The sequence below is a fragment of the Streptomyces sioyaensis genome, from assembly GCF_004122735.1.
GTDB lineage: Bacteria > Actinomycetota > Actinomycetes > Streptomycetales > Streptomycetaceae > Streptomyces > Streptomyces sioyaensis.
The window spans coordinates 1-57,671 of sequence record NZ_SDIF01000013.1 but is presented as its reverse complement, the minus strand read 5'-3'; the positions used below and the strand labels follow the sequence as shown (position 1 = coordinate 57,671).

The following is a 57,671-nucleotide window of genomic DNA, read 5'->3' as shown; positions in this document are numbered from 1 at the left end:
GTGCCGCACCCCGCAGGAATCCCCGTCGCCCGACACCGTTCATGCCCGTCACACCGTTCTCCGCGCATCGCACAGCGTCGCCACCGACGCCAGTCGTTCCACCAGATCTCCGAGCGCCGCGTCGACGCGTTCCCGCCGGGCCCGGTCCAGACGGGCCGGCGAGGTCCACCGGCCGCCGCGCCGGAAGCCGTCGAGCAGCCGCTGTGTGCGGTCCAGTTCGGCCTCCAGCTGCCGCAGACCGGGGTAGCGGGTGACCAGGAGGGGGCGCAGCCGGCTGAGGACGGCGCGGGTCCCGTCGAGGTTGGCGCGTGCGGTGGCGAGGTTGCTGCCGCTGCCGTAGTCGGTCCGCCCGGTCAGCTCGAACTCAAGGGTGTTCTCCAGGATCTCGTGCGCCCGCAGGCCGAGGTCCGCCGGATCCATCCGCGCCTGCGCCCAGTCGTCCCGGAGCCTGCGCACGGACGCGACGAGCGCGGCGGCCGGTGCGCGCAGGGTGGCGGCCGACTGCCCGTGCCACAGCCCGTATTCGATGCGGTGGAAGCCGGTGAACGCCGGGTCCCGGTCGCCCTTCGGCAGACCGGCGCCGGTGCCGTTGATCTGCTGGTCCGCGTCGCCGAAGGTGCCGTACGCCGCGCCCAGCCGTTCATAGGCGAGGTGGGCGGGCAGCCAGGCGTTCCGGGCGCCCGCGAGGTCCCCGCGGGCGACGGCGTCCCGTAGCGTCGCGGTCCGGCCGACGAGGTCGTCCAGCCCGCGCCCGACCCACTTCTGGTAGTCCAGTGCCGGGGGAATCAGGTCGTGTTGGGTGAGCGGAGCCGCCGCCGGCCCCGCAGGGCCGCCGCCGTCGATGCGGACCGTGGGCCCGGTGACCGCGTCGGCGTCGTCCGGCAGGCACATGAACGCGTAGGTCCCCTGGCCCAGCCGGACCCGCAGCCGGCGGGTCGTCCCGGGGCTTATCCCCTCCACCTCGCCGTACACCGCCCCGTTCCGCGGGGACTTGAGATAGACCTCGGCCGCGGTGTCGGAGGTGTTGTGCAGCTCGAAGACCTGCGTCCCGGGGCGGGGGTGTGCCCAGCCCCGGCCGCAACCGCTCGGCGAGACCTCGACGGTGGTGTGCGGCAGCCCGTCCGCCGCGGCCCGGCCGTCCCCCGCCGCGTCACCCGGGCCGTCGGCCGGAACCAACGTCACCAGCAGGCCGCCGACGAGGAGCGCACCGCCGATGCCCCGCACACGGGCGGACCGCAGCCATGGGGGGCCGGTTCGTGGCACTACCGGCCTCCCGGGGTCGTTCACAGCACGCGCTCGCGTACCTGGTGCAGGCAGAACAGGGCCACGGTCCCGGCGCGTCTCCTGCCGTGCCCGACGGCAACGCTGCACATGCTAAGCAGCGCACGCCGCCCGAACACTCATTCCCCCGAAGAGATACCAGAACTTCCCCCGTGGTTCACCGGACGGTCGCCGGTCGCCGTCCGGCCCGTCGGACGTCGCGCGCCCACCCGCACGAGTCGAGAGCCGGCCGGGTCACTGCGTCATGTGCGGTACGCAGAGCGGTCGTTGGCCGGCGGCGGGCGGGGGCGGGGCGCACGGCTTCCGCAACCTGGGCCGCCGGCCGTGCGGGCGCAGCCCGAAGCCCCGTCGGCCGTGCTGCGGCGGCTTCGCGCCCGACGGCGTCATGCGCTCCGCCGACGGGCGGTACGTCACGGTGCGTATCCGTCGGAGGCCGCATATCGGGACCGGGCGGCTCCGGAATATCGGGACCGGCGCCTGCGGACAGCTCCGGATGACTCCGGCCGGGCGCACCCCGCCGGACCACCCGATTGGCCCAATGTTCCGGGTGCCCGGCCGGGGCCTGGGGCCGCCGGGAATGGCGGGACACGGTGCCCTCATCGACCCGCTTTCCCGACCGGGCGGAAAGGCCATTCGAGGCTTCCCTGTGTTTACGATCCCTGGGAGGAAATGGGCGCTTTTTGTGCCCGCGGCCCCGTTGCTGCCGTGCATGTGCGCCTTGCTGTCGTCGCAGGCGGTGAATCCGCTCGCCCCCTTCCCACTTAGGGAGCTCGATATGGAATCCGGCGCCAACGTCTGGAACTGCCCGTTCGACTATGCCGAGGGCCTTGAATTCGACCCCACGCTCAAGCGCCTGCTGACCGAGGAACCGGTGGCCCGCATCCGGCTGCCGTACGGGGAGGGCGAGGCGTGGCTCGTCACCCGGTACGAGGACGTCCGCACGGTGACCACCGACCGGCGCTTCAGCCGCAGTGCCATCATCGGGCGCGACTTCCCCCGTATGACGCCCGAGCCGATCGTCCAGGACGAGGCGATCAACGTGATGGACCCGCCCGCCAGCAGCCGCCTGCGGAGCCTGGTCTCCAAGGCCTTCGCGCCGCGTCAGGTGGAGCGCATGCGGGTCCGCACCCGGCACGTCGTGGACGAGCTGCTGGACCGGATGGCCAAGCACGGCTCGCCCGCGGACCTGATGGAGAGCCTGGCCTCCCCACTGCCGCTGACCACGATCTGCGAGGTGCTCGACATCCCCGAGCGCGACCGCGGCCAGTTGCGCGCGCACGCCCGGACGATGATGAACGTGAGCCTCGACAACCGGGACAAGGCCGTGCGGGCCAAGGCCGAGATGCGCGGCTACTTCGAGACGCTGACCGCGAAGCGTCGTCAGCACCCGGGAGACGACCTGATCAGCGCGCTGGCCACCGCGCGCGACGGCGACGAGATCCTGGGCGACCAGGAACTCACCGTCATGGCCATGGTCCTGCTCATCACCGGCCAGGACACCACCACCTACGAGATCGGCAACCTCGCGTACACGCTGCTGACCCGGCCCGAGGAACTGGCCATGCTGCGCTCCCGCCCCGAGATGCTGCCGCAAGCGATGGAAGAAATGCTGCGGTTCATTCCGTTCCGCAAGGGTGTCGGCATCCCCCGGGTCGCCACCGAGGACGTGGAGCTGAGCGGGGTGACGATCCGCGCCGGGGACATCGTGCACGTCTCCTATCTGACGGCCAACCGGGACCCCCGGAAGTTCGACCGGCCCGACGAGCTGGATCTGGAGCGGGAGGGCAAGCCGTCCCACATGACCTTCGGCTGGGGCGGGCACCACTGCCTGGGCGCCCCGCTCGCCTTCACGGAGCTCGAAGTCGCCCTCGGATCCCTGCTGGAGCGCTTCCCGGAGCTGCGGCTCGCCAAGCCGCCCGAGGACGTGCGCTGGAACACGACCTCGATCTGGCGCTATCCGCTGGAGTTGCCGGTCGCCTGGTAAGGGCGGCCATCGCGGCGGAATGCGGATCTCACCCGGCTGGCGTACGGTTACTAGTCGGAAAGATGATCCATCTGCACGGGGAGAGGTCATTCTTCGACTGGCCCGCCAATTCTCTCAAGAGTCGTCAACCCCGGGCCTCCGGGCCCGCCAACGGTTCTTTGCCGTTTGACCAGGCACCGTCCCGCGGCGGGTTCACCGGCCGAAATCGACTCGAATTACGAGGGGAATTGCACAAAGGCGGTCCCTGGTCTGCAAGGAGTGCATCCCATGGCGGTTCTGTGCAAACCTGCAATCGCGGTCCCTGAATACGTCATCACCCAAGAGGACACCCTCGAACTCGCACGACGGCTGCACAAGGACCACTCGCAGCTGAAATTGGTACTGCGGCTGATCGAGCACACCGGCGTCCTCAAACGGCATTTGATCCAGCCGATCGACAAGGTGCTCAAGCACCCGGGCCTCGATGCCCGCAACGCGGTGTACGAGGAGGAATCCAAGGCCCGCGTCCCCGCGGTGGTGCGCACGGCACTCGACCAGGCCCAACTGGAGCCGCAGCAGATCGACCTGATCGTCTATGTGTCCTGCACCGGCTTCATGATGCCGGCGCTGAGCGCGTGGCTCATCAACACCCTGGGCTTCCGGCCGGAGACCCGGCAGATACCGATAGCCCAGCTCGGCTGCGCCGCGGGTGGCGCCGCCATCAACCGGGCGCATGACTTCTGCACGGCGTACCCCGACGCCAACGTGCTGATCGTGGCGTGCGAGTTCTGCTCGCTGTGCTACCAGCCCACGGACCTGGGGGTGGGCTCGCTGCTGTCGAACGGCTTGTTCGGGGACGCGGTCGCCGCCGCCGTGGTGCGGGGGAACGGTGGCACCGGCGTGAGCCTGGAGCGCAACAGCTCGTACCTGATCCCGAACACCGAGGACTGGATCTCCTACGCGGTGCGCTCCACGGGCTTCCACTTCCAGTTGGACAAGCGGGTGCCCGGCACCATGAAGCCGCTCGCCCCCGCCCTGCGCACCGTGGCGGAGCAGCACGAATGGAACGCGGGCGACCTGGACTTCTACATCGTCCATGCGGGCGGCCCGCGCATTCTGGACGACCTGTGCCACTTCCTGGAGGTGCCGCCGGAGGCCTTCCGTTTCAGCCGCGCGACGCTCACCGAGTACGGCAACATCGCCAGCGCGGTGATCCTCGACGCCCTGGGCCGGATGTTCGACGAGGAATCGGCGCTCGACGGGCAGCGCGGTCTGCTGGCGGGCTTCGGGCCCGGCATCACCGCCGAGATCGCCCTGGGCACGTGGACCTCGACCCCGGTGACCGCCAGGTGAGCGCGCGCGCCCGGTGCGCCCGGTGGTGGCCCGCCGGGCGCACCGGGCGGTCCGCTCCCGCCCGCCGCCGGGCGCCCGGGGAACGGATGCGGGGCCCGGGGCCGCAGGCGCGGGGCCCCGGCGGCGGACGGGAGGCACGGCTACGGCGGACGGGAGGACACAGCTGCGGCGGGCGGGAGCGCGACAGCAATTGGCACATACGTCTCTTTTGCGTTGAATGGGAATATCTTTACAGATATGTCGGCACGCTTTATGCAGAAGAAGAAGGCGGCTTGCCTCCATCACAGCAGGTGAGAGGGCCTGCGGGGCGATTCCGGGCCGGCCGGGCCGCGGTCTGTCCGAGCCACCCGGGCGCCGGGCCAGGCGGCGGGCGGAGCAGCTGCCCGCCACGACGGCGGAGCTCGCGCACCGCCCCCCTTCTGCTGCCCCCTGACCACGGGCCGCTCCGGGAGTGGGCCGCAACGCGAGGAGAAGAAGACCATGGCACGTGCAGTGGGTATTGACCTCGGTACGACGAACTCGGTGGTCAGTGTGCTGGAGGGCGGCGAGCCCACGGTGATCACCAACGCCGAGGGCGCCCGGACCACCCCGTCGGTGGTCGGCTTCGCCAAGGGCGGGGATGTGCTGGTGGGCGAGGTCGCCAAGCGACAGGCCGTGACCAACGTGGACCGCACCGCGCGCTCGGTCAAGCGCCACATGGGCGAGGCGGAGTGGCGCTTCCCGGACAGCGGCGACATCGACGGCAAGCGCTACACCGCGCAGGAGATCTCCGCGCGGGTCCTGCAGAAGCTCAAGCGCGACGCCGAGGAGTACCTGGGCGAGGACGTGACGGATGCCGTCGTGACCGTTCCGGCGTACTTCAATGACGCCCAGCGCACCGCCACCAAGGAGGCCGGGGAGATCGCGGGCCTGAAGGTGCTGCGGATCGTCAACGAGCCGACCGCCGCCGCCCTGGCCTACGGCCTCGACAAGGAGAACGACCAGACCATCCTGGTCTTCGACCTCGGTGGCGGCACCTTCGACGTCTCGCTGCTGGAGATCGGCGACGGCGTCGTCGAGGTGAAGGCCACCAACGGCGACACCCACCTGGGCGGCGACGACTGGGACCAGCGGATCGTCGATCACCTGACCAAGCAGTTCAAGAACGCGTACGGCATCGACCTGTCCAAGGACAAGATGGCCACCCAGCGGCTGCGGGAGGCCGCCGAGAAGGCGAAGATCGAGCTGTCGGCGGCGACCGAGACCACGATCAATCTGCCGTATTTGAGCGCGTCGGCCGACGGCCCGCTGCACCTCGACGAGAAGCTCACCCGCTCGCAGTTCGAGCAGCTGACCTCCGACCTGCTGGAGCGCTGCAAGACGCCGTTCCACAACGCGGTGCGGGACGCCGGGATCAAGGTCTCCGACGTCAATCACGTGATCCTGGTCGGCGGCTCGACCCGGATGCCCGCGGTGACCGAGCTGGTCAAGGAGCTGACCGGCAAGGACCCACACAAGGGCGTCAACCCGGACGAGGTCGTCGCCGTCGGTGCGGCGCTCCAGGCCGGTGTCCTCAAGGGTGAGGTCAAGGACGTCCTCCTGCTGGACGTCACCCCGCTGTCCCTCGGCATCGAGACCAAGGGCGGCATCATGACCAAGCTCCTGGAACGCAACACCACGATCCCGACCAAGCGCTCCGAGATCTTCACGACGGCCGAGGACAACCAGCCGTCCGTGCAGATCCAGGTCTACCAGGGCGAGCGCGAGATCGCGGCGTACAACAAGAAGCTCGGGATGTTCCAGCTGACCGGGCTGCCGCCGGCCCCGCGCGGGGTCCCGCAGATCGAGGTCTCCTTCGACATCGACGCCAACGGCATCATGCACGTGACCGCGAAGGACCTGGGCACCGGCAAGGAGCAGAAGATGACCGTCACCGGCGGCTCCTCGCTGCCGAAGGACGACATCGACCGGATGGTCCGCGACGCCGAGCACCACGCCGAGGAGGACCGCCGCAAGCGGGAGACCGCGGAGACCCGCAACCAGGGCGAGCAGCTCGTGTACCAGACCGAGAAGTTCCTCAAGGACAACGAGGACAAGGTCCCCGGTGAGATCAAGACCGAGGTCGAGACCGCGGTCGGCGAGCTGAAGGAGAAGCTCAAGAACGAGTCCACCGACGGCGACAACACCGCCGAGATCCGCACCGCCACCGAGAAGCTCGCGGCCGTCTCCCAGAGGCTGGGTCAGGCCATGTACGCCGATGCGCAGGCGCAGCAGTCCCAGGGCGCCGGGCCGACCGCCGAGGGCTCCGGCGAGGGCGGTTCGGGAGCGGCCGGCGGCGAGCAGGACGACGTCGTCGACGCGGAGATCGTGGACGACGACAAGCAGGAGGGAAGCGCACGATGAACCGCCCGCCCCACGTCCGTGGCCTCCCCCACCCTCCGCTGGCGCTCGTCGGACACGGACCGGAGGAAAGCCCCGGGCCGGTCCCGCCCCGTACCACCGACGGGGAGGGGCCGGCCGAGCGGGAAACCGGCAGCCCGCCCGGCGACGCCCGGGGTGCCGAGCGGCCGGTTCCGCCGGAGGCGACGCTCCGCGCCGACCTCCGGGAGCGGACGGCCGATCTGCAGCGGCTGAAGGCCGAGTTCGACAACTACCGCAAGCGGGTCCACCGCGATCGTCTGGCGGTCGGCGAGATCGCCGTCGCCAATGTGCTGAGCCGATTGCTTCCGGTGCTCGACTCGCTGGCCGAGGCCACCGAGCGCGGCGAGGTGACCGGCGGTTTCCAGCGCATCGCCGAGGCGCTGCACGCCGAACTGGCGGCGCTGGGCCTCCAGCCCGTCGGCACGGCGGGTGCCCCCTTCGACCCGCAGATCCACGAGGCCATCACCTACACCCCCGACGAGCGGCTCGCCAGTGCCCTGTGCACCGAGGTCCTCCGCCAGGGCTACCGGGTCGGCGGGCACCTGCTGCGCCCCGCACAGGTGGCCGTCGCCGGGCAGCCACCTGCGGGATAGCCATGTCCGCCGGGTGCAACCGGCCGTCACCGCACGGGCATTGCAACTGACGACCCGTCACCTTACCCTTCCGGCACACCCCCACCGCACCGGGGCGCTCGTTCGGTCTCACCCCTACGACGCGTACGCGGTGCAGCGGGGCGGCACGCCGCGAGCCGCGTGCCGGGAGGACAGCCATGTCCGACGACAGCGCTCGAAGGAACTCCCTCACCCGCCGTACGCTCCTGGGCGGGGCCGCCGCGGGGTTCGCCGCGGCGGCGGGGTTACGCCCCGTATACCGCATCCCCGCGGGCAGCGCCGCGGCCACCAGCACCCCTCCGCCGGACTTTCCGGCCGGCATTCCGCTCGCCCAGCAGGCCTTCCGGAACTGGTCGCTGGAGATCGTGGTCGAGAACGTCTGGACCGCGTCGGCCCGCACGCCCGACGACGTCGTCACCCTCGCGAACTGGGCCCATCAGCACGGCTACCGGCTCCGCGCCCGCGGCAAGGGCCACACCTGGTCACCGCTGGTGATCCCCGCCGGGGCCGACACCGACCGTACGGTGCTCGTCGACACCACCTCCCACCTCACGGCGGTCAGCGTGCGCCCCGGCAGCCCAGGCAGCCCCGGCAGCGTGACCGCGCAGGCGGGGGCCACCCTCGACGCCATCCTCGCCCGCCTGGAGGAGTCGGGGCTCGGCCTGGCCACGACCACCGCTCCGGGCGACCTCACCATCGGCGGGGTGCTCGCCATCGGCGGGCACGGCACCGGTGTGCCCACCGCCACCGAGAACCCGCCCGCGGGCTCCGGCTTCGGCACGCTGAGTTCCCAGGTCAGCTCGCTCACCGCCGTGGTGTGGAGCGCGCCCGAAGGCCGCTATGTCCTCAAGACCTTCACCCGCAGCGACCCGGATATCCGCGCCTTCCTCGTGCACCTGGGGCGCGCCTTCGTCACCGAGGTGACGATGACCGCCGCAGCCAACACCCGGATCCGCTGCCAGAATTGGTACGACGTGAACGTCGCCACCGTCTTCGGACCGCCCGGCACCGGCGGGCGCACCCTGGCCTCCTACGTGGACCGCACCGGGCGGATCGAGGCGATCTGGTTCCCGTTCACCGATGTGCCGTGGCTGAAGGTGTGGAGCGTGGCACCGTCCAAACCGCTGTTCGCCAAGCAGCTCGACGCTCCCTACGCCTACACCTTCGCCAACCGCGTCACCGAGGACATGTCGAAGCTGCTCGGGGAGATCGCCGCGGGCGGGGGCGACAAGACCCCCGCGTTCACCAAGCTCGCGATGTCCATCGTCGGGTCCGGGCTGATCGTCACCGGCACCTGGGACGTCTGGGGCTGGTCGAAGAACAGCCTGCTGTACGTCGAACCCACGACGCTGCGGATCGTCGAAGCGGGCTGGGCGGTGCTGACGTCCCGGGCGAACGTGCAGCGGGTGGTGCATGAGTTCTACGCCCGCTACCAGAGCGTGCTCACCGCGCACCAGAGCCGCGGCTCGTACCCCGTCAACGGCCCGATCGAGCTGCGGATCACCGCTACGGACCCGGCCGACGGTCCGCTCCTGTCCCCGGCGCGGGCCCATCCGGACCACCCCGAGTGGGACACCGTGGTGTGGCTCGACTTCGCCACCTATCCCGGCACGCCCGGCGCCGGTCCCTTCTTCCGTGAACTGGAGCAGTGGATCTGGCAGAACTACACCGGTTCCTATGCGACGGTGCGGCCCGAGTGGTCCAAGGGCTGGGCCTATACGGACGGCGGGCCGTGGACGGACCCCGCCGTACTGGGCGGCACCGTGCCGGCCGCCTTCGGCGACTGGCACACGGCCGGGGAGAAACTGAACTCCTACGACCCGGGGCGGGTGTTCTCCAACGCCTTCCTCGACACCCTGCTGCCCTGACCCGCGGACGCCCCCTAGGTGGGGCGGAGGGTGAGCCCGCCCGAGGGCCCGGCGGCGGTGCACGGGGCGAAGCCGGAGCCGATCGAGTCCAGGAGGGTGCGCAGCCAGCGGGAGTCGTCCGCGGAGGCGGGCCGCAGCCGCATCTGCCGGGACTGCAGCGGGACGATCCGCAGCTCGTGCAGCCGGCCGGTGTCCGGGTCCACCGAGACGAGGTAGAGCAGCCGCAGGTCGTCCCGGTAATGCTCGTAGCCGGTGATGCCCTCGTAGTCGTCGATGAGGTCGCCGCACCCGTGGATCACCAGCTTGCCGCGGTACGCCTCCAGGGCCCGGGGGTGGTGCGAGGAGTGCCCGTGGACGACATCCACCCCGCCGTCAAGGAGGACGTGTGCGAAGGCGGCCTGGTCGCGGGGCACGTGATAGCCCCAGTTGGAACCCCAGTGCACGGAGGCCACCGCGATGTCGCCCGGCTGCTTCAGCTGCCGTATCCGGTCGGCGATGCCGGATGCGGCGGCCCGTGAGGGCCCGGCCACGAAGGCGACCCCGGACCGGTCCCCGGTCGCGGCCCAGGTGCCGGGGATGCCGCTGGACGGCATCCCGAACGAGAAGACCAGGACCCGACGGCCGCCCCCGACGGGGACGATCGCCGGGCGGCTCGCGGCAGCGTCGTCCGCGCCGGCACCGGCCGTCCGCAGCCCCGCCTCCGCCAGCGTGGCGAGGGTCTCCGCCAGGCCGCGGCGGCCGAAGTCGAGGACGTGGTTGTTGGCGAGGACGCAGACGTCCGGGCGGGCGGCGGCCAGGCACGGCAGGTTCGCCGGGTTCATCCGGTAGTGGATCGCCTTGTCGGGTGCGAAGTCGGAGTGCCGGGTGACGCTGGTTTCCAGATTGAGCACCCGGGCGGCGGGCGCCGCCTCGTCGAGCACCGGCAGCGCCTCGCCCCACGGCCAGGAGAAGGCGGTCGGACGGGGCACGGGGCCGTTCGCCGCCTCCGCCAGCGCGACGTAGTCACGGGCGTCCCGGGAGTAGCCCTCGCGCAGTGCCGGGTCTCCGGGATGCGGCAGGATCTGGTCGACGCCACGGCCCAGCATGACGTCACCGCAGAGGAACAGCGTGAGCAAGTCACCGCCCATTCCCCCAGGTTAGGCCGGGACGGCCGGGGTTTCTCGGCGGGCGGGCTCCCGGCTCCCCCGGCTCCGGGCCTAGGTGCCGTGCGGCCGGGTGGTCAGACGGGGAGCCCGGCACCCTGGTGGGCCGGCTGTCCGGTGAAGTAGTGCACGTACTCGTGCCGCAGCCGGAAGCCGGCGGTCCAGGCGAGGAGCCGGCTGGGGCGGTGGTCGCGGGAGCAGGTCCAGCTGGGGGTGTGGCCGCGGGCGGCGATGTCCCGGCACAGGGCGGTCACACAGGCCAGGGCCAGGCCCCGGCGACGGTGGGCGGGGTCGGTGAAGCAGGCGACGTCCTCGTACGCGGTGCCGTGGACGTAGGTGCAGGCGACGGCGAGCATCCGGCCCCGGTAACGGGCCGCCCAGCCGAGTCCGGAGGCGGCGAGCCCGGCGGGGCCGCCCCAGCCGGCGTGGATCCACGCCGCGTCCGCGGTGAGGGCGGTCAGCGCCGGCGCGTCCTCGGGTGCCAGTCTGCGTACCGTCACGCCGTGCGGCGGGCGCGGCACCGCCGCCGGCACCCGGTGCACGAAGAGCATCCGCTCCCACGGCACGATCAGCCCGAAGGCGCTGCCCAGCGCCGGCAGGAAGCAGCCGGCCGCCCGTACGTAGTGCGCGTCGAAGACCGCGAGGGCATCGGGGGCCAGCGCGCTCGGATCGCCGCGGAGCAGCACATGGCCGGCGCAGGCCACGGCCACGGTGCGGGGCTCGACGGCGCGGTCGGCCCACCAGCGGCCGGTTCCGGTGGCCCGCACATGTTCGGGCAGCGCGGCCGTCCCCGGGGCGCCGGCGGCGAACCAGCGGGTGAGAGCGGGGAGTTGGTCCGGGGCAAGTTCGATCAACAGGGAGTTCCTCGGATGTCGCGAGCGGCCCGGACGGAGCCTCCGCACCGCGCGGTGAGCTGCCGGACGACCTCACCGGCGCCACGGGACGGTGGCACCGACCGCGAGGACGGTCCGGCCACCAGGACAGTACGGGAGCACCAGAACATTTCAGGCGCCATCCAGGCCGAGGCGGGAGGTGGATACACCGAACGGACCCCACCGCCCCGGAGCCCGCGCGGCTCCTGCCCTCTCCCGGCACCCCGTGCCCCGCCTTCGGCCCCCTGCGCCATGTGTCGCCGACCGGATTCGCACGGTGACCAGCGCAGATGCGGCCTGGACTCCGGGCGGCGGTGTGACACAGTGGGAGGTGACTCGACCGCGTGTCGGTGTGAGTAAGAGAGGGCATGTCATGTCCCTGGATTCGGACCGTCTCGACGCGGTCACCGCGCACCCCAGGTCCCCGCCTCTGCGGAGCGAGGAGTACGAGGACCTCTTCGATCAGGCGCCGGTGATCTTCGCTGCGCTGAGCGGCCCGCACCATCTGCTGGAGGCGGCCAATCCGGCGTTCTTCGAGGCGATCGGAGGCGACCGCAGCCGCATCGGTGTGCCGCTCGGTGAGCTGATCCCGGAGCTGGCCGCGCAGGGCGTCCTCGACCGCCTCGACACCGTGTACCGGACCGGCACCCCGTATCGGGCCCGCGCCGGACGGCTGGTGCTGGGTGCGCCAGGGGCGCAGCGGGAGGGGTTCTTCGACTTCACCTACGAGCCGCGCCGGGACCCGGTCGGCCGGGTCGACGGGGTGCTCGTGATCGCGGTGGAGACCACCACGTTCCACCACGCCCAGCTTCTCGCGGCCGAGCAGCGCGTCCTGCTGGAGCGGATCGCGCGGGACGCCCCGCTGAGCGAGATCCTGACCGGTATGGCGCTGGCGATCGAGGAGCTGTCGCCGAACATGATCGTCTCGGTGCTGCTCGCCGATGCCGACGGCCGGCATCTGCGGCACGGCACCGGCCCGAGCCTGCCCGCCTTCTACAACGCGGCGGTCGACGGCATCGCCATCGGTGAGCGCGTGGGGTCGTGCGGTACGGCCGCCTTTCTGCGGAGGCCGGTGATCGTCGCCGATATCGCCACCGACCCGCTGTGGGAGGACTACCGCGAGCTGGCCGAGCAGGCCGGGGTCGCGGCGTGCTGGTCCACCCCGATCATGGGCGCGTCCGGCCGGCTGCTGGGCACCTTTGCGATGTACCACCGCACCCCCAAGGCCCCCAACGACAAGGACGTGACCCTCAGCTCGGCGTTCGCCCGTATCGCGGCCCTGGCCATCGAGCGCCACCAGGCCAAGGAGGCGAGCCGCGCCGCCCAGGACCGGGAGAAGGAGGCCCGGGAGGACCTGGCCTTCGTGCTGGACGCCAGCACCGCCATCACCCGCGAGCCGCACTTCACCGACTGCCTGCAGGGCCTGGCCCGGCTGACCGTGCCGACCCTGGCGCCGCTGTGCACCGTCCATGTGCTGGAGGACGGCCGGACCCGGCGGATCGCCGTCGCCGCCACCACCCGCTCCGACGAGGATCTCCTCGCCTTCCCCGCCGTACGCGACCGGGTCGACGAGGCGGTGGCGCACGTCCTGGCCTCCGGCCACTCGGAGACGGACCACTCCGGCGCCGCCCGCGGCGCCCGCTCCGGGATCCCCGGCACCACCGGTTACGTCTGCGTACCGCTGGCCACCCGCGGCCGCACCTTCGGCGTGCTGACCCTGCTGGCCACCGGCCGGCCGCTGGACGGCCACATCGTCGCCCTCGCCGAGGAGCTGGCCAGCCGGGCCGCCGTCAGTGCCGACAACGCCCGCCAGTTCTCCGACCGCGTCCAGCTCGCCCGTGAACTGCAGGCCGGCCTGCTCCCTCCGGAGCTGCCCCGGATTCCCGGCGCCGAGCTGGCGGCGTCCTACCACCCGGCCGGCGAAGGGCTCGATGTCGGCGGCGACTTCTACGACGTCTTCCCGCTCCCCGGTGACCGCTGGGCGGTGATGATCGGCGACGTGTGCGGCCGCGGCGCGGCCGCCGCCACCACCACCGGCATGGTCCGCCACACCGCACGCGCCGCCGCGCGTCTGCTGCACGACCCGGCGGCCGTGGTCCGCGCCATCGACGACGCGCTGGCCGGCAGTTCGGTCAGCGCGGACCACTTCGTCTCGCTCGTCTACGGAGAGCTGCTGCCCGGCACCTCCCCGCTCACGCTGGAGCTGCTGCGCGCCGGCCATGTCCCCCCGCTCGTCCGCCGCACCGACGGCACCGTCGAACAACTCGCCCAGTCGGGCCTGCTCCTGGGGGTCGGCCCGGAATTCGACGGCTCCCCGTGCCGGGTCGAGCTGTCTCCGGGCGACAGCCTGGTCCTGGTCACCGACGGCATCACCGAGGCGCGCTCGACCACCGGCGAGTTCTTCGACGAGCACCGGCTGACCGACGCCCTGATGAGGGCCGACTCCTCCGGTGCCGCCGGCCTCATCGCAGCGGTCAATGCCGCGGTGACCGCCTTCGCGGGGCCCTCCACCCCCGATGACCAGGCCGCTCTGGTCCTCACCGCCGTCTGAACCCCGCTCCGGTGGCGACCGCGCCGACGGACCGCTCGTGCCGCTCCCCTGCCGAGTCGGACGGATCGTGCCTATTTTGGCCTCATGGACCAAGCGCCCCGCGACGCCGTTGACCACCCCGACCCGCTGCGCCGGCTCACCCTCGACGAGCTGCGGCTGCGTACCAGCATGAAGTGGCGCACCTACCCGGCCGACGTGCTGCCCCTGTGGGTGGCGGAGATGGATGTGCCGCTCGCCGACCCGGTCGTGCAGGCGATCACGGAGGCGGTGGCCCGCGGCGACACCGGCTACCCGGCGGGGACGGCCTACGCCCGCGCCCTGGCCGACTTCGCCCGGGCGCGCTGGGGCTGGACCGGGCTCGCCGTGGAGCGTACGGCGATCGTGCCCGATGTCATGCTGGGCGTCGTCGAGATGCTCAAGCTGGTCACCGGCCCGGGAGACCCGGTGGTGGTCAACTGCCCCGTCTATCCGCCGTTCTACCAGTTCGTGACGCACATGGACCGGCGCGTGGTGGAGGCGCCGCTGGGCGAGGACCTGCGGATCGACTTCGCCGTACTGGAGGAGGCCTTCCGGCACGCCGCCGCGGGCGGGGGCCGCGCCGCGTATCTGCTGTGCAGTCCGCACAATCCCACCGGCACGGTGCACAGCGCCGAGGAACTGGCGGCGGTGGCGGCGCTGGCGGACCGGTACGGCGTACGGGTCGTCGCCGACGAGATCCATGCGCCGGTGGTGGCTCTCGACGCCACCTTCGTGCCCTATCTGAGCGTGCCCGGGGCGGAGGGCGGTCTGTCGCTGATGTCGGCGTCCAAGGCGTGGAACCTGGCCGGTCTCAAGGCCGCCCTCGCCGTCGCCGGACCCGCCGCTGCCGACGACCTGGCCCGCCTCCCGGAAGAGGTCAGCCACGGCCCCAGCCACGTCGGCATCCTGGCCCACACCGCCGCGCTGCGGGACGGCGGCGACTGGCTCGACGCGCTGCGCGGCGGACTCGACGACAACCGGCGGCTGCTGGCCGGCCTGCTGGCCGAGCGGCTGCCCGGGATCCGCTACCGGCCGGCCGCGGGGACGTTCCTCGCCTGGCTCGACTGCCGCCGGCTCGGCCTCGGCGACGACCCCGCCGCGGTCTTCCTCGACCGCGGCAGGGTGGCGCTCAGCTCCGGTCCGCTCTTCGGCACCGGCGGCGCCGGCCATCTGCGGCTCAACCTGGCGACCTCTCCCGACGTGCTCACCGAGGCCGTCCGGCGGATGGCCGTGGCGGTCGCCTGACACCGCGGCGGGCCCGGCCGTGGCGGTCACCTGACGCCGTGACGGGCCGGCTGCGGATTCCGTCCTCGTCCGGCGGGGCGTCCGACGGCACGTCCGGCGGGGCGTCCGACGGCACGTCCGGCGGCGCGTCCGGCGCTCGTCACGCGTCACCGGCCAGTGGTCACTCATCACTCGCCACTCGCCACTCGCCACTCGCCATGCAGGGCACCCCCTGTCCGCGCTCCCGCCGTGCGGCACAGAATTCCCCTCCCCTCCACACCACTTGACAGTCCCACCCATTGGGACAGAATCTCGTTCAGTGGGTTAGTTGAATGCCGTAATTGCCATAAGTGCGGCAGAAGTCCCAGTGACAGGGCCGGAATTGGCTGGCTAGGGTCACCGGCGAGTCGGATGCACAGCAGGAACCGGGAAGGGCCGAAGGCGACAATGAGCAAGGCAGTGACGCCGGAGTCCGGCCGGGCATCCGGCGGCGGGGGTGCGGGCGAGCGGGCGGCCGGCGCACTGGACAGGGGGCTGGCGATCCTGACCCATGTGGCGCGCCACCGCGGCATCTCCACCGCGGACATCGCCCAGGCCCTGGGGCTGACCCGCAGTACGGCGTACCGGCTGGTCGACCGGTTGCAGGAACAGGGCTGGCTGGCGCAGGCCCCGGCCACCGCCCGGTGGCAGTTGGGGCCGGCGGCGGTACGGCTGGCGTCCGCGGCGGTGGCTTCGACCACGCTGCGGGATGCGGCCGCGCCCGCGCTGCGCAAGCTCGGTGAACTCACCCAGGAAACCGTCAGCCTCGGGGTGCCCAACGGCCTGACCATGGTGTTCGTCCATCGTGAGCGCGGTACCCGGCCGGCCACGGTGACCGCGGAGCTGGGCGCGGCCCGCCCGCTGCACTCCACCTCGCTGGGCCGCGCCTATCTGGCGGCGCTGCCGCAGCAGAAGTTGGAGGACACCCTGATCGAGCTGGTCCGTGACCCGCTGTCACCGGTGACCGCGGCCACGGTCTCGGATCTGCATGCCGAGATCGAGCGCACCCGGGAGCGCGGCTGGTCCCAGGACCTGCGGGACTTCGACGAGTCGAGCTGCTGCTGCGGCGCCGCCGTCCATGACCACACGGGGATGCCGGTCGCCTGCATCAGCGTGGCCGGGGTGGCCGAGCGGATGGGGCCGCTGATTCCGGCGTACGGGCCGCTGGTGGCCGAGGTGTGCCGGGAACTCTCCTACGATCTCGGCTATCTGCCGGCCGCTTCCTGATATCCCGGGCTGTCGGCCCCGGCCCCGGTGCCGTCGCGCGCACCGCCCCGCACCGGGTTGACCAGGCACCCGATCCCCTCCACTTCCGACTCCAGCACATCACCCGGCCGCAGGGCGCGCGGCGGCCGCATGAAGTCGCCGCAGCCGGCCGGGGTTCCGGTCAGCACCACGTCGCCCGCCCGCAGGGTGAAGAACCGGCTGAGGTAGGCGATCAGCGCGGGGATGCGGAAGACCATGTCGGCCGTCGTACCGTCCTGCACCGTCTCGCCGTTGACCCGGGTACGGATCCGCAGCCGGTGCGGGTCGGGGATCTCGTCGGCGGTGACGACCACGGGCCCCAAGGGGCAGAAGGTGTCCAGGCCCTTGCCTCGCATCCACTGCCCGTCGCGCTCCTGCAGGTCACGGGCGGAGATGTCGTTGGCGACGGTGTAGCCGAAGACGTACCGCAGCGCGTCCGCCTCGGGCACCCGGCGGGCCTCACTGCCGATGACGACGGCCAACTCGGTTTCCCAGTCGACGCGTTGGGTCAGGTCCGGGTCGAAGACGATCGCCTCGCCGCTGCCGATGACACTGGAGGAGAGCTTGGGGAAGAGGACGGGCTCGGTGGGCCGTTCCCAGCCCATTTCCGTGAGGCGTTCCGGGTAGTTCGGGCCGACGCCGTACAGCGCGCCCGGCCGGTAGGGCAGGGCCGGCACCGGGTCGGTGCCGATCGGCAGTTCGCTCCAGGACCAGGGCAGGGCGCCGCCGGCGATGACCTCCGCCAGGGTGACGGAGGGCGGCGCCAGCCGCCAGGGGTGCTGCGGCGCGAGCCGGCCGACGAGCCTGCGGCGCCCCTGATGGGTGAGGGTGGCCAGATGCATGGGTGAGCTCCAGGGCGATGCGGCGCCCCGCCGCGGGCACGGCAGGGCGGTCTGCTCAAGGGGATGGAGTACCGGACAAACGACGCCCCGGATCAAGGGTCTTCCGTCATCGGGGGCGGGCGCCGCCCGGTCCGTCATGCCGGCCCCTGCCGTGTGACCTTCCTTGCCATGTTCTCCTCCTTCAACACCGCATCGGGTCCCACTGGTTGGGACATGTGGGCAATCGGTGGGAGGCGGTGTGCCGACGGTAAGCGAGACCGTGCGCCGACCGCAATGGCCGATGCGCTTTCGTCGGCAGCAGGTCGTATGGGACGAGCGGGCGCGCCGCCCGGGAGGGGGCCGGCCGGGGGCGCGCTCCCGGCCCGCGGGCGCGCCGGATCGGCCACCGCCCCGTGCCCGCCGGGTCGTTACCGCCCACCGGCTTGTTGCCGCCCCCGCCCCGACAACCGTTTTGGACTGCGCGACGTTTCTCCATACGATCCGTCGATGATCACAAGAAAACGGCTGGCGGCCGGGGTGTGCGGCCTGCTCGCCGCGATGACCGTCGCGCTTCTCCCCACACCCGCCCTCGCCGCCGGTGAACCGGATGCGGACTCTTCTCCCAAGGTCGAGTTGACCCTCGACGTCAGCGGCTCGATGCGGGCCCGCGACATCGACGGGCAGAGCCGGATGGCCGCGGCCAAGCAGGCCTTCAACGAGGTGCTGGACGCGGTGCCGGACGACGTCCGGCTGGGCATCCGTACCCTCGGCGCCAACTACCGCGGCGAGGACCGGAAGGTCGGCTGCAAGGACACCCGGCAGCTCTACCCGGTGGGGCCGCTCGACCGGACCGAGGCGAAGACCGCGGTGGCGACGCTCACCCCCACCGGCTGGACGCCCATCGGGCCCGCCCTGCTGGGCGCGGCCGACGACCTCAAGGGCGGCGACGCGAGCCGCCGGATCGTCCTCATCACGGACGGCGAGGACACCTGTGCCCCGCTCGACCCCTGCCAGGTGGCGCGGGACATCGCCGCCAAGGGCATCCATCTCACCGTCGACACCCTCGGGCTGCTGCCGGACGCCAAGACCCGCAACCAGCTGAGCTGTATCGCCGAGGCGACCGGCGGTACCTACACCTCGGTGGAGCACACCAAGCAACTCCGGGACCGCGTACACCAGTTGGTGGACCGGGCGGCCCATCCGGTGGTCACTCCCGAGGCGACCGAGGGGGCGGCGGACTGCACCGGCGCCCCCAAGCTCAAGCCCGGTCTCTACAGCGACCGCGAGAAGTTCGCCGAGCACCGCTGGTACCGGGTCGACGTCCGGCCCGGCCAGGAGCTGCGTGCGTCGGTCAGCGTCGCCGCCGACCGGGCGGTCAACAACGACTACGGGGTCCTGCTGCGGGCCTCGACCGTACACGGCCGGGAGATCGTCCGCGGCTCGGAGGCGGGCAACGGCCGTACGGATGTGATCTCCTCCGGGCTGCGCTATCCGAAGGCGCCCAGCGAGGGCGCGGACGAGGACGCGCCCGCGGCGGAGACCGTCTGTCTCCAGGTCAGCAACTCCTTCTCGGCACGCGCCTCGGTCAAGACCGACCCCGGCCTGCCGGTCGAGCTGACCGTCGACCTGGTGGACGGCCCCTCCGACGCCTCCGACGCCGCCTTCTTCGGGCTCGGCCACGGCTGGTGGCTGCTGATCACCCTGGCCCTGTCCGGGCTGGTGGCCGGTCTGCTGTGGGGCTGGATCTCCCGTTGGCGCGTCACCGTCTGGAGGACCAACTGATGCGTACCGTACGCACGCTGATGACCGCCGTACTGGCGAGCGCCGGCCTCTTCGGCATGGCGGGCACCGCCCTCGCCGACAGCCCGTCCCCCTCGCCGAGCGGCAGTGCCGGGGCGGAGGCGGCCGCGCCGACCGAGGCCGGCACCTCCTTCCGTACGGCGACCGCCATCAGGCCGGACCAGCCGGCCACCGCCAGCGCCTCCACCGGTGACTACCTCTACTGGGTGCTGCCCGTGGACGCCGGACAGCGCGCCACCGTCAAGGCCAAGGTGACCCTGCCGCAGGCCGCCCGGCACGGCGCGGCCACCTGGCAGCTCGATGTCTACGACGGGCTGCGCCGACGCCAGGCCTGCACCTACGGCGCCCAGACCAGGGCGGCCGCGAAGGACACCGGCTCGGTCGAGCTGTCCTGCACGCTGCGCACGGTCCGTGCCTGGGCGGAACCCTGGGCCAACGACCCGCTGCCGGGCAGCTATTACATACGGCTGACGGTGGTCGATCTGTCGAAGGACGACCTCGGTCTGCCGCTACACGCCGAGGTCGACGCCACCACGGCCGACACCGGCGGCGCCCGGGCGGTGGACGGCACGCTCGCCGCGCCCCTGGTGCCCGGCGCCTCCACCGCCACACCGCAGGACAAGGAGAGCCCGGCCGCACGGCCCGCGGCCATGAGCGAGCCGGACGGCGGCTGGTCCTCCGGCTGGTGGTCCGACCGCTGGATCTGGACGGCGGCGGGCGGACTGCTCGCGGCCCTCGCCGGGATCTACGGGTACCGGCTGACCCGGGGCTCGGGCCGCCCGTCACGGATCCCACCGGGCGCCTGACCGAACGGGGCGGCCATGGCACGGTCATGGCCGCCCGACGGCTGGCGGCATGGCCCCCAACGGCCGGGGCCATGTCCACACTTGGGCCGGTGTGACGGCTGCGCCCAGGCCAGGATCCCCGGCCGCGCCCAGGCCAGGTCCCGGCCGCGTTTCCACGGGGTCAACCGGGCGGCAGCGCCCCGTCAGGGCCAGCGGCCAACGACCAGGGGCCAGGAGCCAGAGGCCAGGCGTCAGCAGTCGCAGCAGCTGCAGCAGTCACAGCAGTCGCAGTTGCAGTCGCAGCAGTCGCAGTCCTGGCAGCACCCCTCGCGCTTCTTCCGCGACCACGGGCCCTCGTACTCCTCCGCACAGCAGAGCTTGCAGGTGCAGCACAGTCCGATGGCGACCGCGCAGCCGGCGAAGAAGCCCCGGGGCTTCTTCGGCTGATGCGGGAAGTGCGGCATCCCGCCACCCCCGCCGCCCGGGCCTCCCCCGTAACCGCCGCCCGGACCCCCGGGCGGCACCGGACCGCCGCCGTGCGCGTGCTGCGGGCCGTTCAGCTGCTGACCGTGGACGTAGGGGCCACCGGCGGCCGGTGCCTGGCCGTACGGGGGCGGCCCGCCGTATCCGTTCCCGTACGGGCCCGGGCCCTGACCGTCGTACGGCCCCGGCGCTTGGTGCCCCTGGTGGGAGCAGGCGGCCGTCCCGAAGGCGCGGTCCACCGACCGGCGCAGCTCATGGACCAGCAGCACATGCACCAGCTTGGAGTCGCTGAACTCCACCTCGCGCAGCGCGAGTCGGATGCCGTGCAGGGCGTCCTCGCACAGCCGGCGGGCCTGGGCAGGGGTGGCGCCGGTGGCGGTGAGCGGGTTCCAGGCCCCCTCGGCGGCGTCCGCCGCGCGGTCCTCCACGGCGTCGAGGAGGTGGGCCAGCCGTCCGAAGAGCCGGCCCGCCTCGGCCAGTGGCGCGGCGTTGCCCGGCCGGCCCGCCAGCACCGCGGTGTGGGCGAAGGCGGCGGCCGTCGCCGTTTCGGTGGGTTCGGTGATGACCGTCAACGGGGTGCCGGGGCCGGCCAGTTCCTCGATGCCCAGCTGCCGGTCGACCGCGTCGACGAGCAGCGCGGTGTCGAAGCCGAGGGCGGCGCCGGTGCGCGCCCCGGCCCGGTCCCAGCCCGCGGCGACCTTGCGGGCGGCGGCGGCCACCGGCCGGCGGCGCAGCAGTCCGTTCCGGTCGGCGACATGGTCGCGTATCTTCGCCGAGGCGAGCACCAGGGACACCGACGCCGCCAGTCGTGCGCCCTCCCCCTTCGCCACCGAGGCGGTCCGCATCCCGCGCAGCGGGCAGGGCCCGGCGGTACGGCGCGGTGCCTGAGCGGGGCCGGACTGGGCGTCCGTCAGCACGGAGACGATCAGCCCGTCATAGTTCGTGACGACCCGGGCGAACTGCCCGTGGTCGCCGCGCAGGGCGAGACAGAGCCCGCACAGGTGGGCCATCCACTCGGCCTTGAGCCCTTGGGACAGCCGATGGGTGCAGGGCCTGACGATTCCGAACATGTGGAAACCCCCGTAAGACGTCGGCAGGGCACGGCCTGAGCCGGTGCGGCAGGCCTGGCCGACCATGCAAAAGCGTAGCGAGTGTGCCGTTGACCTGGACACACGCCCCCGGTGCGGGTGCGGACGGAACTGACGGGACGTCAAGACACCGCGGACGGACGGGCCGCGCGAACGGGGGGGCCGGGCTCGGCCCGGAAGTGCCGCGGCCGCTCCGCCCCGCCAGGGGAGGGCGAGGCGGAGCAACCGCGGGGCCCTGGTCCACAGGCAGGCCGGGCCGGGCCGGGAATCGGGGAAAATCCCTCGGCGCACCCTTGAGTACGGAGCGTGCCGCGGGAGTGTTCAACCGGATTCGCGATCCGTCGAAGCCGGGCCCCCGCCCCGGCGGGCAGCCGGGCGGTCGTCAGCTGAGGATGCCCATGCCCAGCAGGCCGAAGAGCAGGGCGCCGACCAGGATCCGGTAGATGACGAAGGAGTTGAAGGAGTGCTTGGCCACGAACTTCAGCAGCCAGGAGATCGAGGCGTAGGCGACGGCGAAGGAGACGACGGTGCCGATGGCCAGCGGTGCGACGGCGGCGCCGCTGCCGATGGCGTCCTTGAGCTCGTAGATGCCGGCACCGGTCAGGGCCGGGATGCCGAGGAAGAACGACAGCCGGGTGGCCGCGACACGTTCGAGGTCGAGGATGAGGGCGGTGGACATGGTCGCGCCGGAGCGGGAGAAGCCGGGGAAGAGGAGGGCGAGGATCTGCGAGCAGCCGACCCACATGGCGTCCTTGAGCGAGGTGTCGTCCTCACCGCGCTTGTGCCGGCCCATCTGGTCCGCCGCCCACATCACCCCGCTGCCGATGATCAGTGAGCCGGCCACCACCCAGAGGGAGGCGAGCGGGCCCTCGATCAGGGGCTTGGCGGCCAGGCCGACGACGACGATCGGGATGGTGGCGTAGATCACCCACCAGGCGAACTTGTAGTCGTGGTGGTAGCGCTCCTCGCGGTTGCGCAGGCCCCGGAACCACGCGCCCACGATGCGCACGATGTCCTTGAAGAAGTAGACGAGTGCCGCGGCGATCGCGCCGACCTGGATGACCGCGGAGAAGCCGACGACGGCCGTGTCGTCGACGGGGATTCCCATCAGACCCTCGGCGATCTTGAGGTGACCGGTGGAGGAGACCGGGAGGAATTCCGTCACCCCCTCGACGGCTCCGAGGACGACGGCCTGGCCGATGCTGATGGCGCTCATGGGATCCATTTCTGGGAACGGTGCGGACGGCGGGCGCGGGTGCGCCGCGGTGGGCTGGGCGTGGGGCGGTGCGGCCGGGTGTGCGCCGGGGACCCGGTGGCATCGGCGTCGTCGGCGACGTTCCCGGCTCGGCCGGGGCGGGTCCCAGGGGTGACTCCGGCGTCGCCTGCACACAGGTATGTCCCGGCACACAGATCGGTGAGGTGACTGTACTGGGGGTTGCGCCGTCCGGCCGAAAAAACTGACTCCACGGTCCGCCGCGGAGCCGGCCCGGCGGGGCGGGAGGAGCGGCGCACGGCGGTGAGCGGCGGCGGCACCGGGGAGAGAAGGGTCACCACGGCGGGCCGGGGCGCCGGCCGGCCGCCGGGGCCCGGTGCGGCCGCACGGTGCCCCTGACCGGCGGCGAGCCGGGCGCGCGCGGCGAGGCACACAGCCATGCGGTCAGTCCCTCCCGTAGGGAGCCGGGGTGCGTCCCGCGCCCCCGGGCGTCTACAGTGCCACCCAATGGTCTACAACACTGTAGACGACCAGCGGCGCGCACCCCGCCCTGGCCGGGCACGGGCTCCTGAGACCCCGCGGGCCCGCCGGAGGCGAGGAGCCACCCAGCATTGTGGGCCACCGGCCCCCGCACGCTCACATCCGGAGCACTTCACAGCAACTCCTCGTAGGGTGCCGCACCATTCCCCTCAGCCCACAAGATCAGCCCACAAGAGGAGCCAGGATGCCGCTCACCATGATCAGTACGGCCATCGCCCCCACCACCATGGCGAGAAGGCCGCGACGGCCCACTGATTGCTGGGAGGCCGTGTCGTGAGCCTCGCTTCCCGCTCCGTTCACCCCCCGGCCACCGGCCGCCCGGCGCCCGCACGGCCCGCCGCCCCCGCGCCCGCGTCCGCCGACACCCCGGGCGACAAGACGCCGCCCGCCCCGGAAAAGCCGCGGGACGCATTCTTCGACAACGCGAAATATCTGGCCATCGTGCTGGTGGCAATCGGCCATGCCTGGGAGCCGCTCTATGCCACCAGTCGGAGTGCGGCCGCGCTGTACATCTTCGTGTTCGCCTTCCACATGCCCGCTTTCACCGTCATCTCCGGTTATTTCTCGCGCAGTTTCGATATGCGCCGCGACCGGCTGCAACGGCTGATCACCGGCGTCGCCGTCCCCTATCTCCTTTTCCAGACGGCCTATGCGCTGTTCCGTTACGCGGCCGGCGACATCCCCAGCTTCTCGGTCAGCCTGGCCGACCCCTGGTTCCTCACCTGGTTCCTGGTCGCCCTGTTCATCTGGCGGCTCACCGCGCCGCTGTGGCGGATCGTGCGGTGGCCGGTGCCGCTGGCCCTCGCGATCGCCGCGGCGGCCTCCGTGTCGGATCTGGGCAGCGATCTGGATCTGCAGCGGGTGCTGCAGTTCCTGCCGTTCTTCGTCCTCGGCATGCGCCTGAAGGCGGAGCACTTCAACCGCCTGCGCTGCTGGCCGGTGCGGCTCGCGGCGGTGCCCGTCTTCGCGGGGGCGCTGACCTTCGCGTACTGGGCCGTGCCGCGGATGAACGACGCGTGGTTCTACCACACCGACAGCGCACAGAAGCTGGGCGTGCCGTGGTGGTGCGGCGTCCTGATGCAACTGGCCATGTTCGGCTGCTCGCTGGTGCTCACGGCCTGCTTCCTGGCCTGGGTTCCGGGCCGCCGGGCGTGGTGCACCGCACTGGGCGCCGGCACCCTCTACGGCTATCTGCTGCACGGCTTCCTCGCCAAGGGCTCCCGCTGGTGGGACTGGTACGACGCCGACTGGATCCACACACCCTGGGGCGCCGTCGTCGTCACCCTGCTCGCCGGCGCGGTGGTGACCCTGCTGTGCACCCCGCCGGTGCAGCGGGTCTTCCGTTTCGCCATGGAGCCGAAGATGCGCTGGGCGTTCCGGGCAGAACCCCGGCTCGGCGCGGCGCCGGGCCGTACGACATGACCCGGCAGAAAGGGCGAAGCTGAATGACGAGGACCGCTCCCCGCATTCTGGTCGTCGAGGACGACCACGGCCTGCGCGACGTACTGGCCCGCGGCCTGCGCGACGAGGAGTTCGACGTGGTGACCGCCGCCGACGGCGCGGCGGCGCTGCGCACCGTCGACGCGTCGGTGGACGCGGTGGTGCTCGATGTCGGGCTGCCGGACTCCGACGGGCGGGACGTCTGCCAGGCGATGCGGGGGGCGGGCGTCACCGTCCCGGTGATCTTCCTTACCGTGCACACCAATCTCACCGACCGGCTCGCCGGTTTCGCCTCCGGAGGCGACGACTACCTCGCCAAGCCGTTTCACCTCAGCGAGCTGGTGGCCCGCATCCGGGCGGTGCTGCGTCGCCGCGGGGGTGCGGACGGCGGCCTCGTCGGCGGCGACGGGGCGCTGCGGCTGGACCCGGTGCGGTACCAACTGACCGTGCACGGGGAGACGGTCGCCCTGACGCCCACCGAATTCCGGCTGCTGGCCTGCCTCATGGCGGACCCCGGGTCCGTCGTCCGCCGCCGGGCCCTGCTGCGCGCGGGCTGGCCGGAGGGCGCACAGGTCAGTGACAACACACTGGACCAGTATCTGTGGCGGTTGCGCCGCAAGCTGCGCGAGGCGGGCAGCCCGCGGGGCATCGACACGGTCCGCGGCATCGGATACCGCTTCGCATGAGGCGCCCCCAGCGCACCCTGCGCGGTCGGCTCGCCCTGATGGCGCTGATCACCGGCGCGGTGTGGGTCGCCGTCCTGACCGCGGCCTTCAACCTCGCGCTGGACAAGCGGCTGCATGAGCAGGCGGACGAGGTGCTGCGCACCCGGGCGGAGGCCGTGGCGACCACCGTGGAGGCCCGGCCGGACGGGCGGCTGGTGGTCCATGAGCCCGCCCAGGACCAGGCGCTGGACTCCGGCGTGTGGATCTACCAGGGCCGGCGGATCAAGGAAGGGCCGCCGGGCGCACCCGCCGCACTGCAACAACGGGCGGATCAACTGGCCGGCCGGCACGAGGTGTTCACCGACGTCTCCGTCGGCGCCGACGGCGGGCCCGGCGCGACGCGGCTCTACGCCCTTCCGGTGCCGGCCGCCTCCGGCCCCGGGCAGGCCGGCACCGTGGTCGCCTCCGTGAGCCTGGACCCCTACCGCAGCACGGCGGACACCGCGCTGGCCGGTTCCCTGGCGCTGGCGGTGCTGCTGCTCGGCACCGTCTACCTCCTCACCCGGCTCGTGGTGCGGCGCGCCCTGCGGCCGGTCGCCGAGATGAGCGACCAGGCCACCCGGTGGAGCGAGGCCGGCGCCCCGGAGAGGTTCGGCGCGGCCGGCCGGCCCGCCGAACTCGCCGCGTTCGCCACGAGCCTCGACGCCCTGCTGGACCGGCTGGCCGCGGTGCTGCGCCATGAGCAGCACCAGGCCGCGGCGCTCTCCCATGAGCTGCGTACCCCGCTGGCCCGGATCATCGCGGAGACCGAATGGCTGGCCCGGCGCCCGCGGACCGCGGCCGAGCAGGACCTCTCGCACGGGACCATCGCACACTCCGCCGCGACCATGCGGCAGATCTGTGACGTGCTGCTCTCCGAAGCCCGTACCCGCGGCACGCTGACCCCCGGCAGCTGCCGCTTCCCCGCTCTCGCGGAGGAACTCGCCCGGCGCCTCGCGGCCGACCACCCCGGCGCACCCGCCGTGGCGGTGACCGGCGATCCGGTGACCGTCGGCGTACCGGCGGCGGTGGCGGAGCAGATCCTGATGCCCCTTTTGGACAACGCCCGCCGGTACGCCGCGCACACCGTCACGCTCCACTGCACGGCCGACGCCGTCCGGGTCACGCTGTACGTCGGCGACGACGGTCCCGGCGTGCCCGAGGAGTTCCGCGGCGCGCTCTTCGAACCGGGCCGCCGCGCCGACCCCGGGGACGGGCACGACGGCGCGGGCCTCGGCCTGGCGCTGGCGCGGCGGCTGGCCCGCGCGGCCGGCGGCGATCTCACGCTGGCCGCCGCCGGCCCCGGCGCACGTTTCGCGGTCACCCTTCCTGGGGGCTGACCTCCCCGCTCTCGGCCACGTCCCGCTTCGTGCGGACGAGGTAGAGGACGAGCCCGAGGATCACCGCCAGGAACAGGATGCTGGTGCCGACGGTGCCCAGGCCCAGACCGCCGTCCTGCCGCGGCTGGGAGAGGTAGTCCCCCATCGAGGCGCCGAGCGGCCGGGTCAGCACGTACGCGATCCAGAACGCCCAGATGGTGTGGAAGTCCAGGGTGAAGCGGGCCAGCGCCACGGCGGCGATCAGCGCGGCGAAGACGACGGCGGAGAACCAGTACCCCAGGTCCAGCCGCTCGGCGGTCAGATCGCCCGCCGAGGTGCCGAGCGCGAAGGTGAACAGGATCGCCAGCCAGTAGAAGGCCTCCCGGCGCGGGGTGCGGATGGTGTGGATCGACAGCGTCCGCTCGCTCAGGTACCAGGCGCCGAAGGTCAGGGCCAGCAGCACGGCGAACACCGCCGTCGTCGTCTCCAGCGGCACCCCGAGGTTGTCGGTCAGGTTGTCGCTGATCAGCGTGCCGACCACGCTGATCAGGACCACGGCGAGCCAGTACAGACCGGCGCGGTAGGCGCGCGCCCGGAATTGGAGGACCAGGGCGACGGCCAACAGGCCGGCCATCAGGTACGAGGTGTTGGTCAGGCCCATGCCGAGGTTCTCGTTGAGCAGGTCGGCGGCGGTCTCACCGACCGTGGTGCACAAGACCTTGATCACCCAGAAGTAGACGGTGACCTCGGGGACCTTGTTCAGCATCGACTGCCGGTGCCGGGCGGGCGGCCCGGCGGGATGCAGGTGGGTTTCCGTATCGGTGCTCATGCTGCCGGACGCTGTCAGGGGCCACCTGAAAGCTGCCTGAACGGCTCCGGTCCGCGCGGCCGCCGTTCCGCGGGCCGCCGCGGGCGGAGCAGAGGGGCTGCCGGCCGGGGCGCCCCGGCCGGCAGCCGCCGCGCGCACCCCGCGGCCCCGGCGGCCGCGGCGGATAGCATCAGTACTGTCGGCGTGGCTCATACGTGCGATGGCGGCTCTTTTTCGGGCCGGCCGGCTGCTTGACACCGACGGGCCCGGATCCGTCCGCGAGCGGGCCGTCCGCCCGATGAGCCCAGGCCACCCGAACCAGCAGAGGCACCACTCATGGATCCAGCCGCCGCGGCCGCACCGCCCCGTACGGGCATCAGCCTGCGCCAGTTGCTGATGTCGCTCGGCGAGCCCCTGGTGGAGCTGCAGGCCGCGCCCGCCGGGCTGGACGTGGAGATCCGCAGCGTGGCACTGCTCGACCCCGAGGACCCGCCGCGGGCGCACCCCGGTGAGCTGATTCTCGCGATAGGCGCCCGGGGCCGCGCCGCGTTCCCCGCGCTGCGGGTCGGCGGACGGGACGGCGCCGCCGCCGTCGCGGTGAAGCTGGACGCTCCCGGGCAGGCCGCGGCGCTCACCGAGACCGCCGTCGAAGCGGGCGTGGCGCTGCTGTCCGTACGGGGCGAGGCGCGCTGGGAGCAGGTGGACGCGCTGGCCCGGGCGGCCCTCGAAAGCGCTCCGGAGGGACGTCACGGCGAGGGGCTGGAGGAAGGCGATCTGTTCGCGCTCGCCCAGACCACGGCGATACTCACCGGCGGCATCGTCAGCATCGAGGACACCACCAACCGTGTGCTGGCCTACTCCCGCTCCACCGACTCCGACGAGGTCGACGATCTACGGCGGCTGTCCATCCTCGGCTGGCAGGGCCCGGAGGCGTATCTGGGGCAGCTGCGGAAGTGGGGGGTGTTCCAGCGGCTACGCGCCTCCGACGAGGTGATCCGCATCGACAGCCACCCCGAGCTGGGGATCCGCCGCCGGCTCGCGGTGGCCATCCGGTCCGGCGAGCGGCAGCTGGGCACGATCTGGGTGCAGGAGGGCTCGGCACCGCTGACCGAGCACTCGGACCAGGCGCTGCTGGGCGCCGCCCGGGTCGCCGCGCTGCATCTGGTGCGCCGCCGCCGGGAGCTCTCCGCCGATCTGACGCTGACCCGTACGCTGGCGGCCGGCCTCCTGGAGGGCAGCACCGGCCCCCAGCCGCTGGCGAGCCATCTGGCCCTGGACGCGGCCCGCCCGGCCGCCGTCCTGGGCTTCTCGTGCGGGGCCGCCGAGTCCGCCGCACCGGAGCTGACCCGCGCCGAGGTGAGCAATCTGATCTCGGTGCACACCGCGGCCCGGCACCGCAGTGCCCTGGTCACCCAGGTCGACGCGCGGATCTATGTGCTGCTGCCGCAGCTGCCGCGCAGCATCGACACCGGCACCCTCCGTGGCTGGGCGCAGGCGATCACCGAGGCCGCCCGCCTCCATCTGGGGCTGTCGCTGTGCGGTTCCGTCGGCTGTATCGTCCCGGGGCTCGGCGAGGTGCCCGACTCGCGCCGGGAGGCGGACCGGATCCTCGACGCCATGGTGACCGTCGGCGTCACCACCACGGTCGCCGCACTGCCGGACATCCAGGCGGAGGTGCTCGTCAGCGAGGTGCTGGCGCTGCTCGACGCGCACCCCGAGATGCGTGACCCCCGGCTGACCGCGCTGGTCACCCATGACAGCCGGAACCAGGGGCAGTTGGCGGAGACCGTCCTGACCTATCTGAACGCCTTCGGCGACGTCCGGGCCGCCGCCGCCGAGCTGCATGTGCACCCCAACACGCTGCGCTACCGGATCCGCCGGGCGGAGGAGCTGACCGGCCTCGACCTCAACCGGCCGGACCAGCGGCTGCTGGCGATGCTCCAGCTGCGGCTGCCGCCCGCCGGCTGAAGCGGAGCACGGCGCGGGCGCCCCGCCGGCGGCACCGGGCCCGTCGCCGCCCGTACCGCGCACCGCGCCCAGTGGTCCACAATTCTCCTAAAATGGGCGATATTGCTCCATTGAGCAGACAGGTTCGCCATGATGACCTCGGACAACGCCCCGCCAGGTGGGCCGGATCGCGCAAGCGACCTCGCACAGGCAGCCACCGCCGAACTCGACGGACAGGGGCGGGTCATCGCCTGGACCCGGGCGGCGGAGCGGCTGCTGGGCTACCGGGCCGAGGAGATCCTCAACCGGCCCGCGACACAGCTGCTGGCGATACCCGGCGATGAGGCGAGGGTGGCCGCCGTGGCCCGGTGGTGCCGTGCCGCGGACGGCTGGGGCGGATCGGTGGCGGCACGCCACCGCGACGGCCGCAATCTCCAGCTGGCGGTCCAAGCCACCCCCGTCCTCGACGGTGCCGGCCACGAGCGGTGGTCGGTCCTCGCCCTGGAGGAGTGGCGGCTGCCGGGCGGCGGGGTGAACCAGCTGGTGCTCGAACCGTTCCTGGCGCATGCGCCGGTCGGGATGGCCGTGCTGGACACCGCGCTGCGCTACGTCTGGGTGAACGACGCCCTGGAGCGGCTGATCCCCCTCGACCGGCGGCTGGGGAGGAGGGTGGCGGAGGTGCTGCCACCGCTGGAGGCCGAGGCCTTCGACGAGCGGATGCGGCGGGTGCTGACGACCGGGAAGCCGGTCATGGATTACGAATTCCGCAGCCCCACCTACGCCGACCCCACCCAGGAGCGCTCCTACTCGGCGTCCTTCTTCGGGCTGTCGGACTCGCAGGGCCGGCGCATCGGCATCTGGTACATGGTCATCGATGTCACCGAGCGCTGGCGGGCCCAGGAACGCCTGGCCCTGCTGAACGACGCCAGCGTCCGTATCGGCAGCACGCTGGACGTCACCCGGACCGCACAAGAACTGGCCGATGTCGCCGTACCGGCGCTCGCCGACTTCGTCGCCGTCGATCTGCTGGATTCGGTCCTCAGCGGCGGGGAACCGGTTCCCGGGCCGGTCGACAGCACCCCCGTCATGCGCCGCTCGGGTCAGCAGTCGGTCCACGAGGGCTGCCCGGAGGCCGGCCTGGCCGTGGGGGAAGCCGTCGGGCGCTCCCCCACGTCACCCATCGCCCGCTGTCTGCTCACCGGCGAGTCGCTGGTGGAGCCGGTGCTGGACGTCGCCACCAGCGTCTGGGTCACCGAGGACGCGGCGCGGGCCGAGGTGATCCGTGAGTTCGGCTTCCGCTCGGTGATGGTGGCGCCGGTGCAGGCCCGTGGCATCACCCTGGGCGCGGCGACGTTCTTCCGGTCCCGCCGTCTGGGGCCCTTCGTCGCGGACGACGTACGGCTGGCCGAGGAACTGGTCGCCCGGGCCGCCGTGTGTGTCGACAACGCACGCCGCTTCACCCGGGAGCGCACCGCGGCGCGGGTGATGCAGCAGAACCTGCTGCCGCACGAACTGACCGGCGGCTCCGCCCTGGAGGTCGCGTCGTGGTACTTCCCGGCGGACGCCCCGAGCGGGGTGGGCGGCGACTGGTTCGATGTGATTCCGCTGTCCGGGGCGCGGGTCGCCCTGGTCGTCGGGGACGTGGTCGGACACGGCCTCAACGCCGCGGCCACGATGGGGCGGCTGCGCACCGCCGTCCGCACGCTGGCCAACCTGGACCTGCCGCCCGATGAACTGCTGGCCCGGCTGGACGACCTGGTCATCGGCCTGGTGAAGACGCACGGCAGCGAGCCGGCGGCGGACGCCGGGAGTGCGAGCGTGGCCTCGACCTTCATGGGGGCCACCTGTCTGTACGCCGTGTACGACCCGGTCAGCCGGCGGTGCAGCATGGCGCGCGCGGGGCATCTGCCGCCGCTGATCGTCCGTCCGGACGGCACCGTCGACTCCCCCGACCTGCCGGCCGGACCGCCGCTCGGTCTCGGGACGCTGCCCTTCGAGGCCTTCGAGCAGGAACTGGCCGAGGGCAGCCTGATCGCGCTCTACACCAACGGGCTGATCGAGACCTGCGACCGGGACATCGGCGTCGGGCTGTCCCGGCTGAGCACCGCCCTCGCGGTCCCCGGACCGGCGCTGCGGGACATCGGCGGGAACGTGGTCAACGCCCTGATGACCGGGCCGCCGTCGGACGACGCCGCACTGCTGCTGGCCCGGACCCACGCCCTGGGCGCGCACCAGGTCGCCTCCTGGGAGCTGCCCGCCGACCCGGCGGAGGTCGCCCGCGCCCGTACCCTCGCCGGCGAGCAGCTGTCGGAGTGGGGAATGGACGAGCTGCTGTTCACCACGGAGCTGATCGTCAGCGAACTGGTCACCAACGCCATCCGCCATGCCGCCGGACCGATCACCCTGCGGCTGATCCGGCAGGACGCCCTGATCTGCGAGGTCTTCGACACCAGCAGCACCTCGCCGCGGCTGCGGCACGCCCGGACCACCGACGAGGGCGGCCGCGGGCTGTTCATCGTCGCGCAGCTCACCCGGCAATGGGGCACCCGCTACACCCCGACCGGCAAGATCATCTGGACCGAACAGAGCATGCCGGACGGCTCCGAAGCCTCCGGTGAACCGCTCTGAGCCCCGCTCGCCCGGCCGGCCGTCCGAGGGCTGCCGCGCTCAGCCGGCCCGGGGAGCGGCGCGGACCGTGTCACCCCCGTCCCCGGCCGCCGCCGCGGGCACATGCCCGCAGTCGTCCCCGGCCGGCACCGGCCAGCCGACGAGACCGTGTGCGGGCAGGTCGACGTAGTCGCAGTCGGCGTCGGCCACGACCTGCCGCGGCGGCTCCCCGGCCGGCCGGGACGTCAGATGGGCGGTCACATAGGCCGCGCTGGTCCGGACGATGTCGCGGGTCAGCCCCAGCGGAAGCAGCGAGCGGGTCTCGGCGATCGCCTCGTCCTCGCCGGCCCGCAGCACCACCCGCACGTCGGGCGCCACGGCGTGGGCGGCGACCGCGACGGCGATGTTGTCGAGTTCATGGGAGCCGACGGCGGCGAGGGCGCACGCCCGTCCCAGCCCGAGCCGCGCCAGCACCTGGCGGTCCTCACCGTGTGCCAGCACCACGGGTATCCCCATCGACCGCGCGAGGCGGAGGTTCGGGGCGGCGGGCTCCCGCTCCACGCCGATCACCGGCACCCCCAGCTGACGCAGCGTCTGGCACAGCCGCAGCCCCACCTGACCCAGTCCCACCACGATGACGTGACCGGAGCGGGGCAGCACCCGCGGCCCCAGGACCCCGACCAGCCGCGGGCCGAACAGCCGGTCCACGATGCCCGCGGTCAGCAGCGCGGTGAAGCCCACCGTCACCAGCATCGCCACACCGGACACCACCTCGTACCCGGGGTGGCCGTCGTGCGGTGCGGCCGGACCCACCCCGGCGACGACCCGCGAGGCTTCCAGGAAGGCGGTGCTGACCGGCCGGTGGAACACGCTCACCAGCCACGCCCAGTCCAGCGCCAGCACGGCCACGATGCCCAGCAGCCCGATGAGCAGCAGCCGGGCGTCCGCGTCATGGGGCTGCAGCTGTCCGCGCAGCCGTCCGAGCAGCGCCCGCCGCCGGGCCGCCGCACTCGCCCGCCACGGCGTCTCGACCAGCCGTCCCCGCTGCCGGCGGACCGCCACCGCACCGTGCCCGTCGTCCCGTACGGCCAGCGCCTCGCGGTCCACGCACAGACCGGCCAGCGTCGGCGCCAGGAGATCGGCGGGCGAGATCGGTACGCAGTCGTGCAGGAGCAGCCGCAGCTGCTGCGCCACGGTGCGGTCGAAGACCGTGACGACGATCCGGACGCGGTCACGGACATGGCGTACCGCGAGGGCGTAGCGCAGGGCGGACAGATCGTCGCCCACCAGGACGGCGACGCCGTCGGGCCGTGCGGCGAGCGCACGGCGCAGGTCCCGGTCGTCGGGTGCGGCGAGGTGGTCGACCCGGTGGCCGCCGCCGTCCAGCGAGGCGCAGACCCGGCGGGCCAGCGTGGTCGCCCCGATCACCACGAACCGCTCGCTCGGTGGCGTATCCGGAGATGCCGCACACCTTTCACCCGGCGTTGGGTCAGCGGACCCGCCGTCGTCGCCCACCACCGGTGGAGTGGAGGAAGAACCGGTGGTCACAGCGGTAGGAGTCTGTCGGGCGGGGGGAAGGGCGGCCATGGAGTCCCCTTGCGCGTCGGCCGGTGGTATGACCGAACTCACGCTAGGGCGCGCGGCGTCCCGGGCATCTGTGCTGCTGACCAAGGGTTCCCGCGTGGCATTGTGCGAGCGCACCAGTTGCCGCTCAAAGCCCGCCGGGGCAAGCCTGGTTGATGGCTTCCATACCGGGCGGAATGGCGCTTCGCGGCAACGTGAGCCGGTTTCTTCGCGCCAGCACATTGGTCGGACGGACAGCCATTGAGAACGAATTTGTCCGTTCTCACAAATACCTCGCGGCGCACCGCCACATACGCTTGCGCAAATCCAATCCGGACGTGATGCGGCTCACCTCTCATGAGGAGGACGGGCAATAGCGTGGCGGCGCCATCAAGCGCTCCCCCATCCGCGCAGGCATCCGTGGGCCGCGACCCTGTACGTCGCGCCTTGGAACTTCGACAGGGCCATGATCGCCACCTGCCAGCACCCGGCCCTGTCGTGCGTCCGGATATTTGAGGCGATCAGAGTCACCACATGCAGGACCCTCCAACCCTCATTGGATGTTCAGATGTCAACTTCTCCCTCCAGCTCTGTAGCTGCCCCGCCCGCCCCGCCGGGGAACGGGCAGGCTCCAGAGCAGTCCGGCCTGCAGTCGGGCCTCAAGAACCGCCATCTGTCCATGATCGCCGTTGGTGGAGTCATCGGCGCCGGCCTGTTCGTCGGCTCCGCCTCCGGCATCGCCGCGGCCGGCCCCGGCATCCTGCTGTCGTACGCCCTGGTCGGCGCGCTGGTCGTCTTCGTGATGCGGATGCTCGGCGAGATGGCGGCCGCCAACCCGACCTCCGGCTCCTTCTCGGCGTACGCGGACCGGGCGCTCGGCCGCTGGGCCGGCTTCTCCATCGGCTGGCTGTACTGGTTCTTCTGGGTCGTGGTGCTCGCGGTCGAGGCGACCGCCGGAGCGGCGATCCTGACCAGCTGGGTCCCGGCCGTCCCGCAGTGGGCCTGGGCGCTGATCGTGATGGTCGTCCTGACCGCCTCCAACCTCGCCTCGGTCTCCTCGTTCGGTGAGTTCGAGTTCTGGTTCGCGGGCATCAAGGTCGTCGCCATCGCGGCCTTCATCGTCCTCGGCGGACTGGCGATATTCGGTGTGCTGCCCGGCACCCACCACGCGGCCACCGGATTCGGGAACCTCACCTCCCACGGCGGGTTCCTCCCACACGGACCCAGCGCGATCCTCACCGGTGTGCTGATGGTCGTCTTCTCCTTCATGGGCAGCGAGATCGTCACCCTCGCCGCCGGTGAGTCCGAGGACCCGGAGCGTGCGGTCACCAAGGCCACCAAGAGCGTGATCTGGCGAGTTGGCATCTTCTACCTCGGCTCGATCCTCGTGGTCGTCTCCCTGCTGCCGTGGAACTCCCCCGCGATCGCCAAGAAGGGCTCCTACGTAGCGGCCCTGGACTCGATCGGCATCCCGCACGCCGGCCAGATCATGAACGTCATCGTGCTGACCGCCGTGCTGTCCTGCCTCAACTCCGGTCTCTACACCGCCTCCCGGATGGCCTTCTCCCTCGGCCAGCGCGGCGACGCCCCGAAGTCCTTCGCCCGGACGAACTCCCGTGGCGTCCCGCAGGCCGCGATCGTGGCCTCGGTCCTCTTCGGCTTCATCGCGGTGGGCTTCAACTACCTGTGGCCGACCACGGTCTTCCAGTTCCTGCTGAACTCCTCGGGCGCGGTCGCGCTCTTCGTCTGGCTGGTCATCTGCTTCTCGCAGCTGCGGATGCGCGGCATCATCCAGCGCGAGAACCCCGAGAAGCTGCTCGTCCGGATGTGGCTGTTCCCGTACCTGACCTGGGCGACGATCGCCATGATCTCGTTCGTGCTGGTCTACATGCTCACCGACGACAGCGACGGCGGTGGCCGGATCCAGGTGCTGCTGTCGGTGCTCGTCGCCGCGCTGGTGGTCGCGATCTCGCTGGTCCGTGACCGGCTCGGCCGCGGCGCCGCCGAGAAGGCAGCCGTCAGCTCCCGCTAGCCGCGCAACGTGCCGTACGGGCAGAGGTGCCCTCCTCCGCACCTCTGCCCGTACGGCACGTCTGCACGTCCATACCTCCGCGCCTCCTCACGTCTGCACGTCCGTACCTCCGCGCCTCCTCACGTCCACCCCTCAGACACCTCGGACGCCTCCGCACCGAACCCACTACCCTCGGCCGCATCTCAGCCCCGACGCACCAGGGAAGACCGCCGCAGACATGCCCGTGTTCAGACGCCGCAAAGGCAGCCTTCCCCGCCTCGTTCCCGAGCTCGACGACACCCAACTGGGCCAGGTGCGGCGACGCGTCGAGACCTGCTGGTCCCGCGGTTCGCTGGACACCGCGGTCATGGCCCTGATGGCGAACGTGATCGACGACGCCGGCGAGGACTGGGACCGCAAGGCCCACCGGCTGGCGGTGCTCGCGGGGTCCGCGGGACGGTCGCTGCCCGGCATCTGGCGCCAGCACCGCCCGCAGCACCACGGCGCACTGCTGCTCCACGCCTGGTCGGATCTGCTCCACGCCCGGCATCAGGACGCCGCCGTCGATCTGGACGCCACCCGGGAGACCTGCCGGCTCGCGTCCGAACTGATCCCCGCCGACCCCACCCCGTGGACCCTGCAACTGGCCGTCCTCCGCCTGGAGCGGCGCCCCTCCTCGGAGCTGTCGGCGATCTGGCGCGAGATCAAGGCCCGCGATCCGTGGAACCGTGAGGCACATCTGCAGGCCCTGGGCTATCTGTCGCCGGACGAGTGCGGCTCCAGCGCCCTGGTGCTGGATCTGCTCGACGGCGTCCGCTCCGCCATGCCCTCCGATGCCCCGGCCGCCGGACTGGAGCTCACCGCCTTCGTCCGCAGCCATCAGCGGGCGGTCGCCGAGGGCGGGCTGGCGGCCGTGGGTGCCGGCGAGATCTGGCGCCGCCCCGACGCCGCCAGGGCACTCGATCATGCCGCGCACTACTGGACGAGCCCGGGATTCCTCGGCCACGCGGCCGCCCTCGCGGATCTCAATCTGCTGGCCTATGCACTGCTCAAGTCCTCCCGGACCGCCGAGGCCGGGGCCGTGCTGCGCGCCACCGGAGGCGTGGTGGTCCCCTGGCCGTGGAGCCTGGACGGCGACCCCGTGGAGCGGTACGCGCACTACCACGGGCGGTATGCGAGCGACGAGCGGTGAGCCCGACGCGGTGCCGCGGGCGACGGGGCTGACGGCAGGACCGGCCGGCACAAGAGGCGGCCGGTAACTCTGCCCCGCTGAAAGGCGCGTGCCGGGGCGCGGAGCATATGTGCGAGCGCCTACCCGGAACGGGTGGTTTTGTCGGCTCTTGCGGCGTATCGGGAGTGTCCGGCTCGCTTCCAGGGGATCCCCTCACGGAAGAGGGTTGGGAGATCCGCATGCGCGACAGCGTCAGCACCGGCCGCCCGGCGGCATGTGACCGCCGGCGCATGCTGCTGTTCCTCGCGTTGCTGGCCCTGCTGTTCGCCACGCTGACGCCCTGCTGTGTGCACGCCCCGACCCTCGATCCCACCGGCTGCCCACCCCGGTCCGGCGCCCCGGCCGAGGGACCGTGCCTGCCCGCCGGACCGGTGCTGGCGTCGAACGACGGTGCCGGCAAGCATCCGGGCAGCGGCGTCCGGCGCCTGTGCGACGCGACGCTCTGTCATCCGCGCCCGCACCTCCCCACCGGCGCCGGCGGCAAGACGCTCGGGGACTCTCCCGTGACGGAGATCAGCCCGGCCCCTGGAGATGCCTCCTCCGCGGTGGTCATGACGGCCGCCGCTCCCGCCGCGCCGAAGCGAGCGGACGTCCTGCGCTGCTGATCCGGCCCGGTCGCACTCAACTCCCCCTGTTCCCACGGGACATGGGGCGAGTGCGGCCTGCCGTCGTCAGCGCTCAGGACTTCCACCGCAGGAGATGTGGCATGCCCCTCGACGTCTTCACCGCGCTCGGCGCGCTCGTCCGTGCCGAAGCCAGGCGCACCGCACCGGAACCCAGGACCGCACCCACCGACGCGACCGCGCCCCGGCCCCCGGACAGCCCGGCTCCCCCGCCGGACGGCCCGTCGGCCGCCGCCCCCGACACCGCTCCCCCGGCCCGCGGGTGCCTGCTGTCCCGGATGGTGCGGAAGCTGGCGGCGCTCTTCCGTCGCCAGGTCGGAAACTGACGGATCCGGCGAGCACACCAGGAGGCCGGCCACCCGGCCCCGCGGAGCCCGCGTCGGGCTCACCGCTCGCACACCGCCCGCGGCCGGTCTTCCGGTTCCGGCGCGAGCGAAGCAGCGCCCCCGCAGGGCCGTGTCAGGTGAGTCCGGCCAGCGACAGGAACTCAGCACGTGAGCGGGCGTCGCTGCGCAGCGTGCCCAGGAGGGTGGACGTGAGGGTGCTGGAGCCGGCGGCCTGAATCACGCCTTCATCGCCGGCTACCTCCAGGGCCTTGAGGTCAGGGGCGTGGAAGCCGCACTGGCGCCTCGCCCGGGGGAATGCTGCGTCGAGCTCGGCCCGACCACAGAGTGACGCACCGGCAACACCGTGCAGTCCGCCGCCCCATCGGAGCCGACGCACCCGCCCGGCCGGGCCGGTCCCGCTGCGGGCGGCCTCGTACGGTGCGGCCGCCCGGCCACCGGCACACCGGCCGGCGCACCGTTTGTCCCTCCCCGCGGTGGGCGCGATCCTGGGGGCATGGCCACCGTTGCAGGCCCGGACACGGTGTCCGGCTGGGCCGTCCACCACCCTGGCCCGATCACCTCCGGGCCACTGGTCGCCGTCCGCCGCCCCACCCCCGAGCCGGGCCCCGACGACCTGCTGCTCAGGGTGGAGGCCTGCGGCGTCTGCCGTACGGATCTGCATCTGGCGGAGGGCGATCTGCCCCCGCACCGCACGGCTACCGTGCCGGGCCACGAGATCGTCGGCCGGGTGGCCGCCGTGGGCGAGGCGGTGACGCGGTTCCGGGTCGGCGACCGGGCCGGCGGGGCATGGCTGCGCGGCACCTGCGGGGTCTGCCGGTATTGCCGGGCGGGTCACGAGAACCTCTGCCCGGACTCGCGGTACACCGGCTGGGACGCCGATGGCGGCTTCGCCGTGGCTGCGCTCGTGCCCGCGGACTACGCCTACCCGCTGCCGGACGACCAGGACGCCACCCAGCTGGCGCCGCTGCTGTGCGCCGGGATCATCGGCTACCGCGCGCTGCGCCGCAGCGCACTGCCCTCCGGCGGCCGGCTCGGCATCTACGGTTTCGGCGGCTCGGCGCATCTGGCCGCGCAGGTCGCCCTCGCCGAAGGCGCCACCGTCCATGTGCTGACCCGGTCCCCGCAGGCCCGCGAACTCGCCCTCGAACTGGGCGCGTCCTCGGCGCGAGGCGCCTACGACAGCCCGCCCGAACCGCTGGACTCGGCGATCCTCTTCGCGCCGGTGGGCGATCTCGTGCCGGTGGCGTTGGCGGCGCTGGACCGGGCGGGAACCCTCGCCGTGGCCGGGATCCATCTCACCGACATCCCCCCGCTCACGTATCAGCGCCATCTCTTCTACGAGCGCCGCCTGTGCAGCGTGACCGCCAACACCCGCCAGGACGGCCGGGAGTTCCTGGCGGCCGCGGCGCGGATCGGCATCCGGGTCACCGTCAGCCCCTATCCGTTGAGCCGCGCCCCGCAGGCCCTCGCGGACCTGGCCGCCGACCGGGTACAGGGGGCCGCCGTGCTGACGCCGGACTGATCCGGGGCCCGCGGCCCCCGGGCAGGTCCGCCCGCGCCACCGCGGCCCGCCACGGACGCGGCGAGCACCTCCCCCGTCACCCGCCGTGTTCCGCCTGTCGACTAGCTCCCGCCTCCCTGCGTGCCGCACCATGGAGACAAGGCGGTAATTTCCGACTTATCCGATGAGGCGGTGGCGGGGCTGACGCCCTGGCCCCCGAGGGCGGATACGGCGACCGTGGCTTACGACGACGGCTTCCGGCGTACGGAGGCGGTGCAGGCAGTGACCGCACGAGTCCTTGGGTCTACCGGGGCCGAGCTGACCGCCGTCTATGTGCCGGCCGAAGCGGACGGCGAACTTCAGCTGGCCGAGATGGTCGGCGGCTCCGGCGTCCCGTACGGACTGCCGACGCGCTACCCGCTGTCCGGCACCTCGCCGGTCGCCACGGCCTTCCGTACCGGCGTCCCGCTGTGGCTGAGCCCGGCCGACCTCGCGGAGTACGGCACCGCCGGTTCCCCCGGGACCAGCGGCGCGGACGCCTGGAACGAGACCGGGACACCACCGGCCGACGTCTCGCTGGCCGTGCTGCCGCTGGGCGGGGAGACCAAGCGGCTGGGGTGCCTGGTGGTCGTGGAGCAGGCCGCCGGGGCCTTCGACGCCGACCGCCGGCACCTTCTGGAGCTGCACGCCGACCAGGTGGCCGCGGGGCTGGAGGCCGTGGGCGCCCGGGTCATGGCCCGGACCGAGCGGCGGTCCCTGCTGGGACCGGGGCTGGACACCCTCCGTGGCGGCGCCTTCACCCTGATGCTGCGCACCGGACGGATGGAAGCGGACCGGCAGGTGCTGGAGCTGTTCGGCATCCCTCCCGAGCAGTTCGACCGGCGGGTGGAGACCCTGCTGGCACACACCGCACCGGACGATGTGCCCGCCCTGATGTCGCTCGTGGAGCCGGACCGGCATCCCGTCCCCGGCCAGCAGCTGTCGATCCGTATCCGCCGGACCAATGGCGAGCTGCGCTGGCTGACCCTGCGCAGCCGGGTGCTGGTGGACGCCGACGGCACCCCGGAGCGGATGCTCGGGGTGGTCGCCGACGCCTCGTATCTGCGCCCCACCGCCGACGAGGTCTCCATCGTGCAGCGGCTGTCCGCCGCGCTGGGCGGCGCCACGACCGTCCGGGACGTCAGCCGGGTGGTGGTCGCCGCGCTGCGGCTGCCGCTGGCGGCAAGCCGGGTCGCGGTGGCCGAGCTGGAGGCGGACCGGCTGGTGGTGTCCGTCCTCGATCCCCCGGAACCCACGGACTGGCCCGCCTTCTGGCAGTCCGAGTGGCGGTCCGAGTGGCCCGATACCTCGTGCCAGTCGATGCCCACGCTGGAGAGCGTGCTGCGGTCCGGCCATGTGGCCCTGTGGCCGCCGGGGGCCGCCCTCGAACCCGGCCTTGCGGACCTCGGGCCCGGCGGTCTCGCCGTCCTGCCGCTGCCGGCCGACGGCCGGATCGTCGGGGTGTGCCTGCTGGGGTGGGACAAGGAGCATGCGTTCGGGCCGGAGGAGCGGTCCCTGCTGACCGCGACCGCCGGTCTGGTGGGGCAGGCCTTGGTTCGCGCCCATGCGCTGGACGCGGGGCACGAGCTCGCCACGATGCTCCAGCGCAGTCTGCTGCCCCGCAAACTGCCGTCGCTGCCCGGAGGGGTGGCCGTCGCCCGCTATCTGCCCGCCACGATGGGGCTCGAAGTGGGCGGTGACTGGTACGACGTCATTCCGCTCGCCGACGGTCATGTCGCGCTCGTCATCGGCGATGTGGAGGGCCACAGCGCCGGTGCCGCCACGATCATGGGCCAGATGCGCACCGCCATCAGGGCCTACGCCGTGGAGGGCCATCCGCCGGATGTGGTCGTCTCGCACGCCAACCGGCTGCTCCTGGGCATGGAGACCGATCTGTTCGCCACCTGCTGCTATGTGGACCTGGACATGGAGGAGGGCATCGCCTGGTTCGTCCGGGCCGGACATCTGCCGCCGCTGTTGCGGCTGCCCGACGGCAGCACCGAGGAACTGCCGGTCGAGGGCGGGCCGCCGCTGGGCGTGGCCGCGGACGGGGAGTTCCCGCTGACCGAGGTCGGGCTGACCCCGGGCACCGTGCTCGTCCTGCTCACGGACGGCCTGGCCGAGTCGGCCACCCTCCCCCTCGACGAGGGCATCGGCCGGGTGTGTGCGGCGCTCGGCGCCGCCGATCCGGCCGATGCCGGGCGGCTGGCCGATGAGCTGCTCGGCAGTGCCAAGCGGCGCGACGACGACGTGGCGCTGCTGGTGCTGCGCTACGACGGGATGCGGATCCGCCCCACCCGGGTGCGCTGGGCGGTGTGGCGCCTGCCCGACGCGGTGATGCACGCCCGCCGCTTCACCGCCCGCACCCTGCGCACCTGGGGCGTGACGGAAGAGGTCGACGTGGCCCTGCTGGTGGTGTCCGAGCTGGTCACCAACGCCATCGCGCACACCCAGGGCGAGGTCCGGCTGGATCTGACGCTGGCCGCGGACCGGCTGCGGGTCGCGGTGAACGACGCCTCGCCCCGCGCCCCGGCCAAGCCGACGACCGTGGACTGGGAGGCGACCGGCGGCCGCGGGCTGCTGCTCGTCGAGGCGATGTCGGCGTCCTGGGGTTCGGTGCCGCTGAGCGGCGGCAAGCAGGTGTGGAGCGAGATCACCCTCCAGCCGGGCGAGCGGCTCGGCGCGGCGGACGCTCCGGACGGCACGGACGTCCCCCGGAACGGTGAGGAGGTGCGCTGAGGTGCGTGCACGGCTGCGCGGAGCCGGCGTGATCCTGGCCGGACTGTGCCTGATCGCGGGCCCGGTCGCGTGCGGGGAGGCCGGCGGGGTGCACGAGCCCGGCGGGCCGTCCGGCGGGGCCGTGCGGATCGGTGTGCTGCTCCCGGACAACACCTCGCGCTTCTACAAGTTCGACCGGCCCCTGATCGAGAAGGAGATCCACCGGCTGTGCCGCGAATGCACGGTGGAGACGGTCAGCGCACAGCACGATGTGGCCACCCAGCAGCAGCAGATGGACGCAATGATCACCAAGCGGGTCGAGGTGCTGGTCCTCGACGCCGTCGACTCCAAGTCGCTGCGCTCCTCGGTCGACGACGCGCACAAGGCGGGCATCCCCGTCGTCGCCTACGACCGCCTCGTGGAGGGGCCGGTGTCGGCGTACGTCTCCTTCGACGGTGCGAAGGTCGGCAAGTTGCAGGGCGAGGCGCTGCTCAAGGCGCTCGGCAGCAAGGCGCACGACGACCAGATCGTCATGATGAACGGCGCGTCGACGGACCCCAACTCCGCCTGGTTCAGGCGGGGTGCGCTGGCCGCGCTCCAGGGGAAGGTGAAGATCGGCAAGGCGTACGACACCGCCGGCTGGCGGCCGGAGAACGCCAACCTCAACATGTCCGCCGCCATCGCGGCGCTCGGCGCCGACAGCATCAACGGCGTCTACTCCGCCAATGACGGACTCGCCGCCGGCATCATCTCCGCCCTGCGGGCGGCCAAGATCGATCCGCTGCCGCCGGTCACCGGCCAGGACGCCGAACTCGCCGCGATTCAGCGCATCGTCCAGGGCGATCAGCTGATGACCGTCTACAAGCCCTTCACGCCCGAGGCCGACACCGCCGCCGCCATGGCCGTCGCACTGGGACGCGGCAAGAGCCTCGGCACCATCACCACGCACAAGGTCAACAGCCCCACCACCCAGGGCATTCCGTCCGTGCTGCTCACCCCGATCCCGGTGACCGTGCATCACATCAAGGACACCGTGGTCAGGGACGGGATGTACACCATCGAGCAGATCTGCACCCCCAAGTTCGAGGCCGCCTGCCTGAAGGCGGGGCTCACCAGGTGAGGCAGGTACCCATGGAGTCCGGTGCATCCGTCCGGCGACCGCCGTCGCCGCCGCTGCTGGCGCTGCGCGGCGTCTTCAAGCGGTTCGGCGCCGTCCAGGCGCTGGCCGATGTGGAACTGGAGGTCCGTGCCGGTCAGGTCGTCGCGCTGGTGGGCGACAACGGCGCGGGCAAATCCACGCTGATCAAGGTGATCGCGGGGGTGGACCCCGCCGACGAGGGGGCGGTCGAGTGGGACGGCCGGCCCGTCCAGATCACCCGGCCCCACGAGGCCCAGGCCCTGGGGATCGCCACCGTCTACCAGGACCTCGCGCTGTGCGACAACCTCGATGTGGTCGGCAATCTCTTCCTCGGCCGCGAGATCCACCGGGCCGGTGTGCTCGACGAGGTGGAGATGGAGCGCCTGACCCTGGACCTGCTCGACACCCTCGCCATCCGGATGCCCGATGTGCGCCTCCCGGTCGCCTCGCTCTCCGGAGGCCAGCGGCAGACCGTCGCGATCTCCCGCTCGCTGCTGGGCGAACCGCGGCTGGTGCTGCTGGACGAGCCCACCGCGGCCCTGGGCATCGAGCAGACCGCCCAGGTCCTCGACCTCGTGGAGCAGCTGCGGGAACGCGGTCTCGGTGTGCTCCTGATCAGCCACAACATGGGGGACGTCAAGGCCGTTGCGGACTGGATCGCGGTCCTGCGGCTGGGGCGCAACAACGGGTTCTTCGATGTGACGACCACGTCCCACGAGCAGATCATCTCCTCGATCACCGGAGCCACCGACAACGCCGTGACGCGCCGCGCCTCCCAAGGGTGGGGGGCGTAGCCGTGAGCCGGACGTGGACGCTGCGGAAGCAGAAGCAGGCCGGTGCGCAGGCCGGCGGGGCCGTCACCGCCGCCGACCGGCGGCAGCTCGCGGCCGGGGCCGGTGCCGGGGCCGGCGGCCAGAACCCCCTGGAGATCCTCAAACGCCGGTTCCACAGCGGTGAGCTCGGCTCGGTACCGGTCGCCCTCGGCCTGGTCGTGGTGTGGATCATCTTCGAGAGCCTCAACGAGAACTTCCTCTCGCCGCGCAATCTGTCCAATCTGAGCGTGGACATCGTCGGTCCCGGAATGATCTCGATCGGCGTCGTCTTCGTGCTGCTGCTCGGCGAGATCGACCTCTCGGTCGGCTCGGTGAGCGGCCTGGCGGCGGCCGTCTTCGCGGTGCTGAGCGTCAACCAGGGCATGCCGGAGGCCCCGGCGCTGGTCCTGGCGGTGCTCGGCGGCACGCTGATCGGGGCCGTACAGGGGTTCTTCCTCGCCAAGGTCGGGGTGCCGGCGTTCGTGGTCACCCTTGCGGGCCTGCTGGGCTGGAACGGCCTGATGCTCTACATCCTGGGCGCCAGCGGCACGATCAATATCGACGAAAACGGTCTGGTCGCGAAGCTGACCAGCTACTACTTCACCAATGTGGCCGCCGCGTACGGCCTGGCGGCGCTCGGCACCGCCGCGTTCTTCCTCGCCTCGTACCACGGTGTGCGGCGGCGCCGGGCGGCCGGTGTGCCCTGCCGGCCGATGAGCGAGATCGTCCTGCGCACGGGCGTGCTGGCGGCGATCTCCCTGGCGGCGGCCTGGGTGCTCAACCAGTTCCTGGGGCTCCCGCTGGCCCTGCTGATCTTCCTCGTGATGCTCGTGGGGCTGGACTACGTCCTGCGCCGCACGCCCTACGGCCGCATGATCTTCGCGCTCGGGGGCAGCGTCGAGGCGTCCCGGCGCACCGGCCTCAATGTGAGCCTGGTGCGGATCTCGGTCTTCATGGTCTCCGGGACGATGGCCGCGATCGGCGGCCTGTTCCTGGCCTCGCGCGTCACCTCGGCGAGCCAGACGTCCGGCGGGGGCAATCTGCTGATGGACGCCATCGCCGCCGCGGTCATCGGTGGCACCAGCCTGTTCGGCGGCCGCGGCCGGACCTGGTCGGCACTGCTCGGCGTCCTGGTCATCCAGTCGATCGCCTCCGGAGTGGCCCTGATGGGCATCCAGACCGCCGTGCAGTTCATGATCACGGGCGGGGTGCTGCTCGTTGCCGTGGTCATCGACTCGCTCTCCCGGCGGGCACAACGGGCGCACGGGCGGGTGTGACGCGCCCCGGGGCGGCGGGAGTTTGAGCCCCGGCCGGCCGCGGAACACCTCAGCCGATGTCCGCGATCCTGCACGCCCTGTCCGTCACCGGATCCATGACCTGGGAAATCACCTGGGCGCTGATCCTGGGCTTCGCGCTGTCCGCGGTCGTCCAGGCCGTGGTGCACCGCTCCACCGTGCTCGGCCTGCTCGGCGACGACCGGCCCCGCACCCTGGCGATGGCCTCCGCGCTGGGCGCCGCGTCCTCGTCCTGCTCGTACGCCGCGGTCGCACTGGCCCGCTCGCTCTTCCTCAAGGGAGCGAACTTCACGGCCGCGATGGCGTTCGAGATCGCCTCCACGAACCTGGTGATCGAACTCGGCGTGATCCTGGCACTGTTGATGGGGTGGCAGTTCACGGCCGCCGAGTTCATCGGCGGCCCGGTCATGATCGTGCTGCTGGCCCTGCTGTTCCGCCTCTTCCTGCGGGACACCCTGCTGAGCCCGGCCCGCCGGCAGGCCGAACGGGGGCTGGCCGGGTCGATGGAGGGGCATGCCGCCATGGACATGTCCGTACGCCGCGGCGGGTCCTTCGCCCGGCGGCTGTTCTCCGCCGAGGGATACACCTCGACCTCGCACGTCTTCGTCATGGAGTGGGCCGCGATCCTCAAGGACCTGGTGATCGGCCTGCTGATCGCCGGCGCCATCGCCGCCTGGGTCCCGGACAGCTTCTGGCGCGCCTTCTTCTTCGAGGGGCACCCGCTGGCCGCGAAGCTGTGGGGGCCGCTGATCGGCCCGTTGGTGGCGATCGCCTCGTTCGTCTGCTCCATCGGCAATGTGCCGCTGGCGGTGGTGCTGTGGAAGGGCGGTATCAGCTTCGGCGGGGTGGTCGCCTTCATCTTCGCCGACCTGCTGATCCTGCCGATCCTGCACATCTACCGGAAGTACTACGGGATCAGAATGGCCCTCTTCCTGCTGGCCACCTTCTACGCGGCCATCGTGGTGGCGGGCTATTTCGTGGAATTCACCTTCGGCGCACTGGGGCTGATTCCCCGTCAGGCCGACGCCACGATCCCCATGTCCGGCGTCTCCTGGGACTACACCACCTGGCTGAACATCGCCTTCCTTCTGCTCGCCGCCGCCCTGGTCCACCGCTTCCTGCGCACCGGGGGCCGGTCCATGCTCCGCGTGATGGGCGGCGCCCCGCCCGACAGCCGGGGGACGCACCCCGTGCCCGACGACAGCGGTCGCGGCCCGCACTGACGAAGGTCGGTCGGTCAAAGGACGAAAGTCCGATGCCCCGGCGACCGGTGCCGCGCACGGTGGGTTGTAGGCGCGGACCTTTCTAGCGCGTCAGAACGGACAGAAACCATGAAGGATGTCGTCACCGCAGGGGTGGACGGAACGCCCGAATCCCTGTCGGCAGTCCTGTGGGCGGCACGGGAGGCCCAACTGCGGCAGGCGCCTCTGCGGCTGCTGCACGCGTGGGTGCTGCTGGCGCCGGAGCCGGAGCGCCGCCCGCCCACAGACCGGGACCAGAACTACTGGCCGCACCGGATGATGCACGCGGCGGCCGCGGAGGTGCGCACCCGCTTCCCTGACCTCCCGGTGGAGATGATGCTGGTGCCCAAGGACCCGCTGGACGCCCTCCGGGAGGCCGCGGAGGTGTCGGACCTGCTGGTCCTCGGCGCCAAGGACCTGGGCCCGGTGTCCCGCTACGCCCTCAGCGAGCTGGGGTTGAAGCTGGTGCCGTGCACCGATGCCCCCACGGTTCTGGTGCACGCCCGGCAGGAGGCCACGGCCCAGCGGGACCGGGCCGTGCTGGTGGGGCTGAGCCTGCACGACCCGTGTGTGTCTCTGCTCGATTTCGCCTTCGCCGCCGCCTCCCGGCGGCAGACCACCCTGCGGGTCCTGCACGGCAGGCACCTGCCCTCGTACGCGTACAACCGCGGCGGCGGGGTGGAGGCGAGCGCCGCCCGGGAAGCGGCGCACGATGCCCGCCAGGAGCTGTCCGCGGCCCTGGAACCGTGGCGCGAAAAGTACCCGGACCTGCCCGTGGACCACCAGGTGGCCATGCAAGGACCGGTGCCCGCGCTGGTGCACCACGCCGCGGACGCGGAGCTGCTCGTCATCGGCCGCCGGCACCGGCACCGGCACCGGCTGCCGGGCCCGCGGATCGGCCGGGTCGTCCAGTCGGTCGTCCACCGCGCGCCGTGTCCGGTGGCCGTGGTGCCGCACGAAGGGACACCGTCCAGGGGCTGAGACGGCCCGCGACCGCGGGAGGACGCCCCGCCCCGGAAGGCGGATGATGGCGGTGAGGGCGCTGACGGCCGGGACCGGCTGCCGGCGGGGGGCGGCGGGCGGCCCGGTCGCGCCCGTCCGCGGGCTCCGGCGGCGGTGCCCCGGGAAGGAAGCGGAGGCAATCCATGGGACACACAGTCGAGTGGCCCGTCCGGCTGTACCTCGTCGAGGAGGACGGGAGGACCACGGCGCGGGTGGCGCTGCACACCGGCAACACCACGCTGCACGGCACCACCACGCTCACCGGGCACGGCACGGCCCGGTGCAGCCCCGACGACCAGGACGTACCGGAGATCGGGGACGAGCTCGCGGTCGGGCGGGCGATGCGGGACCTCGCCGGGAAGCTGCTGCGGGCGGCCGACAAGGACCTCGAAGGCGTCGGCGCCGCACCGCCCCGGCCCGAGCAGCGCGTGGCCTACGGCTGGACGAGTGCGATGGCGTGAGCCCGGTGCGGGCCGGCCACCGTCCGGCCGGGGCCCGCCCGCGGAAGGGAGTCGGCCATGTCGGACGCGACGACCACCGACCTGTACGAAGTGACCATGGCCCTGTCGTACCTCCGCGAGGGCATGACGCGGCCGGCGACCTTCAGCTGCTTCGTGCGGGCGCTGCCACCGGACCGGGGCTTTCTGATCGCCGCCGGGGCCGAGACCGTCCTCGATTACCTCTCCGACTTCCATCTCGGACACGAGGACGTCGAGGTGTTCGCCGAGGCGCTGCAACGACCGGCCGAGGAGCTGGCGCCGCTGCTGGACCTGCGCTTCACCGGCGAGGTCCGGGCCGTGCCCGAGGGGCGTGTCGTACTCGCGGGTGAGCCGCTGCTGGAGATCACCGCTCCGCTGCCGCAGGCGCAGCTCGTGGAGACCTGCGTGCTCAACCACCTCAGCCACCAGACGGCCATCGCCTCGAAGTGCATCCGCTGTGTGATCGCCGCGCAGGGATGCGACCTCGTGGACTTCTCGCTGCGGCGTACCCACGGGACCGCGGCCGCCCACCAGGTGGCCCGGCTGGGGGCGATGACCGGCTTCGTGGGCACCAGCAATGTGGCGGCGGCGCACGCGGAGGATCTGACGGCGGTGGGGACGATGGCGCACTCGTACATCGAGGCGTTCGAGGACGAGGAAGCGGCCTTCACCGCGTTCGCGCTGTGCCATCCCGGACCGGTGACCTTCCTGGTGGACACCTACGACACCGAGTCCGGCGTCGCGGCGGCGGCGCGGGTGCTGAACGCGCTGGGGCGCGGCGACGGCTCGGCCATCCGTCTGGACAGCGGTGACCTCGCGGAACTCGCCCGCCGGGCGCGCGCGATCCTCGACAACGCGGGGCTGCCACAGGTGCGCATCGTCGCCAGCGGCGGGCTGGACGAGTACGCCGTGCACGACCTGCGGCGCGCGGGGGCACCGATCGACGTCTACGCGGTGGGCACCCGCGTCGGGGTCAGCGCCGACGCTCCCGCACTGGATTCCGCGTACAAGCTGGTCGCCTACGACGGCCGCCCGGTGATGAAGCTCTCGGCGGCGAAGCTGACCGCCCCGGGCCGCAAGCAGGTCTTCCGCCGTCCCGGCTGCCACGACGTGCTCGGCCTGGCCGACGAGCCGCTCCCGGCGGGCAGCACACCGCTGCTGGAGACGCTGATGCGGGACGGCCGGCGCGGTACGGCGCGCGGCCGGCTCGACGAGGCCAGGCGGCGGGTCGTGGCCGATGTCGCGGAGCTGCCCGCCACGGCCCGGTACATCCGGTCGCCGCACGCCGCGCGGCCGAAGATGTCGCGGCGGCTGTCCACCCTGACCGAACGCGTCCGGCGGCGGATCGAGCGGGAGGTACTGGCCCCGTTCGGCACGCACGCCTGAGCCCTCGGGGGCAGGTGTCCGTACCGTCGAGGCATGGCGGAGAAGCAGCGCGGCAACGGGCCCCGGAAGCTGTCACGGTCGCGGTACGAGCAGGAGCTCTACCGACTGCAGACGGAGCTGGTCAAGCTCCAGGAGTGGGTCCGCAGTGAAGGCGTCCGGCTGGTCGTGGTCTTCGAGGGGCGGGACGCGGCCGGCAAGGGAAGCACGATCAAGCGGGTCACGCAGTACCTCAACCCCCGGGTGGCGCGGATCGTGGCCCTGCCGCGGCCCACCGAGCGGGAGCGCACCCAGTGGTACTTCCAGCGCTATGCGGAACACCTTCCGGCGGCGGGCGAGATGGTGCTGTTCGACCGCAGTTGGTACAACCGGGCCGGTGTCGAGCGGGTCATGGGGTTCTGCACGCCGGCGGAGCACCAGCGGTTTCTGCGCCAGTGCCCGGTCTTCGAGCGGATGCTGGTGGAGGACGGGATCCTGCTGCGCAAGTACTGGTTCTCGGTGAGTGACGAGGTCCAGGAGCAGCGTTTCCGGCGCCGGCTGACGGACCCGGCACGCCGCTGGAAGCTCTCCTCCATGGATCTTGAGTCGCTGACCCGCTGGGAGGAGTATTCGCGGGCCAAGGACGAGATGTTCGTCCACACGGACATCGCGGAGTCCCCCTGGTACGTCGTCGAGAGCGACGACAAGCGGCGGGCCCGGCTGAACATGATCGCCCATCTGCTGTCGACCGTGCCCTACCACGAGATCGCCCCGCCCGCGCTGGACTGGCCGCCGCGGCCGGCGGCCACCGGCTACCAGCGGCCGCCCCGGGACCTCCAGACGTATGTGCCCGATCATGCGGCCCGGCTGGAGGGGTGAGGCGCCGCCGTCACAGGTGCCGCGGTACGACCGCCACGGGGCAGGCGGCGTGGCACAGCGCGTGGTGCGCCACCCGGCCGGGCTGGAGCCCGGAGCGGCCGCGGGGCCGCCGCACCCCCACCACCAGCAGATCCGCGGCGGCCGCGCGGTGCACCAGCACCTTGTGGGCCGGCCCCTCGACGGTGGCGCGGCGCACCCGCACCGCCGGATGGTCCCCGGCCGCCTGTTCCAGCGCCTCGTCCAGCAGCTCCGCCGCCCGCTTCTCCCGGTCGTTGCGGGAGCCCGCGGCGGGCGGCGGGGCCTGGTCGGTCCCATGGGCGGGGAGCGGCCAGGCGCAGACGGCCATGAGCAGGCACTGCCGGGCCTCGGCCTCGCGGAACGCGAAGCGGGCGGCCGTCGCGGCGGTGGCCGGGTCGTCGATCCCGAGGAGGATGCGCCCGTGCGTGCCCGCCAGTCCGGCCGGGTCGCCGCGCACCACGATCACCGGGCACTTGGCGCGGGCCGCGACCGTCACGCCGACCGACCCCAGCAGCAGACCGGCGATCTCGCCGCGCCCCCGTGACCCCAGGACCAGCGCCGAGGCAAGGAGCCCCTCGTTGAGCAGGGTGGTGACCGCGTCGCCGGGCAGCACCTCCGCCGTGAGGGGGACGTCCGCGTTCCGCCGGCGGGCGTGTGCGACGGCCGAGTCCACCACGGCCTCCTCCAGCACCTGCTCGCCGGGGCGTTCCGCGCCCTGGGCGAGCGACGCTCCCTCGTAGCGCTCCCAGCTGGAGGCGTGCACGATCCGCAGCGGGAGCCCGTGGCGGGCCGCCTCGTCCACCGCCCAGTCCAGCGACCGGACGGCGGAGTCCGACCCGTCGGTCCCCACGACCAGCGGATGCTCCATCCCCGCCACTTCCTTCCGGGCATCGGCGACGACGTGGTGCGTACTGCCACCGTCGCACCGTGCGCCGCGGTGTGCACGACCTGCGAGGACGGCGCCCGGGCCGCCCGCGGGCGCTGCCCCGGCTGCCCGGGCGGCCCCCTGTCCGTACCGGCGCGGCCCGTGCCCCGGCTTCCCCGGGCCGCGTCCCGAGCAGCCCCCGGGGAGGGCCGTTCGGCCCCTCCTGCCGGTCCCGTACGGCATGCCACGGTCGGGAGAGGCAGGGGGTGCGTGATGGCTCTGGGCACCAGGCTCCGGCCGTGGCGGCGCGGTCCGCTCCGCCGGCGTTCGGATGTGGTGGAGACCTGGCTGGCGCTGGTCACCGGCGCGCTGATCGTGGTGGGCGCACCGGCCGCCGGACTGGCGGCCGCCCACGCGGTGGACGACGGCGCGGCACGGCAGCCACCGGGCCGGCACACCGTCTCGGCCGTGCTGACCGAGGACCCGCCGGCCCGCATCGGGGTGGACACCTCGGGGGGCCTCGGCACCCGCACCCACGCCACGGTGCGCTGGACGGCCGCCGACGGCCGGACCAGGACGGGGCTGACGACGGTGGCGCCGGACCTGCGGGCCGGCGACCGGACGTCCGCCTGGCTCGACCGGCACGGGAGCCTGCTCCGCGACCCCGTCACCCCCGGCGGGGTCAGGAGCGGGAGCATCGCGGTCGGCACCGTGACCGGGACCTCGGCCGGTCTGCTGCTCTTCGGCGCCGAGCGCGCCGGCCAGGCCCTGCTGAACCGCCGGCGCTACGACCGGTGGGAGCGGGAGTGGGCGGCCGAAGACCCCCGGTGGGGTCGGCCGGCGGCGTGACGCACGGCTGGGCGGCCGCGCCGTACCGCCGTCGGCGGGCGTGCGGCGGTATCGCCCCCGGGCGACGGTTACGGGCTGTCCGTGTGGCGCGCCCCCGGCCCGTAGCCGTGGTGCCATGGAAGGGACACTCCGACGAACGGAACCGTCACCATGACCGGTGCGCCGTCCCTGGCAGCGCCGCTGCGCTCGCTGCGGGCCGTGGTCTTCGACACCGACGGGGTCATCACCGACTCCGCCGCCGTGCACGCCGCGGCCTGGAAGGACGCCTTCGACGCGGCCCTGTCGGCCGCGGGCGGACAGCGCCCCTTCGATCCGGTGGACGACTATCTGCGGTACGTCGACGGCCGCGCACGGGAGGACGGGGCGGCCGCGTTCCTGCGCTCCCGGGGCCTTGAGCTGCCGCTCGGCGAGGTGGACGACGCCCCGGGCACCGCCACCGTCCGCGCCGTCGCGGCCCGTAAGGACGAGCTGTTCACCGCGCGGCTGCGCACCCGTGCCATCGCCACCTGGCCCGGCACCGTGCGCCTGCTGCACGCGCTGCGGGACCGGGGGGTGCCGTGCGCCGCGGTCTCCGCGTCCCGTCATGCGACCGAGCTGCTCTCCGCGGCGGAGGTGCTCGGGCTCTTCGACGCCGTGGTGGACGGCAACGAGGCACGCCGGCTGGAACTGCCGGGCAAACCCGACCCGGCGCTCTTCGTGGAGGCGGCGCGACGGCTCGGGGTCCCGCCCCATGACACCGCCGTGGTGGAGGACGCCCTGGCCGGTGTCGAGGCCGGCCGCCGCGGCGGATTCGGCCTGGTGGTGGGCGTGGACCGGACGGCCGGACCGCACAGCGCCGCCGCCCTGCGCCGGCGCGGCGCCGATGTCGTGGTGTCCGACCCCGGCGAGCTGCTGCGCTCCGGGGAGGGCGGATGACGCGCGCGTGGACCTGGTCGTACGAGGGGTACGACGCGGACACGGAACGGCTGCGCGAATCGCTCTGTGCGCTCGGCAACGGCTACTTCGTCACCCGCGGCGCGGCCACCGAGGAGCTCTTCGGCCCGGCGCACTACCCGGGCACCTACGCCGCCGGCTGCTACAACCGGCTCACCTCGACCGTGGACGGCCACACCGTCGAGAACGAGGACATGGTCAACCTGCCCAACTGGCTCCCGCTGCGCTACCGGATCTGCCCCGCCGACACGGCTCCCGGCCCCTGGCTCTCCCCCGACCACGCCTTTCTGACGGAGCACCGGCAGACCCTGGACCTGCGGCACGGCACCCTGACCCGCTGGTCGTGCTACGAGGACGAGGCCGGCCGGCGGCTGAGCGTGGAGCAGGGCCGGCTGGTGCACATGGGAGATCCCCATCTGGCCGCGCTGCGCACGTGTTTCACCGCGCACGGCTGGTCGGGGGCCGTAGAGGTGGAGTCCGGGATCGACGGCGCGGTCCGCAACGCCGGAATCGCGCGCTACCAGGGCCTGGCGGACCAGCATCTGACGGGATGGGACACCGGCGACGAGCGGCCGGACATCGTGTGGCTGAGCTGCCGGACGCTCGACTCGGACATCCGGATCGCGCTGGCCGCCCGTACCCGCGCCTCCGCAGGCCGCGGCCGGATGCCCCGCCCGCAGCTCTCCTCCCTGCAGGCCTTCCACTCGCTGGTGGTGCCCGTCACCGCCGAGGTGCCCGCGGTCGTGGAGAAGACGGTGACGCTGTACACCTCCCGCGACCCGGCCATCGACAGCCCGCTGCACGCGGCGGTGGACGGTGTGGTCCTGGCGCCGCACTACCGGCAGCTGCGCGCTTCGCACCGCCGTGCCTGGGAGAACCTGTGGCGGCAGGCCAAGCTGGAGGTCCCCGGGGAGGCCGGCGGCATCCTGCGGCTGCACCTCTTCCACCTCCTGCAGACCCTCTCCCCGCACACCGCGGAGCTGGACGTCGGGGTGCCGGCCCGGGGGCTGCACGGTGAGGCCTACCGCGGGCATGTCTTCTGGGACGAGCTGTTCGTCCTGCCGTTTCTGAACCTGCACCTCCCGCAGGTCTCCCGCGCCCTGCTCGACTACCGCTACCGGCGGCTGCCCGCCGCCTGCCACGCGGCACGGGAAGCCGGCCGTGCCGGGGCGATGTACCCGTGGCAGAGCGCCGGTGACGGCCGCGAGGAGACCCAGCAGCTGCATCTCAACCCGCGCTCGGGGCGCTGGCTGCCCGACCACTCCCGGCTCCAGCACCACGTCGGATCGGCGATCGCCTACAACGTGTGGCAGTACGGACAGGCCAGCGGCGACACGGAGTTCCTGCACACCAGGGGCGCGGAGATGCTCCTACAGATCGCCCGCTTCTGGGCGGCGGCCGCGGACTGGGACGCCGCCCTCGGCCGGTACCGGATCCGCGGGGTCGTCGGTCCCGACGAGTACCACGACAGCTATCCGGGGGCCGCCGCGCCGGGGGTGGACGACAACGCCTACACCAATGTCACCGCGGCCTGGGTGCTGCTGCGCGCCCTCGATCTGTGCCGCACGCTCCCCGAGGCCCATCAGCGGCAGCTGTCCGAACGCCTCCAGCTCGACCCGGAGGAGCCCGAGCGCTGGGACGACATCGCGCACCGGCTCCATGTGCCCTACCACCACGGCGTGATCAGCCAGTTCGCCGGGTACGAGAAGCTCGCCGAGCTGGACTGGGACGGCTACCGGCAGCGTTACGGCGACATCCGCCGGCTGGACCGGATCCTGGAGGCGGAGGGCGACACCGTCAACCGCTATCAGGCCTCGAAGCAGGCCGATGTGCTGATGCTGGGCTATCTCTTCTCGCCGGCGGAACTCGCCTCGGTGTTCCGCCTGTTGGGCTGCCCGCTCGACGACGACATCTGGCACGCCAGCGTCGACTACTACCTGCACCGCACCACGCACGGCTCCACGCTCAGCGCTCTGGTCCACGCCTGGGTCCTGGCCCGGGTACACCGTCCCGACGCCTGGACGTACTGCGAGGAGGCACTGACCGGGGACGTGGCGGACGTCCAGGGCGGCACCACCGCGGAGGGCATCCACCTGGGCGCGATGGCCGGCACCCTGGACTTCGTCCAGCGCGGCATGACCGGCCTGGAGACCCGTGACCAGGCCCTCTGGCTCGATCCGGCGCCGCTGCGCGAGCTGTCGAAGTTCGGGGTCCGCTTCCGCTACCGCCGCCACTGGGACATCGATCTGCGCATCCGTCCCGAGCAGGTACGGATCGCGGTACCGGCCTCCGAGAACCCCCCGGTGCGGGTCAAGCTGCGCGACCGCTCGTTCGCGCTGGCCCCCGGTACGTCCCGCCGGCTCGACCTGCCCGAGGAACGCTGAGGGCAGGGCGGTGGCCCGGCCCGTCCCGCGGACGAGCCGGGCCACCGCCGGTCGAGGCTCCGTCAGCGTCGCAGCGGACCCTCACAGCTGAAGTCCGCGGTGCCGGCCCGGCCCGAGGACCAGACGTCGGTGGGCCCGAAGGAGCAGTTCATGTCGTTGAAGTTGTTCCCGGCGGGCTTGGTGCGCTCCAGGATGAAGTAGTCGACGGTGTCGGACATGTCCTTGAAGATCTGGTCGGGGCTGCCGGAGTTGGCGAGGTTGGCGGTGATCCGGCCGGTGCACAGGAAGCGGCCGGTGCCCGGGTCGCCCTCGTCCTTGCAGGTGGGCGTGTTGGACGTGGCGGCGGCGAAGGCGCCGCGGACCTCGTCGGGGGTGGCGAACTTCAGCGAACCGTTGGGCGTGAACGCCGTGTTCGGCACATAGAGATCGTCGAGCTGGGCGATCTGGGTGTCGAGGAATGCGTCGTACTGCTGCTGGAGCCCCACGTCGGATCCCATGCGATTCCGCCAGTCGTCGAACGCGGCCGGGTCGTCGTCCCGCAGATGCCGGTACATCTCCTGGAGTTTCGCCGGGTAGGTGCGCCACAGGAACTCGAAGAACGTCCCGGCGTAGGAGTAGAACCGGAAGCCGTCCCGGTCGTAGGTCGCGTGCAGCATCTGGTCGATGGTCATGCGGGGGGTGCCGCCGGCGGTGTCCGCGACGATGTCGCGGACCAGGGACTTGCGTACGGCGATGCCGTGGTCGCGGGTCGAGCCGTCGAAGAACTCGGCACTGCCCTCGTCCATGGCGGTGGTGCGGTCGCCCTGGTACCAGGGCCCCTCGCCGAAGAAGCCGGGTACGGCGAAACGGCCGTTGAGGTAGTGGACGTACTCGTGCCGGAAGAGCTCTTCGAGGGTGAGGCGGGAGTCCTGGGGGACGCGGCGCTGGTAGGTGTAGAAGGTGGCGCCCTGCTCTATGTAGACGCCGCCGTTGTTCGTGCCCATGCCGGTGAGCAGCGGGTGGTAGACCTCGTAGTCGTGGCGTGAGGCGTACAGGACGATGGTGAGCGTGGTGTTGGGGTCGCCGGCCAGCGGCGTCTCGGTGCCGATCACCCGGTGGAACTGCGCCCTGACCTGCTTGGACGCATAGTAGAGCTGGTCGACGACGGCGCGGTCGAGGGCGGTGCGGACCTTGATGCCGCCGTTGTCGTAGGAGTACGTGTGCGGGAAGATCCGCTTTTCGATGTCCTCCTTGCACACGGCATAGGGCTTGCAGGCGTTGAAGTAGTTGAGCCAGCTCGCGACCTTGGCCCAGGGCTCGCTGCCGTCGCCGAAGTTCCGCACGAGGGGGCCGAGCAGGGCTCCCAGGTCGGCGATGATGGCCCGCTTGAGGGAGGCGATCTCGCCGAAGCGGCCGTACTCCCCGAGCGCGTCGCGGACGACCCAGGCGTTGGGCGTGTCCTTGAGGTGGGTGTACGTGGCGAAGGCCTTGAAGACGGCGCGGTATCCGGGGTCGGTGGCGGCCGCGTACTGGAAGGCGGTGTCCTTGTTGCCGGGGTAGACCCCCAGGTAGTTCACGGAGAGCGCGGCGAGGGCGGCGTTGCCCCAGGCCGCGTCCTTGTGGGTGGCGGTGTGCGCGGGGTCCATGGTGGCCAGGACCCGTTCGATCAGGTCGAGTTGATGCTGCCGCAGCCCCGGGGCGCTGGCGGCGTAGAGCGCTTCGCGCAGGGTGTCGGCGTTGGTGCGGGTGACGTCGAAGGTGCGGGCCGCGGTGCCGAAGGCGTCGACCGCGCGCCGTACGGCGTCGACGGTGGGGGCGTCGGTGGTGTCGATCTCGGCGTGCGAGAAGTCCTGGTAGGCCACCGCGTGCAGATACGTGAACATCTCGTACAGGTGGCTGGTGTTCTTGCCGTCGTGGGCGACGGCCAGGCCGGTGATGCGGCGGGCCACGGCCTGGACGTGCGCGTCGGACATGACCGGGATCAGCCGGGGGTCCCAGGTCCACAGGAGGCCGCGCAGACAGACGTCGGCGGTGACGGCCGGGTCGGCGAGGAAGTCCGCGAACCGCTCGGGGCTCAGGCCGGTGATGCCGTCGAGGGTGCAGGGCGCGACGGCGGATCTCCCCTGGTGCGGCGCGGTGGGCGGTCTGGTCTGCGGGCCCGGGATGCCGTCCCTTCCGACGAGGGAGCGGGGCGCGGGCGCGGGCGCGGCGGTGAACTTGGGTGCCTTGGCGAGGCGTTGGGTCTGGTCGAAGGGGTGGGGAGTGGCCGCCGCGCCCGCG

At 72.5% G+C, this 57,671-nt stretch carries 43 protein-coding genes (1 of these 43 running past the window's edge); 32 read left to right on the top strand and 11 right to left on the bottom strand.

The window, feature by feature from the left end:
* On the bottom strand, positions 1 to 43 hold the beginning of the coding sequence (gene efeB, locus EST54_RS07215; protein WP_129246208.1) for an iron uptake transporter deferrochelatase/peroxidase subunit. It extends 1,208 nt beyond the left edge of the window; 43 of the gene's 1,251 nt are visible here — the first part of the coding sequence; its start codon is at positions 41 to 43; its stop codon lies beyond the left edge, outside the window.
* Between the two features lie 5 nt (positions 44 to 48).
* Complete coding sequence (locus tag EST54_RS07210) at positions 49 to 1,263, bottom strand: EfeM/EfeO family lipoprotein (RefSeq protein ID WP_167511500.1); 1,215 nt, start codon at positions 1,261 to 1,263, stop codon at positions 49 to 51.
* A 793-nt stretch (positions 1,264 to 2,056) separates the two neighbouring features.
* On the opposite strand from EST54_RS07210, the gene EST54_RS07205 reads away from it, so the two are divergent.
* The 5 genes from EST54_RS07205 (at position 2,057) to EST54_RS07185 (ending at position 9,476) form a co-directional block, all read left to right on the top strand.
* Positions 2,057 to 3,265 carry a cytochrome P450 gene (locus tag EST54_RS07205; RefSeq protein WP_129246206.1) on the top strand — a complete coding sequence of 403 codons (1,209 nt, stop codon included), beginning with the start codon at positions 2,057 to 2,059 and terminating at the stop codon, positions 3,263 to 3,265.
* Between the two features lie 267 nt (positions 3,266 to 3,532).
* On the top strand, positions 3,533 to 4,597 hold the full coding sequence (locus tag EST54_RS07200) for a type III polyketide synthase (protein ID WP_129246204.1): 1,065 nt from the start codon (positions 3,533 to 3,535) through the stop codon (positions 4,595 to 4,597).
* Between the two features lie 480 nt (positions 4,598 to 5,077).
* On the top strand, positions 5,078 to 6,979 hold the full coding sequence (gene dnaK / locus EST54_RS07195) for a molecular chaperone DnaK (protein WP_129246202.1): 1,902 nt from the start codon (positions 5,078 to 5,080) through the stop codon (positions 6,977 to 6,979).
* Entirely contained in the window at positions 6,976 to 7,590 is a 615-nt protein-coding gene (gene grpE / locus EST54_RS07190) for a nucleotide exchange factor GrpE (RefSeq protein ID WP_129246200.1), read from the top strand. Before dnaK ends, grpE begins: the two co-directional genes overlap by 4 nt.
* 176 nt (positions 7,591 to 7,766) lie before the next feature.
* Positions 7,767 to 9,476: a cholesterol oxidase substrate-binding domain-containing protein gene (locus tag EST54_RS07185; RefSeq protein ID WP_129246198.1), complete on the top strand. Its 1,710-nt coding sequence runs from the start codon at positions 7,767 to 7,769 to the stop codon at positions 9,474 to 9,476.
* Positions 9,477 to 9,490: 14 nt separating this feature from the next.
* On the opposite strand, the gene EST54_RS07180 is transcribed toward EST54_RS07185, so the two are convergent.
* Both EST54_RS07180 and EST54_RS07175 read right to left on the bottom strand, forming a co-directional pair.
* A complete protein-coding gene (locus EST54_RS07180; protein WP_129246197.1) occupies positions 9,491 to 10,603 on the bottom strand; it encodes a CapA family protein in 1,113 nt (370 codons plus the stop codon).
* A 92-nt stretch (positions 10,604 to 10,695) separates the two neighbouring features.
* The gene (locus tag EST54_RS07175) at positions 10,696 to 11,472 is read right to left on the bottom strand and encodes a GNAT family N-acetyltransferase (protein ID WP_129246194.1); all 777 of its coding nucleotides are present in this window, start codon (positions 11,470 to 11,472) and stop codon (positions 10,696 to 10,698) included.
* 391 nt (positions 11,473 to 11,863) lie between these two features.
* Here EST54_RS07175 and EST54_RS07170 point away from each other — a divergent pair, with 391 nt between their 5' ends.
* The 3 genes from EST54_RS07170 to EST54_RS07160 all read left to right on the top strand — a co-directional run bounded on the left by EST54_RS07170 (position 11,864) and on the right by EST54_RS07160 (position 16,549).
* The gene (locus EST54_RS07170) at positions 11,864 to 14,041 is read left to right on the top strand and encodes a SpoIIE family protein phosphatase (protein ID WP_129246192.1); all 2,178 of its coding nucleotides are present in this window, start codon (positions 11,864 to 11,866) and stop codon (positions 14,039 to 14,041) included.
* An 84-nt stretch (positions 14,042 to 14,125) separates the two neighbouring features.
* Positions 14,126 to 15,304 carry a MalY/PatB family protein gene (locus EST54_RS07165; RefSeq protein ID WP_129246190.1) on the top strand — a complete coding sequence of 393 codons (1,179 nt, stop codon included), beginning with the start codon at positions 14,126 to 14,128 and terminating at the stop codon, positions 15,302 to 15,304.
* Between the two features lie 426 nt (positions 15,305 to 15,730).
* On the top strand, positions 15,731 to 16,549 hold the full coding sequence (locus tag EST54_RS07160) for an IclR family transcriptional regulator (RefSeq protein WP_129246189.1): 819 nt from the start codon (positions 15,731 to 15,733) through the stop codon (positions 16,547 to 16,549).
* Here the strand turns inward: EST54_RS07160 and EST54_RS07155 are convergent.
* A complete protein-coding gene (locus EST54_RS07155; protein ID WP_129246187.1) occupies positions 16,528 to 17,409 on the bottom strand; it encodes a fumarylacetoacetate hydrolase family protein in 882 nt (293 codons plus the stop codon). The genes EST54_RS07160 and EST54_RS07155 overlap by 22 nt on opposite strands.
* 486 nt (positions 17,410 to 17,895) lie before the next feature.
* Here EST54_RS07155 and EST54_RS07150 point away from each other — a divergent pair, with 486 nt between their 5' ends.
* Both EST54_RS07150 and EST54_RS07145 read left to right on the top strand, forming a co-directional pair.
* Complete coding sequence (locus tag EST54_RS07150) at positions 17,896 to 19,170, top strand: VWA domain-containing protein (RefSeq protein WP_129246185.1); 1,275 nt, start codon at positions 17,896 to 17,898, stop codon at positions 19,168 to 19,170.
* The gene (locus EST54_RS07145) at positions 19,170 to 19,994 is read left to right on the top strand and encodes a hypothetical protein (RefSeq protein WP_129246183.1); all 825 of its coding nucleotides are present in this window, start codon (positions 19,170 to 19,172) and stop codon (positions 19,992 to 19,994) included. The genes EST54_RS07150 and EST54_RS07145 overlap by 1 nt, the downstream gene beginning before the upstream one ends.
* A 230-nt stretch (positions 19,995 to 20,224) precedes the next feature.
* Here EST54_RS07145 and EST54_RS07140 read toward each other — a convergent pair whose 3' ends face one another.
* Positions 20,225 to 21,526 (bottom strand): DUF5685 family protein, encoded by a 1,302-nt coding sequence (locus EST54_RS07140; RefSeq protein WP_129246181.1) that lies wholly within the window; start codon positions 21,524 to 21,526, stop codon positions 20,225 to 20,227.
* A gap of 400 nt (positions 21,527 to 21,926) precedes the next feature.
* The gene (locus tag EST54_RS07135; protein ID WP_129246179.1) at positions 21,927 to 22,760 is read right to left on the bottom strand and encodes an undecaprenyl-diphosphate phosphatase; all 834 of its coding nucleotides are present in this window, start codon (positions 22,758 to 22,760) and stop codon (positions 21,927 to 21,929) included.
* Positions 22,761 to 23,570: 810 nt separating this feature from the next.
* Between EST54_RS07135 and EST54_RS07130 the strand changes: the two genes are divergently transcribed.
* Genes EST54_RS07130 through EST54_RS07120 form a run of 3 tightly spaced genes read left to right on the top strand, consistent with a single transcriptional unit; the run spans position 23,571 to position 26,781 of the window.
* Positions 23,571 to 24,719 (top strand): acyltransferase family protein, encoded by a 1,149-nt coding sequence (locus EST54_RS07130; protein WP_129246177.1) that lies wholly within the window; start codon positions 23,571 to 23,573, stop codon positions 24,717 to 24,719.
* A gap of 23 nt (positions 24,720 to 24,742) precedes the next feature.
* Positions 24,743 to 25,423, top strand: coding sequence for a response regulator transcription factor (locus EST54_RS07125; RefSeq protein ID WP_129246161.1), 681 nt, complete (start codon positions 24,743 to 24,745; stop codon positions 25,421 to 25,423).
* Positions 25,420 to 26,781 carry an ATP-binding protein gene (locus tag EST54_RS07120; protein ID WP_129246159.1) on the top strand — a complete coding sequence of 454 codons (1,362 nt, stop codon included), beginning with the start codon at positions 25,420 to 25,422 and terminating at the stop codon, positions 26,779 to 26,781. The genes EST54_RS07125 and EST54_RS07120 overlap by 4 nt, the downstream gene beginning before the upstream one ends.
* Here the strand turns inward: EST54_RS07120 and EST54_RS07115 are convergent.
* Positions 26,762 to 27,589: a COG4705 family protein gene (locus tag EST54_RS07115; RefSeq protein ID WP_129246157.1), complete on the bottom strand. Its 828-nt coding sequence runs from the start codon at positions 27,587 to 27,589 to the stop codon at positions 26,762 to 26,764. The genes EST54_RS07120 and EST54_RS07115 overlap by 20 nt on opposite strands.
* 315 nt (positions 27,590 to 27,904) lie before the next feature.
* Here EST54_RS07115 and EST54_RS07110 point away from each other — a divergent pair, with 315 nt between their 5' ends.
* Together EST54_RS07110 and EST54_RS07105 are read left to right on the top strand one after the other, a co-directional pair.
* On the top strand, positions 27,905 to 29,536 hold the full coding sequence (locus tag EST54_RS07110) for a helix-turn-helix domain-containing protein (RefSeq protein WP_167511499.1): 1,632 nt from the start codon (positions 27,905 to 27,907) through the stop codon (positions 29,534 to 29,536).
* 129 nt (positions 29,537 to 29,665) lie between these two features.
* A complete protein-coding gene (locus EST54_RS07105; RefSeq protein ID WP_129246155.1) occupies positions 29,666 to 32,143 on the top strand; it encodes a SpoIIE family protein phosphatase in 2,478 nt (825 codons plus the stop codon).
* 39 nt (positions 32,144 to 32,182) lie between these two features.
* Here the strand turns inward: EST54_RS07105 and EST54_RS07100 are convergent, their stop codons facing one another.
* Complete coding sequence (locus tag EST54_RS07100; protein WP_129246154.1) at positions 32,183 to 33,553, bottom strand: NAD-binding protein; 1,371 nt, start codon at positions 33,551 to 33,553, stop codon at positions 32,183 to 32,185.
* Positions 33,554 to 34,253: 700 nt separating this feature from the next.
* Between EST54_RS07100 and EST54_RS07095 the strand changes: the two genes are divergently transcribed.
* The 14 genes from EST54_RS07095 (at position 34,254) to ppk2 (ending at position 50,363) form a co-directional block, all read left to right on the top strand.
* Entirely contained in the window at positions 34,254 to 35,717 is a 1,464-nt protein-coding gene (locus EST54_RS07095) for an amino acid permease (protein ID WP_129246152.1), read from the top strand.
* A 217-nt stretch (positions 35,718 to 35,934) separates the two neighbouring features.
* Positions 35,935 to 36,888: a hypothetical protein gene (locus EST54_RS07090; protein WP_129246150.1), complete on the top strand. Its 954-nt coding sequence runs from the start codon at positions 35,935 to 35,937 to the stop codon at positions 36,886 to 36,888.
* Between the two features lie 218 nt (positions 36,889 to 37,106).
* Positions 37,107 to 37,532 (top strand): hypothetical protein, encoded by a 426-nt coding sequence (locus EST54_RS07085; RefSeq protein ID WP_129246148.1) that lies wholly within the window; start codon positions 37,107 to 37,109, stop codon positions 37,530 to 37,532.
* Between the two features lie 101 nt (positions 37,533 to 37,633).
* The gene (locus tag EST54_RS07080) at positions 37,634 to 37,876 is read left to right on the top strand and encodes a hypothetical protein (RefSeq protein ID WP_129246146.1); all 243 of its coding nucleotides are present in this window, start codon (positions 37,634 to 37,636) and stop codon (positions 37,874 to 37,876) included.
* A 514-nt stretch (positions 37,877 to 38,390) separates the two neighbouring features.
* The gene (locus EST54_RS07065; protein WP_129246144.1) at positions 38,391 to 39,419 is read left to right on the top strand and encodes a zinc-dependent alcohol dehydrogenase family protein; all 1,029 of its coding nucleotides are present in this window, start codon (positions 38,391 to 38,393) and stop codon (positions 39,417 to 39,419) included.
* A 216-nt stretch (positions 39,420 to 39,635) separates the two neighbouring features.
* Positions 39,636 to 42,176: a SpoIIE family protein phosphatase gene (locus tag EST54_RS07060; RefSeq protein WP_129246142.1), complete on the top strand. Its 2,541-nt coding sequence runs from the start codon at positions 39,636 to 39,638 to the stop codon at positions 42,174 to 42,176.
* A 1-nt stretch (position 42,177) separates the two neighbouring features.
* On the top strand, positions 42,178 to 43,275 hold the full coding sequence (locus EST54_RS07055; RefSeq protein WP_129246140.1) for a substrate-binding domain-containing protein: 1,098 nt from the start codon (positions 42,178 to 42,180) through the stop codon (positions 43,273 to 43,275).
* An 11-nt stretch (positions 43,276 to 43,286) separates the two neighbouring features.
* Positions 43,287 to 44,087: an ATP-binding cassette domain-containing protein gene (locus EST54_RS07050; RefSeq protein WP_129246274.1), complete on the top strand. Its 801-nt coding sequence runs from the start codon at positions 43,287 to 43,289 to the stop codon at positions 44,085 to 44,087.
* Positions 44,088 to 44,089: 2 nt separating this feature from the next.
* Entirely contained in the window at positions 44,090 to 45,382 is a 1,293-nt protein-coding gene (locus tag EST54_RS07045; protein WP_129246139.1) for a sugar ABC transporter permease, read from the top strand.
* A gap of 56 nt (positions 45,383 to 45,438) precedes the next feature.
* Entirely contained in the window at positions 45,439 to 46,623 is a 1,185-nt protein-coding gene (locus EST54_RS07040; protein WP_129246137.1) for a permease, read from the top strand.
* Positions 46,624 to 46,731: 108 nt separating this feature from the next.
* Positions 46,732 to 47,622 carry a universal stress protein gene (locus EST54_RS07035; RefSeq protein WP_129246135.1) on the top strand — a complete coding sequence of 297 codons (891 nt, stop codon included), beginning with the start codon at positions 46,732 to 46,734 and terminating at the stop codon, positions 47,620 to 47,622.
* Positions 47,623 to 47,786: 164 nt separating this feature from the next.
* Complete coding sequence (locus EST54_RS07030; protein WP_129246133.1) at positions 47,787 to 48,104, top strand: dsRBD fold-containing protein; 318 nt, start codon at positions 47,787 to 47,789, stop codon at positions 48,102 to 48,104.
* 57 nt (positions 48,105 to 48,161) lie between these two features.
* Positions 48,162 to 49,508 (top strand): nicotinate phosphoribosyltransferase, encoded by a 1,347-nt coding sequence (locus EST54_RS07025; RefSeq protein WP_129246131.1) that lies wholly within the window; start codon positions 48,162 to 48,164, stop codon positions 49,506 to 49,508.
* A gap of 33 nt (positions 49,509 to 49,541) precedes the next feature.
* A complete protein-coding gene (gene ppk2 / locus EST54_RS07020; RefSeq protein WP_129246129.1) occupies positions 49,542 to 50,363 on the top strand; it encodes a polyphosphate kinase 2 in 822 nt (273 codons plus the stop codon).
* Positions 50,364 to 50,373: 10 nt separating this feature from the next.
* On the opposite strand, the gene EST54_RS07015 is transcribed toward ppk2, so the two are convergent.
* Positions 50,374 to 51,249, bottom strand: coding sequence for a universal stress protein (locus tag EST54_RS07015; protein WP_129246127.1), 876 nt, complete (start codon positions 51,247 to 51,249; stop codon positions 50,374 to 50,376).
* 270 nt (positions 51,250 to 51,519) lie between these two features.
* Between EST54_RS07015 and EST54_RS07010 the strand changes: the two genes are divergently transcribed.
* From EST54_RS07010 to EST54_RS07000, 3 genes are all read left to right on the top strand, one after another.
* Positions 51,520 to 52,095: an Rv1733c family protein gene (locus tag EST54_RS07010; RefSeq protein ID WP_239012564.1), complete on the top strand. Its 576-nt coding sequence runs from the start codon at positions 51,520 to 51,522 to the stop codon at positions 52,093 to 52,095.
* 150 nt (positions 52,096 to 52,245) lie between these two features.
* Positions 52,246 to 53,010 carry an HAD family hydrolase gene (locus tag EST54_RS07005; protein ID WP_129246125.1) on the top strand — a complete coding sequence of 255 codons (765 nt, stop codon included), beginning with the start codon at positions 52,246 to 52,248 and terminating at the stop codon, positions 53,008 to 53,010.
* On the top strand, positions 53,007 to 55,412 hold the full coding sequence (locus tag EST54_RS07000; protein WP_129246123.1) for a glycoside hydrolase family 65 protein: 2,406 nt from the start codon (positions 53,007 to 53,009) through the stop codon (positions 55,410 to 55,412). Before EST54_RS07005 ends, EST54_RS07000 begins: the two co-directional genes overlap by 4 nt.
* Before the next feature lie 62 nt (positions 55,413 to 55,474).
* Here EST54_RS07000 and EST54_RS06995 read toward each other — a convergent pair.
* A partial coding sequence (locus tag EST54_RS06995; protein WP_129246121.1) for a collagenase occupies positions 55,475 to 57,671 on the bottom strand: 2,197 nt, incomplete at its 5' end.

What these genes read in the sequence shown, in the direction of transcription:
- EST54_RS07205 (WP_129246206.1), top strand. Translation starts at nt 2,057, where the DNA reads ATGGAATCCGGCGCCAACGTCTGGAACTGCCCGTTCGACTATGCCGAG.
- EST54_RS07200 (WP_129246204.1), top strand. Translation starts at nt 3,533, where the DNA reads ATGGCGGTTCTGTGCAAACCTGCAATCGCGGTCCCTGAATACGTCATC.
- dnaK (WP_129246202.1), top strand. Translation starts at nt 5,078, where the DNA reads ATGGCACGTGCAGTGGGTATTGACCTCGGTACGACGAACTCGGTGGTC.
- grpE (WP_129246200.1), top strand. Translation starts at nt 6,976, where the DNA reads ATGAACCGCCCGCCCCACGTCCGTGGCCTCCCCCACCCTCCGCTGGCG.
- EST54_RS07185 (WP_129246198.1), top strand. Translation starts at nt 7,767, where the DNA reads ATGTCCGACGACAGCGCTCGAAGGAACTCCCTCACCCGCCGTACGCTC.
- EST54_RS07180 (WP_129246197.1), bottom strand. Translation starts at nt 10,603, where the DNA reads ATGGGCGGTGACTTGCTCACGCTGTTCCTCTGCGGTGACGTCATGCTG.
- EST54_RS07170 (WP_129246192.1), top strand. Translation starts at nt 11,864, where the DNA reads ATGTCCCTGGATTCGGACCGTCTCGACGCGGTCACCGCGCACCCCAGG.
- EST54_RS07165 (WP_129246190.1), top strand. Translation starts at nt 14,126, where the DNA reads ATGGACCAAGCGCCCCGCGACGCCGTTGACCACCCCGACCCGCTGCGC.
- EST54_RS07160 (WP_129246189.1), top strand. Translation starts at nt 15,731, where the DNA reads ATGAGCAAGGCAGTGACGCCGGAGTCCGGCCGGGCATCCGGCGGCGGG.
- EST54_RS07155 (WP_129246187.1), bottom strand. Translation starts at nt 17,409, where the DNA reads ATGCATCTGGCCACCCTCACCCATCAGGGGCGCCGCAGGCTCGTCGGC.
- EST54_RS07150 (WP_129246185.1), top strand. Translation starts at nt 17,896, where the DNA reads ATGATCACAAGAAAACGGCTGGCGGCCGGGGTGTGCGGCCTGCTCGCC.
- EST54_RS07145 (WP_129246183.1), top strand. Translation starts at nt 19,170, where the DNA reads ATGCGTACCGTACGCACGCTGATGACCGCCGTACTGGCGAGCGCCGGC.
- EST54_RS07140 (WP_129246181.1), bottom strand. Translation starts at nt 21,526, where the DNA reads ATGTTCGGAATCGTCAGGCCCTGCACCCATCGGCTGTCCCAAGGGCTC.
- EST54_RS07135 (WP_129246179.1), bottom strand. Translation starts at nt 22,760, where the DNA reads ATGAGCGCCATCAGCATCGGCCAGGCCGTCGTCCTCGGAGCCGTCGAG.
- EST54_RS07125 (WP_129246161.1), top strand. Translation starts at nt 24,743, where the DNA reads ATGACGAGGACCGCTCCCCGCATTCTGGTCGTCGAGGACGACCACGGC.
- EST54_RS07120 (WP_129246159.1), top strand. Translation starts at nt 25,420, where the DNA reads ATGAGGCGCCCCCAGCGCACCCTGCGCGGTCGGCTCGCCCTGATGGCG.
- EST54_RS07115 (WP_129246157.1), bottom strand. Translation starts at nt 27,589, where the DNA reads ATGAGCACCGATACGGAAACCCACCTGCATCCCGCCGGGCCGCCCGCC.
- EST54_RS07110 (WP_167511499.1), top strand. Translation starts at nt 27,905, where the DNA reads ATGGATCCAGCCGCCGCGGCCGCACCGCCCCGTACGGGCATCAGCCTG.
- EST54_RS07105 (WP_129246155.1), top strand. Translation starts at nt 29,666, where the DNA reads ATGATGACCTCGGACAACGCCCCGCCAGGTGGGCCGGATCGCGCAAGC.
- EST54_RS07095 (WP_129246152.1), top strand. Translation starts at nt 34,254, where the DNA reads ATGTCAACTTCTCCCTCCAGCTCTGTAGCTGCCCCGCCCGCCCCGCCG.
- EST54_RS07090 (WP_129246150.1), top strand. Translation starts at nt 35,935, where the DNA reads ATGCCCGTGTTCAGACGCCGCAAAGGCAGCCTTCCCCGCCTCGTTCCC.
- EST54_RS07085 (WP_129246148.1), top strand. Translation starts at nt 37,107, where the DNA reads ATGCGCGACAGCGTCAGCACCGGCCGCCCGGCGGCATGTGACCGCCGG.
- EST54_RS07080 (WP_129246146.1), top strand. Translation starts at nt 37,634, where the DNA reads ATGCCCCTCGACGTCTTCACCGCGCTCGGCGCGCTCGTCCGTGCCGAA.
- EST54_RS07065 (WP_129246144.1), top strand. Translation starts at nt 38,391, where the DNA reads ATGGCCACCGTTGCAGGCCCGGACACGGTGTCCGGCTGGGCCGTCCAC.
- EST54_RS07050 (WP_129246274.1), top strand. Translation starts at nt 43,287, where the DNA reads ATGGAGTCCGGTGCATCCGTCCGGCGACCGCCGTCGCCGCCGCTGCTG.
- EST54_RS07040 (WP_129246137.1), top strand. Translation starts at nt 45,439, where the DNA reads ATGTCCGCGATCCTGCACGCCCTGTCCGTCACCGGATCCATGACCTGG.
- EST54_RS07035 (WP_129246135.1), top strand. Translation starts at nt 46,732, where the DNA reads ATGAAGGATGTCGTCACCGCAGGGGTGGACGGAACGCCCGAATCCCTG.
- EST54_RS07030 (WP_129246133.1), top strand. Translation starts at nt 47,787, where the DNA reads ATGGGACACACAGTCGAGTGGCCCGTCCGGCTGTACCTCGTCGAGGAG.
- EST54_RS07025 (WP_129246131.1), top strand. Translation starts at nt 48,162, where the DNA reads ATGTCGGACGCGACGACCACCGACCTGTACGAAGTGACCATGGCCCTG.
- ppk2 (WP_129246129.1), top strand. Translation starts at nt 49,542, where the DNA reads ATGGCGGAGAAGCAGCGCGGCAACGGGCCCCGGAAGCTGTCACGGTCG.
- EST54_RS07015 (WP_129246127.1), bottom strand. Translation starts at nt 51,249, where the DNA reads ATGGAGCATCCGCTGGTCGTGGGGACCGACGGGTCGGACTCCGCCGTC.
- EST54_RS07010 (WP_239012564.1), top strand. Translation starts at nt 51,520, where the DNA reads ATGGCTCTGGGCACCAGGCTCCGGCCGTGGCGGCGCGGTCCGCTCCGC.
- EST54_RS07005 (WP_129246125.1), top strand. Translation starts at nt 52,246, where the DNA reads ATGACCGGTGCGCCGTCCCTGGCAGCGCCGCTGCGCTCGCTGCGGGCC.
- EST54_RS07000 (WP_129246123.1), top strand. Translation starts at nt 53,007, where the DNA reads ATGACGCGCGCGTGGACCTGGTCGTACGAGGGGTACGACGCGGACACG.